This window comes from Roseateles sp. GW821-FHT09B06 (assembly GCF_059418245.1).
Map to the genome: position 1 here is coordinate 109,684 of NZ_JBWKPM010000004.1, position 54,067 is coordinate 163,750.

Consider the following 54,067-nt stretch of genomic DNA (forward strand, 5'->3'; position numbering starts at 1 on the left):
CACGGGCACGCCGCTGAGGTAGGACACGATCTGGCCCATCGACAGCAGCCACTTGGGCATCACGCCGTCGATCAGCAGGTGGTGGGGGTAGACGGCCATCACGAAGAAGGTCACGCAGGCCCAGGCCGCCAGGAAGGGACGCGAGACCTTCCAGGGACGCTTGGCATACAGCGGCAGCAGCTCGTAGACGGCCATCACGGCCATGTAGATGGCGGCATTGATGAACACATGGCCGAAGAAATAGATCAGGTTCTTGGCCAGCAGCGGGTCGATGGTCAGCGCCGGGAAGTAGAGGTTGGCCAGCGTGACGATCAGGATGACCGCGCCGGCCAGCGTGCCGATGGTGTTGACGATGATCACCATGGAGCTCGCCACCACCGTGGGCGGGTGCGCGGCGTCGATCTTGCCGCTGATCAGCTGGTCCAGACCCAGGCCCTTGAGGATGCTGCCGTACTGGCGCGCGATCGCGACCGCGGCGTCGAAGTAGAAGGCCAGGAAGCCGACGCCGATCAGGGTCATGCCGCCGATGAAGCCGGCCGCCGCATGCACGCTCCACAGCCCCATGGACTTGGCGGGCAGCGGCCACAGGAAGGTCCAGCCGCCGGCATAGCCGCCGATGAAGATCGAGGCCAGGATCATGACGACCCCCAGCATGAAGAGGGCGTAGTTGGCGTACAGCACCTGCACGCTCAGGCGCACATAGCGGCGCAGGAAGAACCACATCACGCCGGCGCCGGCCAGCCCGGCGATGCCGACCATGCCGGTGCCGTGCACCGTCATCACCTGGTAGAACAGGTCGGGAGGAAGCTCGAACCAGCCGGACTGCGCGGCGCGCATCGCCAGTCCTGCCAGCATCATGAGGATCAGCACGGCGAAGGATGTGCCGAGGTAGAGCTTGATGCCCAGGGACTCGCTGGGCCGCAGCGGGGTGGGGTTGGGTGGGGTGCTAGTCATGGGGGTCTCGGGGTGTCTGTGGGTCAGTGGGAGGCGCCGGCCGTGACGGTGATCTCGGCCACCATGCCGTGGTGGGCCACGCCGCAGTACTCGAGGCACAGGATTTCGTACTTGCCGGGGCGCTCGAAGCGGTGGCGGACCTTGTTGGTGAAACCGGGCATGGCCTGGATCTGGGCCAGCACCTGCTTGCTGTCGTCATAAAGACCGAAGCCGTGGTTGACGTCCTCGCTGGTGACGCGGAACTCGATCACCTCGCCGACCCGGGCCTCGCTGCTCGAGAGTTCCCAGGACCATTGACGCGCCTTCACGTCGATGTGGCGGTTGACCTCGTTGGCGCGGGCGTCGTGCGGCCAGGGTGACAGGGTGGCGATGGCGATCAGTGCACCGGCCACCATCACCAGCCAGAAGAGCCTGGCACGCAGCCGGTAGGCCTTGGGTGCGAGCTGGTCGAGGGCGACCGCCGAGCGAGTGCGGCGCAGGACCCAGACGAAGCAGGCCAGCAGCGCGACCATGATCACGAGGGTTGTTTGGAGGGCTATGTTCTGCATGAGGGCATCCGTGTCGAGTCGTCGTTGTGGTTTAAAGATGTATTTAGTATGCATGTTATGCTGCGACATCGCAAGCAAAAGAACCTTCGACGGCACCTTCGATGCGCGGGTGTTGGCGGCGGACCTGCCGCGGCTTGCGGTACGCAAACCCCTATTTGAGAGACCACGATGACATCAAGCAGCCGAACCTTTGCCGCCTTGCTCCTGGGCTTCGCCACCCTTTGCGCGAGCGCCCAGACCCCACCATTGAGTCAGCAGCTCGCCAAGAACAACTGCATCGCCTGCCACGCGATCGACAAGAAGCTCGTGGGGCCCTCGATGAAGGACGTGGCCAAGAAATACAAGGGCGACAACGCGGCGCCGGCCAGGCTGGCTGCCAAGATCAAATCGGGCGGTGCGGGCAACTGGGGCGCGATCCCGATGCCGCCGCAGTCCGCCAAGGACGAGGACATTCGCGCCATCGTCAAGCAGATCCTCGAGCTGAGCTGAGCCCGTAGCCGATGCTTGCGGACCTTGAGCGGATGAGGCGCCGGGTCTGGCGTCTGCTCGGCGCCATGCCGTTCGCGGTGGCCATCCTGGTGCTGGTCGCCGTGGCGGCCAGCGTCGGCTCGCTGCTCGAGCAGAACCAGCCCCATGCCAGCCATGTCGGCAACTTCGGCCTGCTATGGGCCGAGGCCTTCATGATCCTGGGCCTGAACGACGTCTACCACGCGCCCTGGTTCCTGACCCTGCTGGCCTTCCTGACGCTTTCCACCGGCCTTTGCGTGTGGCGCAACACGCCGCTGATGCTGCGCGAATGGCGCAGCTACAAGCATCATCTGGCGCTGCGCCAGCTGCTGCGGCTGCCGCATCGTTGCGAGCTCCGCGGCGATCTGCCGGCGGCAGAACTGCGGCCGCGCCTGGAGGCCGTATTGCGAGCCGCGGGCTACCGCTGGCGCGCCACGGGCGGGCCCGACTCGCTGGAGGTTTCGGCCAAGAAAGGCATGGCGCGCCGGCTCGGCTATGTGCTGACCCACCTGGCCATCGTCGTGATCAGTGTGGGCGGTCTGGTGGACGGCAATCTCGGCCTGCAATGGCGTCGCGCCACCGGCCGGGTCGTGCCGGCGCCGTTGCAGCAGCCGGGCACCGAGCTGGGGCCGCGCAGCCGCATCGGCCCCGACGGTGGCGCCTTCCGCGGCACGCTGCGGCTGGCCCCGGGCGAGACCGGCACGGCCGTGGCCCTGAACCTGGGCGACGGCTACCTGCTGCGCGACCTGCCGGTGCGGGTGCGGCTGGATCGCTTCCACATCGACTATCACCCCACCGGCCAGCCGCGCGACTTCGTCAGCGAGCTCAGCATCCTCGACCCGGCCCGGCCTGACGCACCACGGCGTCTGCGCCTGTCGATGAACAAGCCGGCGCGCTACGGCGGGCTGAGCTTTTACCAGTCCGGCTTCGATGATGGCGGTTCGGCTTTCGAGGCCGAGTTGCTGGGCCGTGGCGGCCTGAGCGTGCAAGGGCTGGCAGGGCATGTCGGCAGTTCGCAGGCATTGCAGCTGGACGGCCAGCCGGTGCGGCTGGAACCCGACAACTACCATCCGAAGAATGTCGTCGCCGAGGGCGATGCCGGTGCGCCCGGTTTGCGGCAGGCTTTTCTGCGCGGCAGGCAGCAGGCCGCTCGCATCGACCTGGGCCCCTCGCTGGCCCTGGGGCTGCGGGACGCGGCCGGCCAGCGTCTGGAGCAGACCAGCTATCAGCTGCCGATCACCCTGGACGGGCGGCGCTATTTCGTCCTGGCCCTGCGCGCCGCCGACGCGGCGGCATCGAGCTATCTGCGTCTGCCGCTGGATGACGCGGACTCGCTGCAGACCTACCAGGGCCTGATGGGCCTGCTGCAGGACCCGGCCCGGCGTGGCGCCTTGCTCGAGCGGCTGGGCAGCGGGCTCGAAGACCCCGCCGTCGCGGTCCCGCTGCGCCAGGGCCTGAACCATGCCTACGAGCAGTTCTTCGCCGGCGGCTTTGCCGCCGTGGGCCAGGGTCCGGATCCCCGCGCCGGTGACGCCCGGGCACATCGCACCGTGCTGGAGCTGATGTCGCGGCTCGGCCTGGAGGCCTGGCGGGTCCAGCGGGCGACGGCCATGGCCACGGGGGGCGCCGCGAGCGCCGACGCGGACCAGGCACCGCGCTTCGTGGCCGACAGCTTGCTGGCCTACAGCCGCTGGGTGGAACTGGGCCGGCCGCCGCTGCTGCGCCTGCGCGCGGTCGAGCCGGTCAGCGCGACCGTGTTGCAGGTCAGCCATGCGCCCGGCGCCATGCCGGTCTATGCCGGCATGGCGCTGCTGGCCCTGGGCGTGATCCTGATGGTGCTGACCCAGGAGCGCCGGCTGTGGCTGCGCGAGCTGCCCGATGGCGGGCTGCTGCTGGCCCTGATGGCCAACCGGCCGATGCCCGTGCTGGAGACGGAGCTGCAGGCCCTGGCGGCTGCGCTCGCGCCACCTCCTGCGGCCCCCATATTTCCGACAAGGACAATCCCATGACCCCCGAGTTTCCGACCGGGCACGAACCCGAGTCTCTTTCCGGCGAGCCCCTGCTGCATGCCGCAGGCTATTCCCTGGCGGCCGCAGCGCTGCTGCTGCGCCAGCCGGTGGCCTTCGAGACCTGGGATCGCCTGATCCTGATCCTTGCCGCCGGCCTGGCAAGCCTGCTGGCCTGGCGCTGGCCGGCGCATTCGCGCGCCCTGCTGGCGGCCCTGCTGCTGGCCGGCGCCGGTGCAGCGATGCAGCGGGCCGGCTGGGAACTGATGAGCCACACCCTGGCCAGCAGCCAGGCCCATATCCTGGCCATGGGCCTGTGCAGCGTGCTGGCGACGCCGGCCTACGGCCTCGGCTGGTGGCGCGCGGCGGCCGGGCCCGCGCGGACGGCCGAGCGCCTGTCCTGGGCCGCCCTGGTGCTGGGTGGCAGTGGACTGCTGCTGCGCTGGTTCGAGTCCTACCAGCCGGGCGGCGGCTTCATGGGGCATGTGCCGATCAGCAACCTCTACGAGGTGTTCGTCCTGTTCGTGATGATCGTGCTGGCCCTGCAACTGCGGTTGCAGGCCGACCCGGCGCTGCGCGCCGTCGGGGCCTTCCTGGCGCCGGCGGCGTCGGCGGCCTCGCTGTTTCTCGTCTGGTATGCCGGCGCTCGCGGCGCCCATGAGTTGCAGCCGCTGGTGCCGGCGCTGGACTCCTACTGGATGAAGCTGCACGTGCCGGCCAACTTCATCGGCTATGGCGCCTTCTGCCTGGCCGCGCTATGCAGCGCTGCCTGGCTGGCGGCCGGCCATGCAGGCCTGGCGAGGCGGCTGCCGCCGCGGGCGCTGCTGGAGGAGGCTGGCTACCGCCTGATCGCGCTGGGCTTCGTGTTCTTCACCATCGCCACCGTGCTGGGCGCGCTGTGGGCGGCCGAGGCCTGGGGCGGCTACTGGAGCTGGGACCCCAAGGAAACCTGGGCCCTGATCGTCTGGCTGAACTACGCGGCCTGGCTGCACCAGCGCCTGGTCAAGGGCAGTCGCGGCGCGCTCAACGCATGGTGGGCGCTGATCGGGCTGGCGATCACGCTGTTCGCCTTCCTCGGGGTGAACATCTACCTCTCCGGCCTGCACTCGTACGGAGGACTGTGATCGTGGCGCCCGCCTATCTCTTGCTGGGGCTGCTGCTCGCCAATGCCTGCGGCTGGCTGCTGATGAGCCCGGGCCGGCGCCTGTGGCGCTTCGGGTTGCCGGCGGCGCTGCTGGCGGGATGGCTGAGCCTGCCCGCAATGCTGGACGACAGCGTAGGCCGCGCCGCCCATCCGGGCCATGCGCTGGCGATCGGCGCGGCCTGCTTCGCGGTGATGGGATTCCCGGCCTGGGTCGCGCGCCGGCTGCGCAATGAGTGAGGCAGCGCTTGGCGGCAGAGGCGGGAGCCCCTGCCGATGCCAGCGTCAGCCGCCGCAGGCCCCGCCGGAGCAGCAGGAGCCGTTCGATGCGCGGGCCGCCGGGGCCTCAAGCTTGCGGATGCGGACATGCCACGCAGCGGGGCCCGCCTCGAGGTCGCTCCAGTCGAACTGGTTGCGGAAACGCTCGTTCAGCTGGTAGCGCAGGGGCAGGGGATCGTGGTCGTTGATGAGCTCGAAGGACTGGTGCGGCGCCAGGGCCTCGAAGACCGCAAAGATATGGGCGTGGCGTTGCTGCGGCGGGAGGGTTCGAATGTCGACGCAGGCGGGGGAGGCTGAAGCTGTACGGGTCATGGTGGGGCCGGAGCATGACCGGCATGACCGGGTGCTCGCAGAGCTTGGGGTTGTTGATTAAATGAATATTGAAAATGCATGTTAAATTGCGGAGCTTCGGCATTCAAGCGATCACCCTGATGCTGGCAGGTTGACCGCCAGGATGCCTGGACTGGGCTGTCGCAAGCGCTGTGGATCCGCGTCCTCTCTGTCCATGGCCTGCGGCGGCATGCCGGGCCATTTCGGAAGACAAACATGCAGCGCAAAGCTCGTTATTCACTCAAGACGGTTGAGACCGCCCTGTATCTGGTGCAGCAATGCCGGCTTCGCGGCGAGGCGGACGACCTGACCATCCAGGCTGTGGCGCCTCGCAAATGCGATGCGCCGGCTCCCGGCCCTCGGTCACCAGCACATCCACGTCCGCATAGGCCAGCGATTGCCAGCACATGCAGAGCATCAGGGGGAAGGTGGTAAACCGACCGACGGCGCATGGGCCAGGAGTTTGGCCGAGCATTGCGGGGGCATGGTCAGCCGACTTCGTGCGACTTTCCCGCCAAGCGCGCTTTGACCACCGCGACCAGGGGGGCGACGGCCGACGGCGGAAACGGCGATACGCTGCTGACGTTGATTTCGCAGAGCACGAAGCGCTCGGGCTGGGCGGCCTTGGGCTCCCCGAACATGAAGTCGCAGTCCCACAGCATCGGCAGTTGCTCCCGAGCGAGGCCGACCTGCTGGCGCAACAGCTCGATCCAGCCGGTTTCCAGCAGCTGCCTGAGCGTTTCGAACTGCGGGGCATCGGCCGGGTGATAGAGGCGCGGGCCTGCCGGCGGAGCGGGCTCGCCCGCCCTGCCCGGGTAGAGCGCATTGACCGCCTGATGGCCGAAGCCGGCAACGCGGTCTTCGACGAGATAGGCCCGCACCATGCCGTCCACCAGGCGGGGCTGCCATGCCTGGTCGATCATGTGGCCGCCGTTCTCCGGCTCGAAGTAGGCCGCCAGACGCTGCAGCAGCGTCGCCAGGTCGAGCTGCTCCTCCTCGCTGCCGCGTTGTGCATGGCGCACTTTCAGGAGGGGCGTGTCGGCGGCCCGCTCCACCCGCTCGACCCGCCAGATGCCGATGCCGCTGTGGCCGCGGTGCTGCTTCAGCACCCGCGCGCCATGCTGCAGGCGCTGCGGCAGCTCACGGGCGAGCCGTGCAAGGCTGTCGACGCGGACCACGTCGCTGCCGAACGGCAGGTCGCGCACGTCGAGCAGCACATCCTTGGTGCCCAGGCGCAGGATGGTGTCGGGATGGGTGCTGACGAAGACGCCGGCCCGTGCGACCTCGCGCAGCATGGCATCGAGCCGGTCGCGACGGCGCCCCGACTCGATGGGATTGCTCCAGACCAGCACGCCATCGACCCGGCGTAGCTGCGCGGCCACCTCGTCGGCGAGGTCGTCGTGATAGACGGCAGGCTCGGCCGCGATACCGGCCGCACGGAATGCCTCGAACAGCATCGCAAAGCGGCTCTGCGCCGGATCGCTGCGCTCGCGTGCCGCGCGATCGCCCGGGTAAAGCAGGGCCAGAGAGGGTTGACGTTCGACGGCCATGGGAAGCTCCTTCAGGCTTGGCCGGTCAGTTCAGCCGGCGGCGCCTTTGGCTTGGAGTGGGCGGCCATCGCGGGTCCACCGGTCGATGCCGCCAGCCAGGAAACGAGCGGAGACGCCTTGCGCGCGCAGCCGCATCGCGGTCGCACGGCCGACCTCATGGCCGTAGACGCAATAGACCAGCAGCTCGCGCCCTTCCGGCAGTTCTGGCAGCTCCGCGGCCCATTCGGAGACCTTGGCCGGGTCGCGCCATTGCGCGCCGGGCAGCACCGTGGTGGCTTGCTCGTACACCGCATCGCGGCGCACGTCGAGCACGACGTATTGCGCGGGATCGAGCGCGATGGGATCGGCGGCCAGCCCCTCGCTCGCAAGGTGGACCACTTGCTGGTAGCGCTCATAGACCCTGTCCCAGGCGATGTTGGCCATGAAGGCCTCGACGTAGGCGCCGGCCTGGGCGCCATGGTCCAGGTGATAGGCATGCTCGTACATGTCCAGCGCCAGGATGGGCGTCGCGCCGGCCAAACCCTGCGTGTGGTCGGCGGCCCATTGATTGACCAAGCGCGCCTCGCGCGGCAGCCAGCTCAGCAGCACCCAGCCGGAGCCGCCGCCCAGGGCCCGACCCATCGCGACGAACTCATCGCGCCAGCGCGCGACGCGGCCGAAGCTGGCGCTCAGGGCCAGTGCCATGGCCCGCACCATCGCGGTACCGCCACCACCCAGGCTGTCGAAATAGAGCTCGTGCAGCAGCATGGAATTGGCGGCGATCAATTCCTCGCGCTTCAGGCCGTTGAGCACAAAGCCCGGGGCGTCGGCGAAGCTCAGCTCGGCAAGCTGCTTGCGGATGGCGCCGAGCCGCTTTACCGCGCCGCCATAGTTGTTCTGATGGTGGCTGCGCAGCAGGCGCTCGGACAGTCCCGGGGTCCGTGCCGGATCAAACGTCAGGTCTCGCATCGCGACATCCATGAGCCACCTCCATCAACGAAGCAGGCCGGGCAGGCCCGTGATCGCCAGGCCGATCAGGGCACAGGCCGCCAGCAAGGGCATCACGCCCACCTTGAAGCGGAACAGGGCGACGGCGGCACCGAGCGCAATGACGGCCGACACCCAATCGAAGCGTCCGGCGAAGCCCTGCGGCCAGAGCACGTGGTAGGCGAAGAACAGCGCCAGGTTCAGGATCACGCCGACCACGGCCGCCGTGATGGCGGTCAGCGGCGCGGTGAACTTCAGATTGCCATGGGTGGACTCGATCACCGGGCCGCCGGCCAGGATGAAGATGAAGGACGGCAAGAAGGTGAAGAAGGTGACCACGCCGGCCGCCGCGGCACCGGCCAGGAACAACGCGTCCGGCCCGAACAGCTGCTTGGCCCAGCCGCCGACGAAGCCGACGAAGGCCACCACCATGATGAGCGGGCCGGGTGTGGTTTCACCGAGGGCCAGGCCGTCGATCATCTGCGTGCCGCTGAGCCATTGGTGATGCTCGACCGCGCCCTGGTACACATAGGGCAGCACGGCGTAGGCGCCGCCGAAGGTCAGCAGCGCGGCCTTGGTGAAGAACCAACCCATCTGAGTCAAGCCACCCTCCAGACCATGGTGCAGCACCAGCCAGCCCATCGCGGCCAGCCACAAGCCCAGGCCGATGAGCAGCACGCGAGCCAGACGGCCGCGTCGGAACCGCGCATGGGGTGGCGTCGGTGTGCCGTCGTCGATCAGGGCCGGGCCGTAGCTCTGCTGGGCGGCGCCATGTCCGCCACCCGGGGTGAAGACCTGCGGCGCGAACCTGGCGCCCAAGGCTCCCAGGGTGCCGGCGGCCAGCACGATCAATGGGAACGGTAGGTCGAGGGCGAAGATCGCGATGAAGGCGGCCGCGGCGATGCCCCACAAGCAGCCGTTCCTCAGCGCGCGGCTGCCGATGCGATGCGCGGCGTGGACGACCAGGGCGGTCACTGCCGGCTTGATGCCGTAGAACAAGCCGGCCACCAGGGGCATCTCGCCAAAGGCCAGGTAAATCCAGGACAGCGCGATCAGGATGAACAGCGAGGGCAGCACGAACAGCACGCCAGCGACGATGCCGCCCCGGGTGCGGTGCATCAGCCAGCCGATGTAGGTGGCCAGCTGTTGTGCTTCCGGCCCGGGCAGCAGCATGCAGTAGTTCAGCGCATGCAGGAAGCGCCGCTCGCTGATCCAGCGGCGCCGCTCGACCAGCTCGGTGTGCATGATGGCGATCTGACCTGCCGGCCCGCCGAAGCTGATGAAACCCAGCTTGAGCCAGAAGCGCAAGGCCGTCCAGAAATCGACCGGCTCGGGCCGGTCCTGGGGGCTGGCAGCGCTGCCGGTCATGCGGCTTGCTCCTTGGTGAAGGCGATCAGCAGGCCCTCGAACACGCCGGCGGCCGTCTGCAGCAGCAGGTCGTCATCGGTGATGGCTTCGCGCATGCCGGCCAGCACGCGCTCGACCCCGACGGCTTCGGGTGGCTGCACGCCGCCAACGTCCAGGCCGTGCACCAGCAGGCCGAGACGCAGCAGGGGCGGGTTCTCCAGACCAAAACTGGCCAGCAGGGTCTCGAAGGTCACGCGTGCGCCGACATGGGTGAAGGTCGCGCCGTCGAAGTCAAAGCCCAGCGCCTTCTTCGGACAGTCGGTCGGCGTCTTGAGCCAAAGAAAGCGCGCCTCGGGATCGATGAAACGGCGGATCAGCCAGGCGCTGGCGAGGCGGTCCACCCAGGGGCGTTGGCGCGTGGCCCAGGTGCGGCTCCGGTAGTTGGCGGCGTTCAGCCGGACGATTTCGCTGTGTGATGGTGAAGGCTCATCCGGTGAGAGCGCTTGGTTGATCTGCTGTTCGAGGGTCTCCAGTGCCTCTTGGGTCTGGCGCTGCGCTTCTCCCGGGAAGAAGTCGATCGCGACCAACTGCTCGAAGCCCTTGCGCAGCTTGCGAGCCTGCTTCAGCACATCCATGGCTGTGGATGAATCCAACAATGCACGGCTGCCGGTGATCTCGCCCAAAAGTGCTCCGAACTCTGCACTTCGGTTGAACAGCGGGACGAAATCTTCGAGCGCCATCTCTGTGTTCAGCAGATATGCCGTTCCCTCATGCCGCTTCAGGTCTTCGGCCACGTCGCCCAAAGCACGCACATGCTCCTGCGATGACGGCATCACATAGGCGCCATCGCGCAGCACTGCTGCCCCCATGGCCTTCAACGCTCGCCAACAGCGCATCCGTGCCGCGGTGTTGTCGGTCGGGAGGGAAAGTACAAGAAGCAAGCACTTCATGTTGTTGATATTACTACTGTATGTAGAGTAAGCAACAAAACTGACGATACTGATCCTACGGCCGGGCTGCCCCCTCCCATCGCCAACACTTCGCTGGAACGGCTTTGAGGGGGGGCTGAGGCCCAGAGCAAGTCGATCCGCGAGGTCTGCAAGCGGCACAACATCACCAAGCAGACCTTCTTCCGCTGGCGCAACCAGTTCGGCGGCATGGACATGGCCGAGGCCAAGCGCCCGAAAGAACTGGAGTCCGAGAACACCATGCTCAAACGCATGCTGGCCGAGCAACTGCTGGTCATCGAAGGCCTGAAGGAGCTCAGGGGGGAATGACATCCCGTCGGGTCGCCGGGCTGCCGTTCAAGCCCTGACCTGCCGGGGCATCTCCGAGCGCCGGGCCTGCCAGACTCTGGGCCTGAGCCGGCGCGTGAGCAGCTACGCGCCGCGCCAGCCTGGTAAGGACCAGGCGCTGGGGGCTCGACTCATGGACGCAACCCAAGACGGCCTCGCTTCGGCTACCGGCGCATGGCGGCCTGGCTGGACATGGGCGAGGCGCATGTGCGCCGACTCTGGCGCGGCCTGGGCCTGCGTCAGCCCCGCAAGCGTCCACGCCCGTGTCGCAGCGGCCGGGACCTGCGCCTGCCGACGGAGCGCAGCGCAGCGGTATCCGCGGGGGTATGTGGGGAGGCTTGAACGTACATCTGGTCGCACGAACTTGGACATGGAGTTGGACATCCCATCTAAGTCGGCCGAACCAAAAGAAAAAGGCCTTGAATATCAAGGCCTTAGGATACGTTTGGTGGAGAGGAGGAGGATCGAACTCCCGACCTCCGCATTGCGAACGCGGCGCTCTCCCAGCTGAGCTACCCCCCCGAAGGTCATTTTCAGTATAGCAAGCCCGGCACCGAGCTTGCAGCGGGTTTTCTGCGAGGGCGCGCTTGCGTACATCTGGGGACACTGGGCGCCCGATGTCCACCCGAGGAGCGCCCATGGCCGGCCAGCCGCCCGAATGGTTCGATGCACAGTACAACAACCGCGCCCGCGTGTCGGACAGCGCGCAGATCCTGGCTCGCTGGGCCGAGGCCTCGCGCATGGCACGGGAACAACTGGACTGTCATCTGGACCTGGCCTACGGCGACGAGCCGGCGCAGCGCCTGGACCTGTTTCCCGCCCAGACCGCGAAGGCGACGCCGGCTCCGGTGCTGGTCTTCATCCACGGTGGCTACTGGCGCGCCCTGGACAAGGCGGATCATTCCTTCCTGGCGCCGCTGCTCACCGACGAGGGCGCGCTGCTGGTCGTGCCCAACTACGGCCTGTGCCCGGCGGTCAGCATGGAGCGCATTCCGCTGCAGCTGGTGCAGGCACTGGCCTGGGTGTGGCGGCATGCGGCCGAGTACGGGGGCGACCCGAACCACATCGTCGTCGCCGGCCACTCGGCCGGCGGCCATCTGGCCGCGATGCTGGCCTGCTGCGACTGGAAGTCGGTGGCGCCGGACCTGCCGCGCCATCTGGTCAAGGGCGTGCTGTCCATCTCGGGCCTGCACGACCTGGCGCCATTGCGCCACACGCCCTTTCTGAATGGGGACCTGCGTCTGGATGCCGAGTCGGTGCGGCGGCTGAGCCCGGTGCATTTCCCGGCGCCCGAAGCGCCGACCTATTGCGTCGTCGGTGCGACCGAGAGCGAGGAACTGCGGCGCCAGAATCGCCTGCTGCGCGAGGCCTGGGGCCAACGTGCCGTGCCGGTCTGCGAGGAGGTCGCCGGCTGCAATCACTTCGACATCATGCACGAGCTGGCCGATCCCGACGGGCTGCCGCACCGGCTGGCGCGTCGCCTGCTGGACCTGCGCTGGTACAGCGGCCTGCTATGAGCCGCCCATGCCTTGATGGCCGGCCGATGCTTGGGTTGACGTGATGCGCGCCGCCGGGCGGGCCTCCGACCGATCCACCGGGGGCTTCGGCATGTCGGCCCGCCGGTTCAGGTCGCCATGTAGCGGCCGGGCCGGTGATTGATGGCCAGGGCCGCATTGACCGCGGCCATGCCCAGCAGCGAGAGCGCGATGCGGTCCGGCGGCACGAAGGCCGCGGCCGCCAGCAGGATGAACGCGTCCAGCGCCGCCTGCACATAGCCGGCACGCCAGCCGCGCTTCTCCTGCAGATAGAGCACCAGGATATTGAGCCCGCCCAGCGAGGCGCGGTGCCGAAACAGGATCAGCATGCCGGCGCCGATCAGCAGGCCGCCGGTGATGGCGCCGAAGAAAGGGTTGAGCCGGGCCAGCGTGAACCAGCGCGGCAGCAGCTCGGCCAGCCCCGCCATCAGGCTCACGGCCAGCACGGTCTTCAACGTGAAGGCGAGTCCCAGACGCCGCCAGGCCAGCCAGTAGAAGGGCAGATTGATCAGGAAGAAGAGGGCGCCGAAGGGCACGCCGCTGGCATAGTGCAGCAGGAAGGCGATGCCGACGGTGCCGCCGGTCAGCATGCCCACCTGCTTGAACAGGGCCACGCCCAGCGCGACGAACAGAGTGCCGGTGATCAGGGCCTGGGCGTCCTCCAGCCGCGAGTGGCGCGGGAAGCTGCGAGAGCCGGGCCTGCCCTGGTCGCCCGCCATCACTCGCCCAGCCCTGCGAGGAAATACTTGATGATGCCCTTGGCCGCGAAGCCCACCAGGCCGAAGCCCAGGCCCAGCAGCAGGACGAAGGTGCCGAAGCGCCCGGCCTTCGATTCGCGCGCCAGCTGCAGGATGATGAAGACCATGTAGAGCATGAAGGCGCCGACCCCGAACGAGAGTCCGAAGGCGGCGATCTGCTCCTCGCTGTAGCCGAACATCAGGCGGCCCGGGGCAGGTCGCCCAACTGGTCGCCGAGCAGGTCGCCCAGCAGGTCGCCCAGCAGGTCGCGGTAGGCATGCCAGCTGGCATGGCCGAGCAGCGGCAGCACGACGACCAGGCCCAGCATCGCGCTGGCCATGCCCAGCAGGGTCAGCACCAGGATCAGCAGCGCCCATAGCGCCACCGGCGCCGGATGCGCCAGCACCACGCGCCAGCTGGTGAAGACCGCGCCGAGGATCGAGATTTCGCGGTCCAGCAGCAGTGGGATCGCCACCACGCTGGAGGCGAACACCGGCGCGGCCAGCAACGCGCCCAGACCCAGCCAGGCCTCGAACAGCAGCGAATGCTCGTCCAGCACGACGAGGCGCAGAAAATCCAGCGGCGTGGCGATGCGGCCGGCGCCGAAGGCCGTGATCAGCGAGGCCGAGGTCATCACCCAGCCGGTGCCGGCAAAGGCCAGCAGCAGGCCGAACAGCATCAGCCGGCCGCCGCGCGCGCCCCGCGGGCGCCAGGCCTGCAGCACCGTGCGCCAGCCGGGGGGCTGGCCGCGCTCCAGCGCGCGGCTGATCGCATAGAAGCCGGTGGCCAGGATCGGCGCCACCAGCAGAAAGCCGCTGAAGGCGCCGGCCAGCAGCCAGAAGCGCTGGCGCGCCAGCGCAAAGATCAGCGCACCGGCCAGGGCCAGCAGCAGGCCTTGGGTCAGCGCGGGGCCAGGGCAGCGGCGCAGATCCCGCCAGCCCCGGGCCAACCAGCCCAGCGGACGCAGCAGCGGCACGGCACGCACGCCATAGGCGCGCGACTCCCGCAGGGCTTGATCGGTGTGCATGGTCCACATCATGCCCGCGCCGGAGGCGGCGCGGCTTGATGGGCGTCAAGATGGGTCAGGGCTGGAGCAGCCGATGTGCCAGGTCTTGCACGGCGGCCGGCTCGGGCGATGCCAGGCTCAGGCGCTGCGCCCGGGCCAACTGGCTGTAGTGGGCCTGCAGCGAACGCTCGTATCCGGGGTCGTAATGCTCGTGCATCAGCGCCGCGAACACCTCGGCCCAGGCGCCTGCCCGAGCCTGGGCCTGCCAGTGGTGCACCCGCTCCCGGCCGCGCAGCTCGACCAGCCCGTCCAGCAGCTTGCAGAAGGCCTCGGGCTCGGCCTTGAAATGCGCATAGTCCTGCAGCAGCAGCTCCACGCGGCCGGCATCCGCCATCTCCAGCCACAGGCATTGCCCCTGCTCGCGCATGCGCCGGTGCAGGGCCTCGGGCACGCGCAGCTGTCCGATCTTGCGGCTCTCGCTCTCGACAAAGACTGGCCGCGCCGCGTCCAGCTTGCGCAGCTCTTGCCACAGCAGCGAGTCGAAGCGCTTCTGGCTGGGCTGGGGCTGGTCGGGCAGGCCGCCCAGCACCGAGCCCCGGTGCCGGGCCGCGGCCTCCAGGTCCAGCACCTGGGCGCCTTCAACGGCCAGGGCCTGCAGCAGCCGGGTCTTGCCCGAGCCGGTGCGGCCGCACAGCACGCGCAGGTCGAGCGCCTGCGGCAGGCGTTCCAGGTCCTCGCGCACCCGGGCGCGGTAGGCCTTGTAGCCGCCCTGCAGCTGGCGCGAGCGCCAGCCGATCTGCCCCAGGAACCAGTTCATCGCCCCCGAGCGCTGGCCGCCGCGCCAGCAATAGACCAGCGGGCGCCAGCTCTTGGGCAGATCCTTGACCTGCGCGTCCAGATGGCGCGCGATATTGCGCGCGACCAGTGCCGCGCCCAGCTTGCGCGCATCGAAGGGCGAGTCCTTGTAGAGCGTGCCGACGATGCGGCGCTCCTCGTTGTCCAGCACCGGCCAGTTCAGCGCGCCCGGCAGATGGTCGTCCTCGAACTCGGCCGGCGAGCGCACGTCGATGATGGCGTCGAAGCGCCCCAGATCATCCAGTGCCTCGTCCGGCGTCACGACATAGGAGGGCAGGCTCATGCGGGGAGGGACACGGCGTCCAGCAACTCGTTCTCGATCTGCAGCTGGGCCTTGGTCTGCTGCAGGGCCGGACCGTCGACCAGAAAGGTGTCCTCGACGCGCTCGCCCAGGGTCGAGATCTTGGCCAGCTGCAGATTGATGCCGTGGCGCGCCAGCACGCGGGCGATCGCATAGAGCAGGCCGGCGCGGTCGCTGGTGCTGATCGAGAGCAGCCAGCGCTGCGCGCGCTCGTCGGGGCGCAGCGCGATGCGCGGCGTGAAGGGGAAGCTCTTGACCCGGCGCGACAGGCGGCCGCGCCGGGGCTCGGGCAGCGGGCCCTCGCTGGCCAGGGCCTGGCCGAGCTTGGCCTCGACCAGCGACACCAGGTCGCGGTGGTTCAGGTCCTGGTCGGGGCTGATGACCTGGAAGGTGTCCAGCGCATAGCCGCTGCGCGTGGTGTGCACCTTGGCGTCCAGGATGTTGAAGCCGGCGCCGTCGAAATAGCCGCAGATGCGCGCGAACAGGTCCTGTCGGTCGGGCGCATAGACCAGCACCTGCAGGCCTTCGCCCACCGGCGAGGGGCGGGCGCGCACGATCGGCGTCGGGCTCGCCACATGGCGCCACAGCGCGCGGGCATGCCAGGCCAGGTCGCCGGCGTCGTGGCGCGCGAAATAGCTCAGCTCCAAGGTGGCCCACAGCGGCGTCTCGGTGTCGGGCAGCATCGAGTGCAGGGCCAGGGTCTGGCGAGCCTCCTGCTTGCGGGCCTCGATGTCGGCATCGAGATTGGGCTTGGCGCCGCCCAGGGCGCGCAGGGTCAGGCGGTACAGGTCTTCCAGCAGCTTGCCCTTCCAGGCATTCCAGACCTTGGGGCTGGTGCCGCGGATGTCGGCCACGGTCAGCAGGTAGAGCGCGGTCAGGCGGCGCGCGTCACCCATCTTCCTGGCGAAGGCGGCGATCACCTCGGGATCGGACAGGTCTTCCTTCTGGGCCACGCGCGACAGGGTCAGGTGGTGCTCGACCAGGAAGACGGCCAGGGCCTGATCTTCCTTGCTCAGGCCATGGTCGCGGCAGAAGCGTCTGGCCTCGGTGGCGCCCAGTTCCGAGTGATCGCCGCCGCGCCCCTTGGCCACGTCGTGGAACAGCGCGGCGATGTAGAGCAGATAGGGCTTGTCGAACTGCGCCGCCAGCTGCGAGCAGAACGGGTACTCATGCGCATGCTCGGGCACGAAGAAGCGCCGCACATTGCGCAGCACCATCAGGATATGCTGGTCCACCGTGTAGACATGGAACAGATCGTGCTGCATCTGGCCGACGATGCGGCGGAACACCCAGAGGTAGCGCCCCAGCACCGAGGTCTGATTCATCAGCCGGAAGGCATGGGTCTGGCCCTCGGGCTGCCGCAGGATCTGCATGAACATCGCCCGGTTCGCCGGGTCGCGACGGAAGGCGGCGTCCATCAGGCCGCGCGCGTTGTAGAGCGCGCGCAAGGTGCGGGCCGACAGCCCCTTGATGCCGGGCGTCTGCTGGTAGACCAGGAAGGTCTCCAGGATGGCGTGCGGCGCGCGCTCGTAGAGGTCGTCGCTGACCACCTCCAGCATGCCGGCCCGGTCCATGAAATGCGCGTTGATCGGGCGGCGCAGGCCCTGCTGGGAGCCGTTGATCTGCTCCTCCAGGTTCAGCATCAGCACCTGGTTGAGCTGGCTCACCGCCTTGGCGGCCCAGTAGTAGCGCCGCATCAGCAGCTCGGAGGCGCGCTGGCTGTCGCTGCCCTTGTAGCCGAAGCTCTCGGCCACCGCGGTCTGCAGGTCGAACACCAAGCGGTCCTCGCGGCGCCCGGCCACCGCGTGCAGGCGGCAGCGGATCAGGCTCAAGAGGCCCTCGTTGCGGCTCAGCTGGCGGCTCTCGAAGGGCGTGATCAGGCCGCGTGCGCTGAGCGCCTTCCAGGTCTTGCCCAGGCCGGCGGCGCGCGCGATCCAGATCAGCACCTGCAGGTCGCGCAGCCCGCCGGGGCTTTCCTTGCAGTTGGGCTCCAGCGCATAGGGCGTGTCGTCGTACTTCACATGGCGCTGGCGCATCTCCAGCGTCTTGGCACGCAGGAAGGCGGGCGCATCCATGGCGGCGTGCAGGCGCTGCTGGAAGCGCTTGAACAGCGGCCTGGATCCGCCGGAGCCGGCCAGCGCGCGCGCCTCCAGCATGGCGGTCTGCACGGTCACGTCGCCGGCCGCCTCGCAAACGCAGTCTTCCAGCGTGCGCACCGAGGAGCCGATCTCCAGGCCGACGTCCCAGCAGGCCGTGATGAAGCTCTCGATCGCGGTCTTGACCGGGCCGGGCTGGTGCGCCTCCATGCCGTCGGGCAGCAGCAGCAGCACGTCGACGTCGGAATGGGGGAACAGCTCGCCGCGGCCGTAGCCGCCGACGGCGGCCAGGCAGGCCTCCGGCGGCAGGCCGGCGCGCTGCCACAGGGCCTGCAGGGTCTCGTCCACATGGCGCGCCAGGCCGCGCATCAGCTTTTGGGCGGCCGTCAGCGTGGCGCGCTGCTGCAGGAAATCGGCGATCAGCGCCTGCTTGCCCTGCTTGAACAGGCGGCGCAGTTCGGCCAGGTCCGCACCGGGCTGGGGGCCCATGGGCTCAGGCGCCGGTGATGAAGGCGGGCGGCGGCGGGCTGCCGGCCGACAGGGTCATGATCTCGTAACCGGTGTCGGTGACCAGGATGGTGTGCTCCCACTGGGCGGAGAGCGAGCGGTCCTTGGTGACGATGGTCCAGCCGTCGCCCATCTCGCGGATCTCGCGCCGGCCGGCATTGATCATCGGCTCGATCGTGAACATCATGCCGGGCACCAGCTCCTCCAGGGTGCCGGGGCGGCCGTAGTGCAGCACCTGCGGCTCCTCGTGGAACTTCTGGCCGATGCCATGGCCGCAGAACTCGCGCACCACGGAGAAGCCGGCATTCTCGGCAAAGGTCTGGATCGCGTGGCCGATGTCGCCCAGGCGCGCGCCCGGCCTGACCTTCTGGATGCCCTTCCACATCGCCTCATAGGTGAAGGCGCACAGGCGCTTGGCCGCGATCGAGCCCTCGCCGGCGATATACATGCGGCTGTTGTCGCCATGCCAGCCATCCTTGATGACCGTCACGTCGATGTTGACGATGTCGCCGTTCTTCAGCGGCCGGTCGTTCGGGATGCCGTGGCAGACCTGGTGGTTGATCGAGGTGCAGACCGACTTGGGGTAGGGCGTGTAGCCGGGCGGCTGGTAGTTCAGCGGCGCGGGAATGGCCTTCTGCACATTGACGATGTAGTCGTGCGCCAGCTTGTCCAGTTGCTCGGTCGTGACCCCGGGTTTCACATGCGGGGTCAGCATGTCCAGCACTTCGGAGGCCAGGCGCCCGGCGATGCGCATGCCGTCGATGTCGGCGCCGGTCTTGATGGTGATCGTCATGCCGCAATTTTAAGGCCTTGCGGCCGGGCTTGCCCGGCCGTGGCCTACTCCGCCCAGACGACCAGCCCGCTCCAGGCGGTGGCCAGCACCAGGATGCCGAAGGCGATCCGGTACCAGGCGAAGGGCACGAAGCTGTGGCTGGAGATATAGCGCAGCAGCCAGCGCACGCAGATCCAGGCGCTGATGAAGGAGAACAGCAGGCCGCTGGCGAACAGCGGGACATCGTCCACCGAGAGCAGGGCGCGCTCCTTGACCAGGCTGTAGGCGCCGGCGCCGATCAGCGTGGGGATGGCCAGGAAGAAGGAGAAGTCGGTGGCCGCCTTGCGCGACAGGCCCAGCAGCATGCCGCCGATGATGGTGGCGCCGGAGCGGCTGGTGCCGGGAATCATCGCCAGGCATTGCACCAGGCCCACCTGCAGGGCCTGCAGCGGGGTCAGGTCGTCCACTTCCCGCACCTTGACGGCGGTGGCCGGGCGCTTCTCGGCCCACAGGATCACGAAGCCGCCCAGGATGAAGGTGGTGGCGACGACGGTGGGCGTGAACAGATGCGCCTTGATCAGCTTGCCGAAGATCAGCGCCAGGATCACGGCCGGCAGGAAGCCGATCAGCACGTTCAGCACGAAGCGGCGCGAGCGCGGCTCGCTGCTGAAGCCGACCGCGGTGTCGCGCAGGCGCTGCCAGTAGACCAGGATCACGGCGAAGATCGCGCCGGTCTGGATCGCGATGTCGAATACCTTGCTCTTGTCGTCGTGGAAGCCCAGCAGGGCGCCGGTGAGGATCAGGTGGCCGGTGGAGGAAATCGGCAAAAACTCGGTCAGGCCTTCCACCACGCCCATGATGGCGGCCTTGATCAACAGCAGGGGATCCAACGCACTCGCTCCCGGTTTGAAGTGGCCGCGATGATAGCCGCAGGGCCTGCGCGGTTGACCGGCGGGTAGGGTCTGCTTACATTACTGACCGGTCAGTCAGTACAAGCCATGCCACGCGCCACCGCCCCCGCCAGGGTCGCCCAACCCGCCCCGTCCGCCCGCGCTGCCGCCAAGGCGACGCCCGCCGATGCCCCCGCACCGCGCCAGCGCCGAAAGGAGGCGCGGCCGCAGGAACTGCTGGGCGCGGCGCTGGAGCTGTTCGTCGAGAAGGGCTTCGCCGCCACCCGCTCCGAGGAAGTGGCCGCGCGCGCCGGCGTGTCCAAGGGCACGCTGTACCTCTACTACCCCAGCAAGGAGGAGCTGTTCAAGGCGGTGGTGCGCGAGAACCTGTCCAGCCATATCGCCGAGGGGATGGAGATCGCGGCACAGCACCAGGGCAGCATGGCCGAGTTGCTGGCCATCGTGATGCGCGAGTGGTGGCAGCGCGTCGGCCTGGGGCCGGCCGGCGGCATCAGCAAGATCATGATGGCCGAGGCGCGCAACTTTCCCGACCTGGCGCACTTCTATATGGACGAGGTCATCGAGCCCACCCACCGGCTGCTGGGCGGCCTGCTGGAACGCGGCATGGCCAGCGGCGAGTTCCGCCGGCTGCCGGTGTTCGAGACCGTGCAGGTGCTGATCGGCCCGATGCTGCAGATGGTGCTGTTCCAGCATTCCTTCGGCGCCTGCTCGATGTTCAGCCCCGGCCTGAAACCCGAGGTCGTGCTGGCCGTGCAACTGGACCTGATGCTGCGTGGCCTGCTCCAGGACGAGGCCGCAGCCCGCTGATGCCGACCCGCTCGACGCTGCGGCGACGTTGCGACGAGGTTGAAATACGCGCACGCTACGCGCACGCCTCGGCGTGCACGCCCAGGGGAGCGGTGGGCAGGAAATAGAATCCGCGCTGCAAGAAATTGAAGGATTGCCTCACCATGAACATCGAACAAGCCCGCTTCAACATGATCGAACAGCAGATCCGCCCCTGGGATGTGCTGGATCAGGGCGTGCTGTCCCTGCTGTCCCTGGTCAAGCGCGAGGACTTCGTGCCCGCCGCCCACAAGGCCCTGGCCTTCATGGACACCGAAATCCCGCTGGGCCATGGCCAGAGCATGCTGGCGCCGCGCGTCGAGGCGCGCCTGCTGCAGGAGCTGAAGGTGGCCCGCCACGAGAAGGTGCTGGAGATCGGCACCGGCTCCGGCTACATGGCCGCGCTGCTGGGCCACAAGGCGCAGAGCGTGATCAGCCTGGAGGCGAACGCCGAGCTGGCCAGGCAGGCCGCCGGCAACCTCAAGCGCGCCGGCGTGCTGAACGTCAAGGTGCTGGAGCAGGACGGCGCCCTGGGCCTGGCGGCCGAGGCGCCGTTCGACGCGATCCTGCTGTCGGGCTCGGTGGCCGCGGTGCCCCAGGTCCTGCTGGACCAACTCAAGCCGGGCGGCCGCCTGGCGGCCATCGTCGGCGAGCAGCCGGTGATGCGCGCGATGCTCTACACCCGCGTCGGCAACGCCTTCCCGTCCAGCGTGCTGTTCGACACCGTGGCGCCGCGCCTGCAGGGCTTCGGCGAACCCTCGGGGTTCAGCTTCTGATGCCGCGGCAGCTCCAGCCAGCTCAGGCCAGCGAGGCGCTTGCCGGGTCGCCGCCAGCGCTGCTGCTGGACGTGCGCGAGCCCTGGGAGGCCGCGACCGCGCGCATCGCGGTGCCCGCCCAGCGTCTGATTCCGATGGGCGAGATTCCGGCCCGGCTGAGCGAGCTGGATCCGGCGCAGCCCATCGTGGTTTATTGCCATCACGGCATGCGAAGTCTGCAGGTCGTCGCATTTCTGGAGCGTCAGGGCTTCGAGTCGGTCTATAACCTCGCCGGCGGCATCGACGCCTGGTCCCTGGAGGTCGACCCCTCGGTGCCCCGCTACTGACCATCCGTCCAAGAAACCGCCAAGAAACCGTACCAAGGAAGACTCATGCCCGCTGATCACAAGAAGACGACCCCCAGGAGCGCCCGCAGTCTGCGCATGAGCCGCCTTCCCCTGGCCCTGGGCCTGTTGTTCGCCGGCATGAGCGCCCAGGCGCAGAGCCTGCAGGAGCTATACGACGCCGCGCGCGCCTATGACGCCACCTATCTGGCGGCGCGCGCCCAGGCCGATTCGGCCCAGTACCGGGCCGAGCTGGCCAATGCGCTGGCCCGCCCCACCGTGGGCCTGGGCGTCAGCGGCAGCCATCAGCAGGCCGATCCGCCGAGCAGCTACACCACGGTGGGCGGACAGCGCGTGCAGGTCACCGGCGACCGCGTCGGCACCACCACCTGGCAGGGCGGCCTGAACGCCAGGTACGCGGTCTACAACCGCGCCAACAGCCTGACCATCGAGCAGGCGCAGCGCTCGCTGAGCGTGGCCCAGACCGAGCTGGAAACCGCCGAGCAGGACCTGATCGTGCGCGTGGCCCAGGCCTATTTCGACGTGCTGGCGGCCCAGGATGTGCTGGCGGCAACGCGCGCCAACAAGGCGGCGAACGCCGAGCAACTGGCCTCGGCCAAGCGCAATTTCGAGGTCGGCACCGCCACCATCACCGATGCCCGCGAAGCCCAGTCGCGCTTCGACCTGAGCACGGCGCAGGAGATCGCGGCCGAGAACGACCTGCGCGTCAAGCGCGTCACCTTGGACCAGATCGTCGGCCGCATGGGGGTCGAGCCCAAGCCCCTGGCCCTGCCGGTGGTGCTGCCGACGATCGCGCCGCTGAATGTCGAACCCTGGGTCAGCCAGGCCGACGAGCTGCATCCGCAGGTGCGCAAGGCGCGCCTGGGTCTGGAAGTGGCCCGGCTGGAAACCGGCAAGGCGCGCGCCGCCGACGGCGTGACCGTCGACCTGACCGGCTCCCTGGGCGTCAACAATGTGCGCGGCTCCGGCGCCCAGCTGCCCGGCAGCACGAAGGCCGGCACCGTGGGTGTGCAGGTCAACCTGCCCCTCTACACCGGCGGCTACAACCAGAACCGCATCAAGGAAACCCTGGCGCTGGAAGAGCGCTCGCGCAACGACCTGGAGTTCGCCCGTCGCTCGGTGGCCGAGGGCACGCGCCGGGCCTTTCTGGGCGTGCAATCGCTGCAGGCTCAGGTGAAGGCCTTCGAGGCCGCCGAGGCCTCCAGCAAGCTGGCGCTGGAGGCCACCCAGCTGGGCTACAAGGTCGGCGTGCGCGTCAACCTGGATGTGCTGAATGCCCAGAACCAGCTCTACAGCACCCAGCGCGACCTGGCCAAGGCCCGCTATGACACGGTGCTGACCAGCCTGCGCCTGCGCCAGGCCGCCGGCCAGCTCAAGCCCGAGGACGTGACGGCGGTGAACCAGCTGCTGGCCAAGTAATCCGGCCGGCACCCCGCATAAACCCGCCGCCCGGCGGGTTTGTGCTTTTCATCGGCCGAACAGGCGGTCGCGCGCCGCCTCGGTGATCGCGACGACGCCCGGATGGGTCAGGCGCCGCTCCACCGAGATCGCGTAAAACTCCTCGACCAGTTCCTCGCTGCGCCCCAGCACCTCGACGCCGTACTGGGCGCAGGTCTCGGCCTCCAGCACGCTGGGCGCGGTGAACACGCCGCGGCCCTGGCGACCGAAGGCGTTCATCAGCGCGCCGTCGTCGAACTCGGCCAGCACATGCGGGTGCAGGCCATGGCGGGACAGCCAGGCCTCCAGCAGCGGCCGGATCGCCGCGGCCTGGCCCTGGATCAGCAGCGGCGCGTCGTTCAGGCAGTCCGGAAAGCGGCCCTTGAGCTTCTTGCGCAAACCGGGCGCGGCGAAGAAGCTCAGCGGGCTGCTGCCCAGCGCATGGTTGAAGGCCTTGACGCTGACCTTGCGCGGCAGCGGCTCGTCGGCCAGCACCAGATCGAGCTTGTGGATCGCCAACTGCCCCAGCAGATCCTGGAACTTGCCCTCGTGACAGGACAGGCGCAGGTCCTCCTCGACGTTGAGCGCCGGCTCCAGCAGGCGGTAGGCCACCTGCTTGGAGACCGAGTCCGCCACGCCCACCTTCAGCTCCACCTGGCGCCGCCCCTGGCGCGCCTGGCGCAGCCGCGCCTCCATGTCCTGGCCCAGCGCGAAGATCTGGTCGGCGTAGCTCAGCGCCACCCGGCCTTCGTCGGTCAGCTCCAGGCGCCGGCCGGCCTTGCGGAACAGCTTGCGGCCCAGGCGCTCCTCCAGCAGCTTGATCTGGCTGGACAGGGTCTGCGGCGTGGTGTTGAGCTGTTCGCCGGCGCGCACGATGCCGCCGGCCTTGGCCGTGACCCAGAAGTAGTGCAGGTGCTTGAAGTTCATCGGCGCCTCCCAGTATTCGGATTAATCGAAATGATGAGATTGAAAAATCGAATTTACGCGAAGTATCGCCGAGCCTACATTGCAGGCCTGTCTTTCCTTCAAGGACTTGGAACCATGAATACTTCGCGTGATCCCGTCAATGTGGCCGTGCTGTCGCCGCAGGCCGCGGGTCGCCGTGAGGCCGGCCTGCTGGCCAGCCACCGCGTGCTGCGCAACACCTATGCGCTGCTGGGCCTGACCCTGCTGTGGGCCGCCGTGGTGGCCGGCGGCACCGCTGCCCTGGGCCTGCCGCGCCCCGGCCTGCTGCTGACCCTGGGCGGCTATTTCGGCCTGCTGTTCCTGACCCACAAGCTGGCCAACAGCGGCTGGGGCCTGTTGTCGGTGTTCGGCCTGACCGGTTTCATGGGCTACACCCTGGGCCCGGTCATCGGCCATTACCTGGCGATGAGCGGCGGCGCGCAGATCGTCACGCTGGCGCTGGGCACGACCGCGGCGACCTTCTTCGCGCTGTCGGCCTGGGTGCTGACGAGCAAACGCGATTTCAGCTTCATGGGCGGCTTCCTGTTCGCCGGCATGGTGATCGCGCTGCTGATGGGCCTGGCCGCGATGTTCTTCCAGCTGCCGGCGCTGTCGCTGGCGGTGTCGGGCCTGGTGGTGCTGCTGTCCAGCGGCCTGATCCTGATGGAGACCAGCCGCATCGTGCAGGGCGGCGAGACCAACTACATCCTGGCCACCGTGGGCCTGTTCGTCTCGATCTTCAATCTCTTCTCGGCCCTGCTGAGCCTGTTCGGCTTCGGCGGCGGCGACGATTGACGATGTTCGTATCGGTTATGTGAGGACTCCCTGAAGCAACGGGGAATCTTGGGCTGACGGCCTGAAGCGATTCAAGTCACTGAGCCACGCCGGCGCCGCTTGACCGCGGTGGCCGGCGTTTTTTCTTGGGGCGCCATCGGCTCCAGCAGGGCCGCCGGCCGCAGCGGCGCATGCTCGCGCAGCACCCGCAGCACGATCGCGGTGGAGGTCTGGGCCAGCGCGCAGTAGCGCTGCAGCACCTGGTCCAGGTGGGCGACGTCGCGCACCGCGATCTCCAGGATCCAGCTGTCCTCGCCGGTGATGTTGTAGGCGCTCAGCACCTCCGGGCTGGCCTCCAGCGCGCGCAGCACGCGCTGCTCGTCGGCGCGGCCGACGCGGATCAGCGCGCGGATCGCATAGCCCAGCCGCGCGCTGTCCACCACGGCGCGGTAGCCGGTGATCACGCCCAGCTCCTCCAGCTTGCGCACCCGCTCGGTCACGGCTGGCTGGCTCAGGTGCACGCGCCGGCCCAGTTCGGCCATTGTCAGGCGGGCATCGGCCTGCAGTTCGGCCAGGATGCGGCTGTCATGGTGGTCCAGTTCGATGTCCATGGTTTTGCAGGCCGGATGCTTGAATGTCCTGCAATCTTAAGGTTGAAGGCGAGTCAAATCTTGAAATGCATATTCAAGACCCGGCCCCGACTGCCTAGCATTCCAGGCCATGAGCAGCAGCACGACCCTCACCCCCACCGCCGGCGGCCTGAGCCCGCGCGTGATCGCCTGTCTGGCCGCCACCTGGCTGGTCTGGGGCTCGACCTACCTGGCGATCAAGTACGCGCTGCTGAGCTTCCCGCCCTTCTTCCAGATGGGCACGCGCTTCCTGGCGGCCGGCGTGCTGCTGGCCGTGTGGATGCGTTGGGTGAAAGGCGCGGCCTGGCCGAACCCGCGCCAGTGGCTCAATGCGTTGGTGGTCGGCGCGCTGATGCTGGGAGGCGGCATGGGCGGCACGGCGACGGCCGAGCAGACCGTGGGCTCGGGCCTGGTGGTGGCCTTCATCGCGGTGATGCCGCTGATGATCGCGGCGCTGAACCTGATCTGGAAGGTGATCCCGAGCCGGCTGGAGTTGCTGGGCATCGCGCTGGGCCTGGCCGGCGTGCTGATGCTGACCCAGGGCCAGGGCTTCGGCGCCTCGCCCGCCGGCCTGATGGCGATCACGACGGCCTGCGCCTGCTGGGCGCTCGGCAGCGTGCTGTCGCAGCGCTATTTCCAGCTGGCGCCCGGGCCGATGGGTTTTGCCAGCGAGATGCTGGCCGGCGGCGTGGTGCTGATGGGCCTGAGCCTGCTGAACGGCGAGGCGGTGCAGCAACCGCTGCGCAGCGAGGCGGTCTGGGCCTGGCTGTATCTGGTGGTGTTCGGCTCGCTGATCGCCTTCAATGCCTATATGGTGCTGCTGGCCGAGGCCTCGGCCGGCTTGGCGTCCAGCTACAGCTTCGTCAACCCGGTGATCGCGATGCTGCTGGGCGTGGTGATCGCCGGCGAGCAGATCAGCGGCTTCGAGTGGATGGCGGCCCTGGTGGTGCTGGGCGGCGTGGTCCTGCTGCTGCTCGGGCGCAGCAAGACCTGACCCCGGACGGGGGATCGCCGAGGCAGGGTGCGTCGCAGGCAAAATGCCGCCCCATGCTTTATCTGCTTTCGCCCGCCAAGTCCCTGGACTATGAAACCCCCGTGCCGGCCGCGGTGGCCGCGCTGGCCACCGTGCCGCAGTTCGTGCCGCAGTCGGCCGAACTGATCAAGGTGCTGAAGACCCAGAGTCCGGCGGCGATCGCCGAGCTGATGGACCTGTCGGAAGCCCTGTCGACCCTGAACGCCGAGCGCTACCGCGCCTGGCGGCCGCGGTTCACCGAGGCGAACAGCCGGCCCGCCGTGCTGGCCTTCAACGGCGATGTCTACGAAGGCCTGCAGGCCGGCAGCCTGAGCACCGAGCAGTTGAGCTGGGCGCAGCAGCATCTGGCCATCCTGTCGGGGCTGTACGGGGTGCTGCGCCCGCTGGACCGCATGCAGCCCTATCGTCTGGAGATGGGCACGCGCCTGGCCACCAAGCATGGCAAGAGCCTCTACGACTACTGGGGCGACACGCTGGCCGAGCACCTGAACCAGCGCGCCGCCTCCAGCCAAGTGCCGGTGATCGTCAACCTGGCCTCGCAGGAATATTTCCGTGCGGCCGATCGCAAGGCCTTGCAGCCGCGCGTGATCGAATGCCAGTTCGAGGACTGGAAGAACGACCGCTACAAGATCATCAGCTTCTTCGCCAAGCGCGCCCGCGGGCTGATGGCGCGCTACTGCATCGAGCACCGCATCGACACGCCGGCCGGCCTGCAGGGTTTCGACGTGGATGGCTATGCCTACCAGGCCGAGCTGTCGACGCCCGAGCGCCTGCTGTTCCGGCGGCGGCTGGCCTGAGAGCTTGGCAGAATCTCGGCCCATGAGTTCCTCTTCCGCACAAGCCATCACCCCCGAACTCCGCCAGTGGATCGTCGACCAGGCCCGCGCGGGCGTGGCGCCCGAGCAGGTGCTGCAGGCCATGCGCGGCAGCGGCTGGGAGGAGGAGGTCGCGATGCGGGCGCTGGAGCAGACGCTGGAAGGCTATCTGGCCACCGAGGGCCTGCCCCTGCCCAGCAAGGTGCCGGCGCCCGATCTGGCCGGTGCGCCGCCGGTGCTGAATGTGGATGGCCATGAGGTCAGGGTCCTGCTGAGCCTGAAAAGCCCGCAGTTGCTGGTGTTCGGCAATCTGCTCAGCGAGACCGAATGCGACGCGCTGCGCGCCGCGGCGGCCAGCCGGCTGGCGCGCTCCGAGACCGTGGCCGCGGCCAATGACGGCAGCGAGGTCAATGCGGCGCGCACCAGCGAAGGCATGTTCTTCGAGCGCGGCGAGAACGAGATCTGCGCTCGCATCGAGGCGCGCATCGCGGCCCTGCTGGACTGGCCCGTCAACCATGGCGAGGGTCTGCAGATCCTGCGCTACCGCCCCGGCGCCGAATACCTGCCGCATTACGACTACTTCGACACCCGCCATGCCAGCACGCCGGCCATCCTCAAGCGCGGCGGCCAGCGCGTCGCGACCCTGGTGATGTACTTGAACACGCCCGAGGGCGGCGGCGGCACGATCTTCCCGGATGTGGGCCTGGAGGTGGCGCCGATCAAGGGCAATGCCGTCTTCTTCAGCTATGACCGGCCGCATCCGATGACGCGCAGCCTGCATGGCGGATCGCCGGTGCTGGCGGGCGAGAAATGGGTGGCCACGAAGTGGCTGCGCGAGGGCGTCTTCGAGTAGGCCGTCCGGCCTAGAATCCGCCGCCCGGTACGCGCTCGCCGAAGCGCGCCCGATGACGACTCCAACGGGAACGCCTCCATGAAGAAGAATCTGCTGATCCTGGCCTTGTCGGGTCTCTTGTCCCTGGGCGCCGGCGCTGCGCTGGCGCAGCAGCCGCCAGCCCCTGCGGTGCAGGGCGGCTGGACCGAGACCGCCGACGGCCAGGTGCTGAAGCCGGCTAGCAAGGCCGCGGCCAAGAAGAAGAGCAAGGCAGGCGCCAAGAAGCTCGCGCAGAAGACCGGCGCCAAGAAGGCCAGCGCCAAGAAGGCCAAGAAGGGCAAGACCATTGCAACCAAGGGCGCTGCCAAGCCCAAGGCCAAGAAGGCCCGGCCGGCCCTGAGCTGAACGGACGGTTTCTTGCGGCGCTTCAGCGCCGCAGCGGCAACTGGCTCTGCTTGAGCTGGCGCAGCACAAAGCTGCTCTTGCTGTGGCGGATGCCGGGGATCTTGTAGAGGCGCTCGCGCAGCAGACGCTCGTAATCGCGCGTGTCGGCCACGGCGATGCGCACGTAGTAGTCGTAGTCGCCCGACACCAGGAAGGCCTCCAGCACCTCGGGGATCTGTTCCAGGGCGCGACCGAACTCGAACAGCGCCTCGTCCGAATGGTTGTCCAGCGTGACCTGCACGATCACGGTGTCGGCCAGGCCGACCTTGGCGGCGTTGACGCGCACCGAGTAGCCCTCGATCACGCCCGCGTCCTCCATGCGCTTGATGCGGGTCCAGCAGGGCGAGCTGGTCAGGCCCACCTGCTGGCTCAGCTCCTGCAGGCTGGTGCGGGCGTCCCGCTGCAGGACTTCGAGGATCGCGAGATCGAATTTATCAAGCTTCATGCTGGGTAATTCTAGATTCGCAGCATGATTTTCTGAATCTTGCGCTCGATCTGGAAAATTCGGCAGCCTTTGCCGTGCCCTCTTGGGCACAGTGAGGGACATGAATGCGCCCGCCGAATCCTTCGCCCCAACCCATCTTCCCACCCAAGCTCCGCGCAACGGCGCCGAGGCCCTGATTGCCACGCTGCTGAGCCTGGGCGTGGACACCGTGTTCGGCTATCCCGGCGGCGCGGTGCTGCCGCTCTACGATGCGCTGCACGGCGAGCCGCGGCTGCGCCATGTGCTGGTGCGCCACGAGCAGGCCGCGGTGCACGCGGCCCAGGGCTATGCGCGCAGCACCGGCAAGGTGGGCGTGGTCTTTGTCACCTCGGGGCCAGGCATGAGCAACACCACGACCGGGCTGCTGGACGCCTTGTGCGACTCGATCCCTGTGCTGTGCATTAGCGGCCAGGTGGCGACCACGGCGATCGGCACCGACGCGTTCCAGGAATGCGACGCGCTGGGCATCTCGCGTCCGGTGACCAAATGGAATGCTCAGGCGAGGGCGGTGGGGGAGGTGTCCGGCCTGGTGGCCGAGGCGCACCGCTGCGCCGCCGAAGGCCGGCCGGGGCCGGTGCTGCTGGACTTCCCCAAGGACCTGCAGTTGGCGCCGCTGACGGACTGGCGGCCGCCGAGGCGCACGCCCGCTCCCCGGGCCGAGCCGGCGCCGGAGCGCGTGGCCGCGGCGCTGGCGCTGCTGGCGCGGGCGCGCCGGCCGGTCATTTACGGCGGCGGCGGCCTGATCAATGCCGGCGCTGCGGCCTGCGCCGACTTCGCGCGCCTGGTGCGGGCCAGCGGCGCGCCCTGCACGCTGACCCTGATGGGGCTGGGGGCCTATCCGGCCGACGATCCGCAGTTCCTGGGCATGCTGGGCATGCACGGCAGCCTGGAGGCCAATCTGGCGATGCACGAGGCCGATCTGGTGGTCTGTGTCGGCGCACGCTTCGACGACCGGGTGACCGGCCGGCTGGATGGCTTCTGCCCGGAAGCGAAGGTGATCCACCTGGACATCGATCCGCGCTCGATCGGCAAGGTCGTGGCGGCCGATGTGGCCCTGCTGGGCGACTGCGGCGCCGGCCTGCGGGCGCTGCTGGAGGGATGGCGCGGCGGCGCTGCGGATCTCGGCGCCTGGTGGGCGCGCATCGAGGGCTGGCGGGCCGAGCGTTCCCTGCTGCAGTTCGAGGATCGCGCCGAGTCGATCGTGCCGCAGGCCCTGATGCGGCGGCTGGATGCGCAGCTGGTCGGCCGCGACGCCATCGTCGCCACCGACGTGGGCCAGCACCAGATGTGGGCCGCCCAGCATCTGCGCCAGCGCCGGCCCGGACGCTGGCTCAGCTCCGGCGGGGCCGGCACGATGGGCTACGGCCTGCCGGCCGCGATCGGCGCCCAGATCGCGCATCCCGAGGCCCTGGTGGTCTGCGTCAGCGGCGACGCCTCGGTGCTGATGAACATCCAGGAGCTGTCCACCGCGGTGCAGCACCGCGCACCGGTCAAGCTGGTGCTCAGCAACAACGGCCGCATGGGCATGGTGCGGCAGTGGCAGGAGCTGATCCACGGCAACCGGCTGAGCCACAGCTACACCGAGGCGCTGCCGGACTTCGTGGCGCTGGCGCGCGCCTTCGGCTGGTCCGCGCGGCGGGTCGAACGGCGCGAGGAGCTGGACGAGGCGCTGGCCGAATGCCTGGGCAGCGCCGGCCCGTTCTTCCTGGATGTGGTGGTCGCGGCCGAGGAGAACTGCTTCCCGATGATGCCGGCCGGCGCCGCGCATCACGAGATCTGGCTGGGCAAGGAGCGGCCGTATCGCGAGCCGGCCTGAAAAGGCAAAAGGCACCCGAGGGTGCCTTTTCGCGTGCTTTTGCGGGAACCGCGGGGCGTCTTAGACGCGCTTGCGGTACTCGTGCGTGCGGGTGTCGATTTCGATCTTGTCGCCCTGGGCCACGAAGATGGGCACGGGGATCTCGAAGCCGGTGGAGATCTTGGCGGGCTTCAGCACCTTGCCCGAGGTGTCGCCCTTGACGGCCGGCTCGGTCCAGGTCACTTCGCGCACCACGCTGGTCGGCAGTTCCACCGAAATGGCCTTGCCTTCGTAGAACACTACTTCCACTGGCATCGCATCTTCCAGGTAGGAGATGGCGTCGCCCATGTTCTCGGCTTCCACCTCGAACTGGTTGTACTCGGTGTCCATGAACACATACATCGGATCGGCGAAGTAGGTGTAGGTGCAGTCCTTCTTCTCCAGGATGATCTGGTCCATCTTGTCGTCGGCCTTGAAGACGACCTCGGTGCCCGAGCTGTTCAGCAGGCTCTTGAGCTTCATGCGCACGGTGGCGGCATTGCGGCCACCGCGGCTGTATTCGGTCTTCAGCACGACCATGGGGTCCTTGCCGTGCATGATCACGTTGCCGGCGCGAATTTCTTGAGCGATCTTCATAGAGGTTCCGAGTCTGGTGGGATGGATGGGGTTCGGCAGGCCCGGTAGGCCCGGTATGCCGTCACCCAGCGCGCGCCCTGTCCCTGTTCAAATCACCCGGCGCGGCAAAGCCCGTTATTCTAGCCGGTTTTGCCGATGAACTGGCGCAGCTGGGTCAGCAGGTCGGGTAGGCCGGCCAGCCGCGTACGCCAGGCCTGGGCCTGAGCCTGGGCGGCGCAGGGCTCGGGCAGGGTAATGTCCGTCCAAGGTGTCAGGCCATTCCAGGCGCGCCAGAGTCGCCGCGAGGCCGTCGCCAGACCGGGGTCGGCGGCCGCCAGCCAACGATCCATGAAGGCGTCCAGCTTGTGCGCATGGGCGTCATCGTCCTGCGGGTAGATCTGCCAGACGAAGGGCTTGCCGGCCCATTGGGCGCGCACGAAGGAGTCCTCGCCGCGCACGAAGTTCAGATCGCAGGCCCACAGCAGGCGGTCGTAATCGTCCTGGCTCAGATAGGGCAGGGGCTGCCAGCGGACGGTGGCTGGCATGGCCAGCCCGGGCAGCTCGCGCTGCGGCGTGCCCGGGCAGGCCAGCAGCAGGGTGGGGCGCCCGGCCAGCAGCTCCGGCAACTGCGGCAGCGCCGGGTTCGGGTAGGCGAACAGGCTGGCCAGGCGCTCGCCCGGCCTGGGTGCGATGCCTTGCGCCTGCAGCCAGGCCGGGGCGTCGAAGCTGTCGGCCGCGGCAAGCAGGCCGGGCTCGCGCAGCAGGCCGCCGGTGCGCGGGGTGAAGCCGGGGTAGAAGAAACGCTTCGACAGGCCGCGGCCGGGGCCGCTGAACTGCGGCGAGGCCAGGCCATGGCTGCGCTCCACATAGGACTCGGCGCTGAGGTATTCCAGATTGATCCAGACCGGCGCCTCGGCACGCGCGGCCATGCGGGCAATGAAGGGCGCGGGCAGCTCGCAGCCGAAGGCCTCGATCACCACGTCCCCAGCCGCCTCGGCCTGCGCGGCGGCGTCCCAGGGCAACACCTCGATACCTTGCGGCGCGCCGTCCGGTGCCATCCAGCGCAGCGCCGCGGCATCATCGAGCCACAGCCGCACGGCCGTGCCGCCGGTAGCCAGCTGGCGGGCCAAGCGCCAGCAGACGCCGATGTCGCCATGGTTGTCGATCACCCGACAGAACAGGTCCCAGGTTTTCCGTCTCGTCATCGATGAATTATCTGGCGGCACAATCCCGCCCCATGCAAGCCAGCGTCCCTCCCGATTCCGATCTCGCGCAAATTGGCGCCCAGCAGCAGGCCGAATGGGCGGACGAGCGCGCGCGCATCGAGGCGGCCGAGAGCCAGCGCGTCGCCGAGATGGAACTGGCGGCGCGCGCGCTGCGCGAGCGCCTGCTGACCGAGGTGGCGGCCCTGCCGGGGCTGCCGGGCGTCTACCGCTATTTCGACGCGCAGGACCAGGTGCTCTATGTCGGCAAGGCCAAGAACCTGAAGAAGCGGGTCTCCAGCTACTTCCAGAAGGATCATGGCGGCACCCGCATCGGCCTGATGGTGGCGCGCATCGCGCGGCTGGAGACCACGGTGGTGCGCACCGAGGCCGAGGCCCTGCTGCTGGAAAACAACCTGATCAAGGCGCTGAACCCCAAGTTCAACATCCTGTTCCGGGACGACAAGAGCTACCCCTACCTGCGCCTCTCGGGCCATGAATGGCCGAGGATCAGCTACTACCGCGGCGCGGTGGACAAGCGGCACCGCTATTTCGGGCCCTTCCCGAGCGCCTGGGCGGTGAAGGAATCGATCCAGCTGATCCAGAAGGTGTTCCGTTTGCGCACCTGCGAGGACACGGTGTTCAACAACCGCAGCCGGCCCTGCCTGCTGTACCAGATCCGGCGCTGCTCGGGGCCCTGCGTGCCCGAGGGACGGACCGAGGAATACCGGCGCGACGTGCGCAATGCCGAGCGCTTCCTGCTGGGCGAGACCCAAGAGGTGATGGACGGGCTGCAGGGGCTGATGATGGCCCATGCCGAGAAGTTCGAGTACGAACTGGCGGCCGAGGTGCGCAACCAGATCCAGTCGCTGGCCAAGGTGCTGCAGCAGCAGGCGGTGGACGAGAACAGCGCCACCGGGCGCGACCGCGATGTCGACATCCTGGCCGTCAAGGTGCAGGGCGGCCGCGCCTGCGTGAATCTGGCGATGGTGCGGGGTGGGCGCCATCTGGGTGACCGCGCCTACTTTCCCAAGCATGTGGAAGAGGCGACGGCCGTGCAGCTGGCGGACGACGAGGAGGGGCAGGAGGCCCCGGGGGCCACGCCCGAGCGCCAGGTGCTGGAGGCCTTCATGGCCCAGCATTACCTGGATGCGCAAGTGCCTTCGCTGATCGTCGTCAGCGAGCCGGTCGACGAGAGCCTGGCCGAGGCCTTGACGGCCCAGGCCGGCTACAAGGTCACGACCCAAGCCCAGCCGCGCGGCCAGCGCCGCATCTGGCAGGAGATGTGCGTCAAGGGCGCCGAGCTGGCGCTGGCGCGCCTGCTGTCGGAGGAGGGCTCGCAGCAGGCTCGCACCCAGGCCTTGCTGGACGCGCTGGACCTCAGCGTGGCCGAGCCGGATCGCTTCCGCGTCGAGTGTTTCGACATCAGCCACACGGCGGGCGAGGCGACGATGGCCTCCTGCGTGGTGTTCGAGGGCCACCAGATGCAGAGCGGCCAGTACCGGCGCTACAACATCGAGGGCATCACCGGCGGCGACGACTACGCCGCGATGCGCCAGGTGCTGACGCGGCGCTACAGCAAGCTGGCCGAGGCGGCGCAACTGGGCAGCGGCCGGCTGCCGGACCTGGTGCTGGTGGACGGCGGCAAGGGCCAGGTGGCGATGGCGCGCGAGGTGTTCGTGGAACTGGGCCTGGACCTGTCGCTGATCGTCGGCGTCGAGAAGGGCGAGGGGCGCAAGGTGGGGCTGGAGGAGCTGGTGTTCGCCGACGGGCGCGCGAAGGTCTATCTGGGGCGCGATTCGGCGGCGCTGATGCTGGTGGCCCAGATTCGCGACGAGGCGCACCGCTTCGCGATCACCGGCATGCGTGCCAAGCGTGCCTCGGCGCGCACCGGCGGCTCCAAGCTGGAAGACGTGCCGGGCGTGGGCCCGAAGAAGCGCGCGCAACTGCTGCAGCGCTTCGGCGGCGTGCGCGGCGTGGCCGCGGCCAGCATCGACGAACTGGCCAGCGTCAAGGGTGTATCAAGAGAATTGGCAGAGGAAATCTATCGTGTCCTGCATTGAACGTTGGCGCCGTGGCGCCGCCTGGTTGAGCCTGGGAGCCCTGGCGGCCTTGGCCGGTTGTTCCGGTCCGCGCGCGCCCGGCCCCGCCCCTTCGGCCCAGCCGGCGCCGGCGCCCACGGCACCCGCCGGCGAGGGGCAGCGGCCTGGCCTGCCGGCGCCGGCGCCGGCCGAATTCAGGCTCGGGCCACCCAAGCCGGTGCGCAGCGCGCTGGAGCTGCGCCTGCAGGCGGCCGAGCGCCTGGTCGCGGCCAATCCGGGGCGCGTCTACCTGGGCGAGGTGCCCGAGCCGCTGCTGGCCATTCCGGTGCTGGAGGTCGAGCTCTACGGCAACGGCAGCATCAAGCACATCCATGTGCTGCGCTATCCCGGACAGGCGCGCGATACCGTGCAGCTGGCCATCGAGGCGCTGCATCGCGCCGCCCCCTTCGGCGATGTCACGCACATGCCCAAGCCCTGGAAATTCAGCGAGACCTTCCTGTTCAACGACCAGCGCCACTTCAAGCCGCGCACCCTGGACCAGTAGGGCCGCATTGGCGTGAAAGCGACATTGCCGGGCCATGCACCAGGCTCGGGCACAATGCCCGCATGTTTTTCACCCTGCCAACCCTGCTGACCTGGGCCCGTATCGTCGCGATTCCGCTGATCGTCGGGGTGTTCTACCTGGAGCTGACGCCGGCTCACCAGAATCTGTTCGCCACCGTGCTGTTCGTGCTGGTTGCGCTGACCGATTGGCTGGATGGCTATCTGGCGCGCAAGCTGAACCAGACCTCGTCCTTTGGCGCCTTCCTCGACCCGGTGGCCGACAAGTTCCTGGTCTGTGCCGCGCTGTTGGTGCTGCTGGAGCTGGGGCGCGTCAATGCGCTGGTCGCCTTCGTGATCGTCGGGCGCGAGATCGCGATCTCGGCGCTGCGCGAATGGATGGCCCAGATCGGCGCCTCGCGCAGCGTGGCGGTGCATATGGTGGGCAAGCTCAAGACCACGGCCCAGATGGTGGCCATTCCCTTCCTGCTCTATGACGGCCGGCTGTTCGGCGCGATCGACACCCGGCTCTGGGGCACCTGGCTGCTGTACGCGGCCGTGGTGCTGACCATCTGGTCGATGGTGTACTACCTGCAGAAAGCGCTGCCCGAGATCCGCGCCAAGGCCAAGTGAGCGCCGCGGCATCGGCCGCGCCGGCGCGCTGGGTGGCGCTGATGCCGGTCCTGTTCGTCGCGATCTGGTGCACCGGCTTCGTGGCCGCACGCCTGGGCATGCCGCATGCACCGCCGATCACTTTCCTGACGCTGCGCTTCATGCTGTCGGCCGCCTGTTTTGGCCTCTGGGTGCTGCTGGCCGGCGCCGCCTGGCCCAGCGAGCCGCGCCAATGGCTGCACCTGGCGGTGCTGGGCTTCACGACCCATGCGCTCTACCTGATCGGCGGCTGGGCCGCCGTCAAGCAGGGCATGGGCGCGGGCACGATGGCCCTGATCGCCGGGCTGCAGCCGCTGCTGACGGCGCTGTGGCTCAACGGGCGCGGCGAGCCGCTGCGGGCGCGCCAGTGGTGGGGCCTGCTGTTGGGACTGCTGGGCCTGCTGCTGGTGGTGGGCGGCAAGCTGGGACAGGGCGGGCTCAATGCCGCCAACCTGACGCTGGCGACGGGCGCGCTGCTGGCCATCACGTTTGGCGCGCTGTACCAGAAACGCTATGTGAAGGCGGGTGATGCGCGCAGCGCGATGCTGATCCAACTGCTGGCCGCCGCGCTGCTGAGCGCGCCGCTGACCCTGCTGGAGCAGGAGCCCATGGTCTGGCATCGCGACCTGTGGGTCGCGCTGGCCTGGTCGGTGCTGGTGTTGACGCTGGGCGGCAGTTCGCTGCTCTATCTGCTGTTGCAGCGCGGGGCGGCCACCCGCGTCGCCAGCCTGATGTACCTGACCCCACCCTGCGCGGCCCTGCTGGCCTGGCTGCTGTTCGGCGAGCCGGTGGGCTGGGTGGCCTGGTCGGGCATGGGCCTGAGCGCCTGGGGTGTCGGTTGGGTCTTGCGCAAGACCTGAACCCATGCCGGTGCCGCGCATGACCGGGCGGATCGACCGGCGCGGGCTTTCGTGTATCGGGACTTTTCCCTGCTCAGCGCTGGCGGCGAATACGTCTAGAATCCGCTTCCCCGAGCCAATGCCGTCCAGTGGCCGTCATGCGCCGCGTGCTATCCAAATCCTTCAGAGGGGGTTATTTGTGAACAAGTCCGAACTGATCGAGCACATTGCCAAACAGGCCGATATCTCCAAGGCCGCCGCCGCGCGCGCGCTGGAAGCCTTGATTGGCGGCGTGAAGACGACGCTGAAGAAGAACGGCAGCGTGTCTCTGGTAGGCTTCGGTACTTTCAGCGTGACCAAGCGTTCGGCGCGCAGCGGTCGCAACCCCCGCACCGGCGATGCGATCAAGATCAAGGCCGCCAAGGTGCCGAAGTTCCGCCCCGGCAAGGCGCTCAAGGACGCGGTCAACTGAGGCCCTCGTCCACCCACCGGTTTCGACCGGGTGCTTAGCTCAGTTGGTAGAGCGGCTCCCTTACACGGAGTAGGTCAGCGGTTCGAGCCCGTTAGCACCCACCATGGCTAAAATGCCAGCATGCAAAGGCGAACCCCGGTTCGCCTTTGTCGTGTTTGACCACGGCGCATCCCTGACGCGCCGTGGTCCCATCTGAGGTTCTCGATGTTTGATTTCGTTCGCAAGCACAATCGTTTGTTCCAGCTCGTGCTGCTGGTCCTGATCCTGCCCGCCTTCGTGTTGGTGGGCGTCGAGGGTTACAGCAGTTTCATGGACCGCAGCAATTCGGGTGTGGCCTCGGTCGACGGCCGCAAGATCACCCAGGCCGAATGGGACGCGGCGCACCGCACCCAGGTGGACCGCATGCGCGCCCAGATGCCCACATTGGATGTCAAGCTGCTGGACACGCCCGAAGCGCGGCGCGACGTCTTGGAACAGTTGGTGCGCGAGCGTGTGATGCTGGCCGCCGCCCAGGGCCAGCATCTGAGCCTCAGCGACGAGCGCCTGCAGCAGATATTCCGCACCGACCCTCAGCTGGCCTTCCTGCGCAACCCCGATGGCACGGTCAACAAGAACATGCTGCTGGCGCAGGGCATGAGCTCAGAGATGTTTGCCCAGCGCTTGCGGCAAGACCTGACCCTGCGCCAGGTGATGCAAGGTGTCGGCGCCTCCGCGCTGGCCAGCAAGGCGAACGCGGCCGTGGCCTTCGATGCGCTGCTGCAACAGCGTGAGGTGCAGCTGCAGCGCTTCGAGGCCAAGGACTTCCTGGCCCAGATCAATCCCAGCGACGCGGAGGTCGAGGCCTTCTACAAGGAACCCGCCAACAGCGCGCGCTTCCAGCTGCCCGAGACCGCGCAGATCGAGTATCTGGTGCTGGATGTCGAGGCCTTGAAGTCCGGCGTGGCGACCAGCGACGAGGATCTGAAGAAGTACTACGAGGAAAACCAGTCGCGCTACACCGTGGCCGAGGAACGCCGCGCCAGCCACATTCTGATCAAGGCCGACAAGGATGCGCCGGCCGCCGAGCGTGCCAAGGCCAAGACCCGCGCCGAGGAGCTGCTGGCCGAGGCCCGCAAGAACCCGGCCGGCTTCGCCGAACTGGCCCGCAAGAATTCGCAAGACGAGGGTTCGGCCACTCGCGGCGGCGACCTGGACTTCTTCCCGCGCGGCGCGATGGTCAAGCCCTTCGAGGACGCGGCCTATGCCTTGAAGCAAGGAGAGATCAGCAATGTGGTCGAGTCGGACTTCGGCTACCACGTGATCCAGCTGACCGGCCTGCGTGGTGGTGACAAGAAGAGCTTCGAGTCGCTGCGCGCCGAACTGGGGCAGGAGGTGCGTCGCCAGCAGGCGCAGAAGCGCTACAGCGAGTTGGCCGAGCAGTTCAGCAACACCGTTTACGAGCAGGCCGACAGCCTGAAGCCGGCGGCCGACAAGTTCAAGCTGAACGTCCAGACCGCGCTGGTGCAGCGCAAGCCGGCGCCCGGTGCCGGCGGCCCGCTGGCCTCGGCCAAGCTGCTGGATGCCGTGTTCGGCAGCGAGGCGCTGCGCAACAAGCGCAACACCGAGGCCGTCGAGACTGCGCCAAGCCAGATGGCTGCCGCGCGTGTCGTGCAGTACAACCCTACCCGCCTGCCGCCGCTGGCCAATGTGAAGGCCGAGGTGCGCGCCCAGCTGATGGGCAAGCTCGCCGCCGAGCTGGCGTCCAAGAAGGGCAAGGAGCGCCTGGCCGAGCTGCAGAAGTCGGGTGCCGCTGCTGGCCTCGAGCCTGCGATCGTGATCTCGCGCGCCAAGCCGGCGAATCTTCCGCCCAAGGTGCTCAGCGAGCTGCTGCGTGCCGATGCCGCCAAGCTGCCGGCCTATGTAGGCGTGGACGGCGGCGAAGGGGCCTATGTCGTGGCGCGCATCGACAAGCTGCTGCCGCGCGACCCGGCGGTGATCGACGAGCAGCGTGCCAGCCAGCAATATGCCCAGGCTTGGACGGCGGCCGAGATGCAGGCCTACTATGGCGCGCTGAAGACCCATTACAAGACCAAGATCACCGCGCCGGCCTCGGCCGCATCCGCGCCCTGAGTTCGGATGGGCTCGGGCAGTTTTTTGACCGGCGGTTGAGAAATATCTTCTGCGCGATCAAATTCTGTTTATAATCATAGGCTCTGCGGTGGCTATAGCTCAGTTGGTAGAGTCCCAGATTGTGATTCTGGTTGTCGTGGGTTCGAGTCCCATTAGCCACCCCAAATAAAGGAAAGCCCGTTGCGCGAGCAACGGGCTTTTTTCTTGCCCCGTTCGTCTGCAGGGGCGCGCATGAAACGCGGGGGAACTGGTCAGGTCTTAGACCAGGCCCTGCTTGCTGGCCAGCACGGCCGCCTCGGCGCGGCTCGACACGTTGAGCTTCTTGTAGATGGACTTGATGTGGTCGTTCACCGTGAACCACTTGATGCCCATCAGGTTGGCGATCTCCTTGATCGTGAAGCCCTTGCTGAGATAGGTCAGTACCTCGTTCTCGCGCGGGGTCAGGCGTTCCCATTCCGGCGGCGGGTCCAGCACGACGCTGCGGCCGTGGTTGTGGGCGGAACTCGAGGACAGGGGGCTGAAGCCGGAGTTCAGTCCGCCGCTCAGGCTCATCGGCCCGCTGTCGCCGGAGGATCCGGGGCGGAAGTGCGAGAGCAGGCGGCGCGCGATCGCGGGTGACAGTGGCGGCTGGCCGCGCACGATGCGCTGCAACTCCTCCACCAGGACCTCGAAGCGGTCTTCCTTCAGCAGATAGCCGTCGGCGCCGCATTGCAGGGCCGGGAATAGATGGTCGTCGTCGGAGTAGAGCGTGGTCACGACCTTGACCGCCGGCGTGCCGGCCAATTCGGCCAGGAACTCCATTCCGTTGCCGTCCGGCAGTTCCAGGTCGACAAGGATCAGCTTGAATCCCTGCTCGGGGTGGTCCGGATGGAAGCGGGCGACATGGCGGCGCGCGCCTTCGAGGTCGCCGGCCTCGGTGATTTCCATGGCGTCACTGAAGCTCTCGCGCACGACGCGGCATAGAAAACTTCGGGCCACTGGGTTGTCTTCGATGATCAGTACTTTTACGGCCATGGTGTGAGAGCTCCCGCGCCGGCCATCCTAGCGCACAACGCCTGCCCGGCATGCCCCGCGAAAGTAGGGCACAGGTAGCCAGATGTTGCCGGCGTTGCGCTGGCCGCAAATCCGCCCGGCGGGGCTCCGCGTTCATTCCACGCGAAGCACCACCTTGCCCACCACCTGGCGGCTGCTCATGCGCGCGAAGGCCTCGGGCAACTGCGCCAGCGGCAGCACGCTGTCGAGCACCGGCTTGATCTTGCCCTGCGCATACCAGGCCGCCAGTTCGCCCAGCATCGCGGCATTGCGCTTGGGCTCGCGCCTGGCAAATTCACCCCAGAACACGCCCACCAGCGCGGCACCCTTGAGCAGGGCCAGGTTCAGCGGCAGCGCGGGGATGCTGCCCTGGGCGAAGCCCACCACCAGGTAGCGGCCGCGCCAGGCGATCGAACGGAAGGCGGTCTCGGCCAGATCGCCGCCCACCGGGTCGTAGATCACGTCGGGCCCCTTGCCCTCGGTCAGGGCCTTGATCTCGTCGCGCAGCGTCCCCTTGCCGTAGTTGATCGCGGCGTCGGCGCCCAGTTCGAGGCAGCGCGCGCATTTCGCGTCCGACGAGGCCGCGGCGATGACGCGCGCGCCGGCGGCCTTGGCGATCTGTATCGCCGCGGTGCCCACGCCGCCCGCGGCCCCCAGCACTAACACCGTCTCGCCGGCCTTCAGTGCGGCGCGGTCCAGCAGCGCATGGTGGCTGGTGGCATAGGTGCAGATGAAGGCCGCGGCGTCCTCGAAGGCAAAGCCCGGCGGTAGCGGCATGGCCAGTGCGGCGGGGATGCAGGCGTGGCTGGCGAAGCCGCCGGTGCCGGCAAAGGCGGCGACCGAGTCGCCCGGCTTCAGGTGGGTGACACCGTCGCCCACGGCCTCCACCACGCCGGCGAACTCGGTGCCGGGCACGAAGGGCGTGGGCGGTTTCATCTGATACTTGCCCTGCACGATCAGCAGATCGGGGAAGTTCAGGCTGGCGGCCTTGACGGCCACGCGGACCTGGCCCGGCCCGGGCTCGGGCGTCGGCAGTTCCTTCCAGGCCAGGGCTTCGACGCCCACGGGGTTCTCGCACAGCCAGGCTTGCATGATGAGTCGCTCCTTCGGTCGCTTCTGAGTGTGCGCGCGATGATAGGCAGGGGCGGGAAGATGAGGGGTCGCCGAGGTGACGCGCTGCCTACAATGCCGGCATGCGTATCCTGATTGCGAATGACGATGGTTATCTGGCGCCGGGGCTGGCGGCCCTGGTGGCGGCCTGCGAGGGGCTGGGTCGGTTGGAGGTGATCGCGCCCGAGCAGAACGCCAGCGGCACCTCCAATGCCCTGACGCTCGGCCGGCCGCTGTCGGTCTACACGGCGGCGAACGGTTTCCGCTATGTCAACGGCACGCCGTCGGACTGTGTCCACGTGGCCCTGACCGGCCTGCTCGACTACCGGCCCGACCTGGTGATCTCGGGCATCAACAACGGCGCCAATATGGGCGACGACACGCTTTATTCCGGCACCGTGGCCGCGGCCACCGAGGGCTATCTGTTCGGCATCCCGTCGATCGCCTTCTCGCAGGTGGAAAAGGGCTGGGGCGAACTGGAGGCGGCCGCGCGCACCGCACGCGCCATCATCGAGCAAGTGCTCGAGGGTGGGCTGGGCCATGCCTTCCTGCTCAATGTCAACATGCCCAATCGCGCCGATGTCGAGACGCTGCCGCGCCGCATCACCCGCCTGGGCCGGCGCCACGCCAGCGAGGCCGTGATACGCCAGACCAACCCGCGCGGCGAACCGATCTACTGGATCGGTCCTGCCGGCGACGCCCGCGAGGCTGGCGAAGGCACGGACTTCCATGCCACCGCCAACGACCAGGTGTCGATCACGCCGCTGCAGGTGGATCTGACCGACCATGCCGGCCTGCCGGCCTGGCGCCAGCGCCTGGGTGCGCCGGCATGAGCGAGGCGCCGAGGCGGCGGTTCCCGCTGCCGCTGGACAAGCTGACGCCGCAGCCGGCCAAGCCGCAGCGCGAGTTGTTGCGGCCGCAAGGCCATCTGCAGCAGGCCGCCTCCGATGCCGCCCGTCAGGTCGCGCCCAGCGGCCTGGGGCTGGACTCCGCCGGCGTGCGCCTGCGCATGGTCCAGCGTCTGCAGCGCGAGGGGCTGAAGGACGAGCGCGTGCTGCAGGCGCTGGCGAGCGTGCCGCGGCACGAGTTTGTCGACACGGCGCTGGCCATCCAGGCCTATGAGGACACCAGCCTGCCCATCGGTCATGGCCAGACCATTTCCAAGCCCTCGGTCGTCGGGCGCATGATCGAACTGATGCTGGCCGGCGCGGCGCGCCAGGGTGGCCCGCTCGGCCGCGTGCTGGAGATCGGCACCGGCTGCGGCTATCAGGCGGCGGTGCTGGCCGCCCTGGCGCGCCAGGTGGTCAGCATCGAACGTCTCAAGCCCCTGCACGACAAGGCGCGTGCCAACCTGGCGGCGCTGCAGTTGGGCCGGATTCGGCTGATCTACGGTGACGGGCGGCTCGGCCACGCCGGGGCCGGCCCCTATGACGGCATCATTGCGGCGGCCGGTGGCGAGGATCTGCCCGAGGCCTGGCTGGCCCAACTGGCGCCGGGCGGCCGCCTGGTGGCGCCGATGCAGGCGCCCGGCGGGCGTGGCCAGGTATTGGTGGTCGTCGACCATGTGGTCGAGGGCGGCGTTGCACGCTTCCTGCGGACTGTGCATGAAGCTGTGCTGTTCGTACCCCTAAAATCGGGGGTCATGTGAGTCGACCAACCCGGAGTCTGCTGTCAAGGCTCGAAACGCACTAAGCATGCATATCAACACGAATCGTTTTCCCGCCGTCTCGATGGCGCTCGTGCTCGGCGCACTCGTGGTCGGTTGCGCGTCGCCCAGGCACAAGGCGCCGGTGGAAGAGCGCCCGATGGGCGCGGCCGGCAAGTCGGTCGCACCGGCGTCTGCCGCCAGCGCGGTGGCGACCACGCCGGCCGACGCCAAGCCTCTGCCCGGCGCCGAGAACGCCGGCAAGCCCGGCCATTACCAGGTCAAGCAGGGCGACACGCTGATCCGCATCGCGCTGGACAACGGCCAAAACTGGCGCGACCTGGTGAAATGGAACGAACTGGAGAACCCGAACCGCATCGAGGTGGGTCAGGTCTTGCGCGTGGTGCCGCCAGGCATCGACGCCGGAGCCGTCAGCGCGCGACCGATCAGCACGGCCAAGGTCGAAAGCCGCCCCCTGGACGGCAAGCCTGCGGCTGCCGCGGCCTCGGCGGCCGCGAACGGCGCGAATGCGGCCAGCGCCCCGACGGCCGCCGCGACGCCCGCGCCAGCCTCCGACGATGACCCCGCCTGGGGATGGCCGACGGCCGGCGCCGTGAGCACCGGTTTCGATGAGGTCAAGAACAAGGGCTTGGCCTTCAGCGGCAAGGCCGGTGACGCGGTGCTGGCCGCCGCCGATGGGCGCGTGGTCTATGCGGGTTCGGGCTTGCGCGGCTACGGCAATCTGGTCATCATCAAGCACAACGCGACTTACCTGACCGCCTACGCGCACAACCAGACCTTGCTCGTCAAGGAAGATCAGGCGGTGCGCAAAGGGCAGAAGATTGCAGAGATGGGTTCCAGCGACGCCGATCAAGTCAAACTGCACTTTGAAGTGCGCAAGCAGGGTAAGCCCATCGACCCGGCTAAGCTGCTGCCGTCTCGCTAGAACGATGGAGGCGACCTGGGGAAATCATGAAGCAGCCCTTGTCGCCCGTCCATGTGCCGAACGCGCCGCCATCCCTGCTGGCGGCCGGTCTGCCCGATCTTGACGCCATGCAGGCCGCCGACGAGGCGGTCGAATCTCCAGAGGCCGCGCCCGAAGAGGATGAAGACATCGGGGTGCTGCGCAACGGCACGGCCGTTGCCGCCGACGTGGACCTGGGCAATGCGCTGCAGGCCTATCTGCGCGACATCCGCCGCACTCCGCTGCTGACCCCTCAGCAGGAGTACGACACCGCGGTGCGGGCCCGCGCCGGCGAGTTCGCCGCGCGCCAGGCGATGATCGAGCACAACCTGCGCCTGGTGGTCAGCATCGCCAAGAACTACCTGGGCCGCGGCCTGCCGATGAGCGACCTGATCGAGGAAGGCAACCTCGGTCTGATGCATGCGATCGGCAAGTTCGAGCCCGAGCGCGGCTTCCGGTTCTCGACCTATGCCAGCTGGTGGATACGCCAGAGCATCGAGCGGGCGCTGATGCATCAGGCGCGCCTGGTGCGCCTGCCGGTGCACATCGTGCGCGAGCTCAACCATGTGCTGAAGGCCCGGCGTGCGCTGGAGGCGCTGCGCAGCCAGAGCGGCAGCGAGGCGGTGGTGCGGGCCGAGGACATCGCCGCGCTGCTGGAGCAGCCGCTGGCCCATGTGGCCGAGTTGCTGGCTTATGCCGAGTTGCCCAGCTCGCTGGATTCGCCGGTCGACCGCAACGGCGAGGGCGGCGAGTCGATGATGGACCTGGTGGCCGACGAGCAAGCGGTCGATCCCATGGGGCTGCGTCTCAGTCATGAGCTGGAGGCGCTGCTCGAGCATGGCCTGGCCACGCTCAACGAGCGCGAACGCGAGGTGCTGGCCGGCCGCTACGGCCTTGCCGACCGTGAGCCGGAGACGCTGGACGTGCTGGCGATCCGCCTGGGGCTGACGCGCGAGCGCATCCGCCAGATCCAGATCGAGGCGCTGAACAAGCTCAAGCGCAACATGATGCGCCACGGCATCAGCCGGGACGCGATCTTCTAGCGGCCTCCCGTCCCGTCGAGGGCTGGGATAATGCCCGCCCATGACGCAACAGAATGAATGGCTGAAGGTCGAGTCGCTCGACCTGGAAGCGCAGGGCGTGGCCCACAACCTGGAAGGCAAGGTGGTCTTCATCGAGGGCGCGCTGCCCGGTGAAGAGGTGCAGGTCACCGTCGGCCGCAAGAAAAACAACTGGGAACAGGGCAGCTTGACGGCCTTGCGCCGCGAGAGCTCGCAGCGCGTGACGCCGGGCTGCCCCCACTTTGGCCTGCATGCCGGCGCCTGCGGCGGCTGCAAGATGCAGCATCTGCATGCCGGCGCCCAGGTGGCGGTGAAGCAGCGCGTGGTGGAGGACAACCTCTGGCATCTGGGCAAGGTCAAGCCCGAGACGCTGCTGCGCCCGATCGAGGGCCCGACCTGGGGCTACCGCTACCGCGCGCGCTTCTCGGTGCGCTACGTGGCCAAGAAGGGCATCGTGCTGATCGGTTTCCACGAGCGCAAGAGTCGCTACGTGGCGGACATGCAGGTCTGCAAGGTCGTGCCGACGGTGATCAGCGACATGCTGCTGCCGCTGCGCGAACTGATCACCAGCATGGACGAGCGCGACCGCCTGCCGCAGATCGAGCTGGCGATGGGCGACAACGGGGGCGATACCGTGATCGCCCTGGTGCTGCGCCATCTGAATCCGCTGCCCGACGGCGACAAGGCCAAGCTGCGCCGGTTCGCGCAGGAACACCCGGGCGTGCAATGGTGGCTGCAGCCCAAGGGGCCGGATACCGTGCACCTGCTGGACGAAGGCGGGCCCGAACTGGCCTACACCCTGCCCGAATTCGGCGTCACGATGCCCTTCAAGCCGACCGACTTCACCCAGGTCAATCCGCATATCAACACGGTGCTGGTGGGCCGCGCATTGCGCCTGCTGCAGGTGCGCAAGGACGAGCGTGTGATCGACTGGTTCTGCGGCCTGGGCAACTTCACCCTGCCGCTGGCCACCCAGGCGCGCGAGGTGCTGGGCATCGAGGGCAGCGACACCCTGGTACAGCGCTCGCGCGAGAACGCCAGGCGCAATGGGCTGGAGGCCAAGACGGCTTTCGTCGCCCGCAATCTGTTCGAGATGACGCCCGAACTCCTGGCCGCCGATGGCGTGGCCGACAAATGGCTGGTCGACCCGCCGCGCGAGGGCGCCTTCGCGCTGGCCAAGGCGGTGGCGGACATTGCCGAGAACCCGGCCCTGGCGCCGGGTTGGGCGCCGCCCCAGCGCATCGTCTACGTGTCCTGCAATCCGGCCACCCTGGCGCGCGACGCGGGCCTGCTGGTCAATGTGGCCGGCTACCGCTGCACGGCGGCCAGCGCAGTGAACATGTTTCCGCATACCGCGCATGTCGAGTCCATCGCGGTCTTCGAGCGATAAAGGAAAAGGGCCCCGATGGGGCCCTTTGAACTTGTGCGCCGGAGGGGGTTCAGTCCCGCTCGCCGCCGAAGATGCCCAGCAGGGACAGCAGGCTCTGGAACACGTTGTACAGATCCAGGTAGATCGCCAGCGTGGCCGAGATGTAGTTGGTCTCGCCGCCGTCCAGCACGCGCTTGATGTCGAACAGCATGAAGGCCGAGAACACGGCCATCGCCAGCACCATGATGGTGAGCATCAGGGCCGAGGACTGCAGGAACACGTTGGCGATGCCGGCGATCATCAGGATGATTGCGCCGACGAACAGGAATTTGCCCATGCTGGACAGGTCGCGCTTGATCACGGTGGCCAGCGTGGCCATCGCGAAGAAGATCGCGCCGGTGCCGCCGAAGGCCATCATGATCAGGCTGCTGCCGTTCTTGAATCCCAGGATCGCGCCGATCAGGCGCGACAGCATCAGGCCCATGAAGAAGGTGAAGGCCAGCAGGGCGATCACGCCGGTGCTGCTGTTCTTGGTCTTCTCGACCAGGAACATCAGGCCGAAGGCGCCGGCGAAGAACACGATCATGCTCAGGCCCATGCCCATCGAGGCCATGATGCCGGTGGCCACGCCCACCCAGGCTCCCAGCACCGTGGGCACCATGGACAGGGCCAGCAGCCAGTAGGTGTTGCGCAGCACGCGCTGGCGCTCAAGCGCCAGGCCGGAGCCATAGGCACCGCCATATTGGGTTTGCAAGCTTTCGTTCATAAGTCCTCCGTACGGGTTGGGAACCGGCCGGAGCGGGCTCCGGCTGTCGTTCGCTGACGGCAAATTCTAGTCTGCCATGCGGGCTTGCTCATGGCGGCGCTGCTCCGGGATTGCCCGGTGATCGAAAGAGCTTTGCATTCCGCTGCGGCAATCCCGCTGCCGACGGCGATAAAGTGAGACTCTTTCCCGCCATTTCAATACCGCCATGAAGCAAAAGTCCTATCTGACCCTGGACGATGTCAAGCGCATCGCCGCCGCCGCCGAGGCCGAGGCCGTGTCCCACGGCTGGGCCGTCAGCATCGCCATCGTCGACGACGGCGGTCACCTGCTGTGGCTGCAGCGCCTGGACGGCGCCGCGCCGATCTCGGCCCAGATCGCGCCGGCCAAGGCGCATACCGCCGCGCTGGGGCGTCGCGAGTCGAAGGTCTACGAAGACATGGTCAACCAGGGGCGCGTGTCCTTCCTGAGTGCTCCGGGGCTGCAAGGTCTGCTGGAGGGCGGGGTGCCCATCCTGGTGGATGATGTCTGCATCGGTGCGGTGGGCGTCAGCGGGGTCAAGTCGACCGAGGATGCGCAGATCGCACGCGCCGGTATCGCGGCGCTGAACTGAGCCCCCAGGCACGCGCTCTTTTGCGCAAACATCCTCGGTGATAACCCGCGGTGGGATATACTCAGCAGGTTTACCCGCAACCCACCGCTACCCCAGCGAAACTCCCCCCGTTTCCATCACCGGACTCAGGCTCCCGCAACCGCCAATGCAGCGTGTTGCAGCGAACAAGGAGCAGAGCTGGGCGCGCGCACAATAACGGAGCTTCCCGTGCTGCCCGATCTGCTTTCCTCCCCCCCAGCGATCCTCGCCCTGGCAGACGGCACGGTCTTCAAAGGCATCGCCTTCGGCGCTGCCGGCCACGCGGTCGGCGAAGTGGTGTTCAACACCGCGCTGACCGGCTACCAGGAAATCCTCACCGACCCCAGCTACTGCCGGCAGATCGTCACGCTGACGTATCCGCACATCGGCAACTACGGCGTCAACGAGGAGGACATCGAGGCCTCGAAGATCCATGCCGCAGGTCTGATCATCAAGGAGCCGCCGATCCTTGAATCCAACTTCCGCCAGACGCGCACGCTGCAGCAGTACCTGCGCGACGAGGGCACGGTGGCGATTGCCGACATCGACACGCGCCGCCTGACCCGCGTGCTGCGCAGCACCGGCGCGCAGAACGGCTGCATCCTGGCGCTGGCCGCCGGTGAGCAGATCACCGACGCGCATATCGCCGACGCGATCGCCCGCGCCAAGGCTGCGCCCAGCATGGCCGGCCTGGACCTGGCCAAGGTGGTGAGCCGCACGGCGCGCGAGACCTGGACCCAGACCGAGTGGACCCTGGGCAAGGGCTATGGCGAGCAGGCGGCGCCGAAGTTCCACGTCGTGGCCTACGACTTCGGCGTCAAGAGCAACATCCTGCGCATGCTGGCTTCGCGCGGTTGCAAAATCACCGTGGTGCCGGCGCAAACGCCGGCCTCCGAGGTCTTCGACATGGAGCCGGATGGCGTGTTCCTGTCCAACGGCCCCGGCGATCCGGAGCCCTGCGACTACGCGATCAAGGCGGTCGCCCAACTGATCGAGTCGGGCATCCCGACCTTCGGCATCTGCCTGGGTCACCAGATCATGGCCCTGGCCTCGGGCGCTAAGACCTTCAAGATGAAGTTCGGCCATCATGGCGCGAACCACCCGGTCAAGGACCTGGACAACGGTCGCGTCTCGATCACCAGCCAGAACCACGGTTTCGCGGTCGATGCCGATTCGCTGCCCGCCAATCTGCGCCCCACGCACATCAGCCTGTTCGACGGCACGCTGCAAGGCCTGGCGCGCACCGACAAGCCGGCCTTCTGCTTCCAGGGGCACCCGGAGGCCAGCCCCGGTCCGCACGATATTTCCTACCTGTTCGACCGCTTCATCGGTCTGATGGCCAAGGCCTGATGGAGACACGCAATGCCTAAACGTTCCGACCTCAAAAGCATCCTGATCATCGGCGCCGGCCCCATCATCATCGGCCAGGCCTGCGAGTTCGACTATTCCGGCGCCCAGGCCTGCAAGGCCCTGCGCGAAGAGGGTTACAAGGTCATCCTGGTCAACAGCAATCCGGCGACCATCATGACGGACCCGGATACCGCGGACGTCACCTATATCGAGCCCATCACCTGGCAGGTGGTCGAGAAGATCATCGCCAAGGAGCGGCCCGACGCCATCCTGCCCACCATGGGCGGTCAGACCGCGTTGAACTGCGCGCTGGATCTGCACAAGCATGGCGTGCTGGACAAGTACAAGGTCGAGATGATCGGCGCCAATGAAAAGGCGATCGAGAAGGCCGAGGACCGCCTGAAGTTCAAGGACGCGATGACCAAGATCGGCCTGGGCTCGGCCAAGTCCGGCATCGCGCATTCGCTGGAAGAGGCCTGGAGCGTGCAAAGGCGCATCCAGGCCGACATCGGCGCCGGTACCGGTCATTCGGGCTTCCCGATGGTGATCCGCCCCAGCTTCACGCTGGGCGGCACCGGCGGCGGCATCGCCTACAACCCGGAGGAGTTCGAGGAGATCTGCAAGCGCGGTCTGGACCTCTCGCCGACCAACGAACTGCTGATCGAGGAAAGCCTGATCGGCTGGAAGGAGTACGAGATGGAAGTCGTGCGCGACCGCGCCGACAACTGCATCATCGTCTGCTCGATCGAGAACCTGGACCCGATGGGCGTGCACACCGGCGATTCGATCACCGTGGCTCCCGCGCAGACCCTGACCGACAAGGAATACCAGCTGCTGCGCAACGCCTCGATCGCGATCCTGCGCGAGATCGGCGTGGACACCGGCGGCTCGAACGTGCAGTTCTCGATCAACCCCAAGGACGGCCGCATGGTCGTGATCGAGATGAATCCGCGCGTCTCGCGCTCCTCGGCGCTGGCTTCCAAGGCCACCGGCTTCCCGATCGCCAAGATCGCCGCCAAGCTGGCCGTCGGCTACACCTTGGACGAGTTGCGCAACGACATCACCGGTGGCGTGACCCCGGCGTCCTTCGAGCCCTCGATCGACTACGTGGTCACCAAGATTCCGCGCTTCGCCTTCGAGAAGTTCCCGATGGCCGACTCGCGCCTGACCACGCAGATGAAGTCGGTGGGCGAGGTGATGGCGATGGGGCGCAGCTTCCAGGAGTCGTTCCAGAAGGCGCTGCGCGGCCTGGAAACCGGCATCGACGGCCTGAGCGAGCGTTCGACCGACCGCGAGGAGATCGTGCAGGAGATCGGCGAGCCCGGCCCCGAGCGCATCTTGTTCGTGGCCGACGCCTTCCGCATCGGCATGAGCATGCAGGAAGTGTTCGAGGAAACGGCCATCGACCCCTGGTTCCTGGCCCAGATCGAGCAGATCGTGAAGATCGAGCTGTCGCTGGCCGGCCGCGAGCTGGCAACGCTGTCCACCGACGAGCTGCGCCTGCTGAAGAAGAAGGGCTTCTCGGACCGGCGTCTGGCCAAGCTGCTGGGCACCAACCAGCACGAGGTCCGCAAGGCCCGCCACGCCCAGGGCGTGCGCCCGGTCTACAAGCGCGTGGACACCTGCGCGGCCGAGTTCGCGACCCAGACGGCGTACATGTACTCCACCTACGACGAGGAGTGCGAGGCCGAGCCGACGACCAAGAAGAAGATCATGGTGCTGGGCGGCGGCCCGAACCGGATCGGCCAGGGCATCGAGTTCGACTACTGCTGCGTGCACGCGGCGCTGGCGATGCGCGAGGACGGCTACGAGACCATCATGGTCAACTGCAATCCCGAAACCGTCTCGACCGACTATGACACCAGCGACCGCCTCTACTTCGAGCCGGTGACCCTGGAAGACGTGCTCGAGATCGTCGAGAAGGAGCGTCCGGTCGGCGTGATCGTGCAGTACGGCGGCCAGACCCCGCTGAAGCTGGCGCTGGACCTGGAGGCCAACGGCGTGCCCATCATCGGCACCAGCCCGGACTCGATCGACATGGCCGAGGACCGCGAGCGCTTCCAGAAGCTGCTGCACGAGCTGGGTCTGAAGCAGCCGCCGAACCGCACCGCGCGCACCGAGGAGCAGGCCGTCGCCCTGGCCAACGAGATCGGCTATCCGCTGGTCGTGCGCCCCAGCTATGTGCTGGGCGGCCGCGCGATGGAGATCGTGCATGGCGACAAGGACCTGGAGCGCTATATGCGCGAAGCGGTGCGCGTCTCCGAGAAGTCGCCGGTGCTGCTGGACCGTTTCCTGGAGGATGCGGTCGAGGTCGATGCCGACTGCATCAGCGACGGCGAGTCGGTGATGATCGGCGGCATCATGGAGCATATCGAGGCGGCCGGCATCCACAGCGGCGACTCGGCCTGCTCGCTGCCGCCCTACACGCTGTCGGCCGAGCTGCAGGACGAACTGCGTCGCCAGACCGCGGCCATGGCCAAGGCCCTGAAGGTCGTGGGCCTGATGAATGTGCAGTTCGCGATCCAGGGCGATGTGACCGGCGGCCTGGACAAGGCCACCGTCTACGTGCTGGAAGTGAACCCGCGCGCCTCGCGCACCGTGCCCTTCGTCAGCAAGGCCACCGGCCAGCAACTGGCCAAGATCGCCGCGCGCTGCATGGCCGGCCAGAAGCTGTCCGCGCAGCAGGATCGCCTGGGCAAGGTGCCGGCCGAGGTCGTGCCGCCTTACTTCAGCGTCAAGGAAGCCGTCTTCCCCTTCAACAAGTTCCCCGGCGTCGACCCGATCCTGAGCCCCGAGATGCGCTCGACCGGCGAGGTGATGGGGGCGGCCCGCAGCTTCGGCGAGGCGATGCTGAAGAGCCAGCTGGGCGCCGGCTCGCGCCTGCCGCGCCAAGGCAAGGTGCTGATCACGGTGAAGAACAGCGACAAGGCGCGTGCCGTGGCAGTGGCGCGTGACCTCGTCGCGCTGGGCTTCGGCGTCGTGGCGACCAAGGGCACGGCGGCGGCCATCGCCGAGGCCGGCGTGCCGGTGACCGTGGTCAACAAGGTCAAGGACGGTCGCCCGCACATCGTGGACATGATCAAGGGCGGCGAGATCCAGCTGGTGTTCACGACCGTGGACGAGACCCGCACGGCCATTGCCGACAGCCGCCATATCCGCCAGGCGGCCCTGGCCAACCGGGTGACCTACTACACGACCATGGCCGGCTGCGAGGCTGCCGTGGAGGGCATGAAGCACCGGGACGGGCTATTGGTGCAATCCTTACAAGAGCTGCACGCCGAACTGAACTAAACTCCGCCTCGTAGATTCCGCCGCGGCTCGGATTGATCCGAGCGGCGGCGGATTCATTTTGTCTTGAAGGTTTGAGTGAGAACATGGCTACGATCCCCCTGACCAAGCGCGGTGCCGAGAAGCTGAAGGAAGAACTGCATCGACTGAAGACGGTCGAGCGCCACGCCGTGATCCACGCCATCGCCGAGGCTCGCGCCCAGGGTGACCTGTCGGAGAACGCCGAGTACGAGGCGGCCAAGGACAAGCAGGGCTTCATCGAGGGCCGCATCCTGGAGATCGAGGGCAAGCTGGCTGCGGCCCAGGTGATCGACCCGGCCGCGGTGGATGCCGGCGGCAAGGTGGTGTTCGGCACCACGGTGGACCTGGAGGAGGAGGCCAGCGGCGCCGAGGTGACCTACCAGATCGTCGGTGACGACGAGGCCGATCTGAAGCTGGGCCTGATCTCGATCAGTTCGCCAATCGCGCGCGCGCTGATCGGCAAGGAGGCCGGCGATGTGGCCGAGGTGCAGGCTCCCGGAGGCATCAAGCGTTACGAAATCGTCGAAGTCCGTTACGTTTGAACCACCCCCTACCGGCTGCGCCGGCCCCCTCAAGGGGGCGAGCCCGGTGGACCGGCGGAGCCGGATCCACGGGCTCCGCTGAGTTGGGCTGCTAGGAGCCTTCGATGATGTTCAGATTGCGCTCGATGCTGGCCGCCCTGTGGGGCGGCTTTCTGCTTTGTGTGGCCTTCGCGGCGGCGCCCAGCGCTTTCGCGGTGCTGGAGCGGGCCCAGGCCGGGGTGTTTGTCAACCGGCTGTTCGCGCTGGAGGCCAATACCAGCCTCGCCGCGGCACTGGTCCTGATGTTGATGGCCCGACGCCTGGCACGTGACCTGGGCGGCAAGGCCTTTTCGCTGGATTTCCTGCTGCCAGCCGGCGCGATGCTGTGCACCGTGGCGGGCTATCACGCGCTGCAGCCGATGATGGCGGCCGCGAAGGCGGGGCAGGGGAGCTTGTCGTTCGGCGCGCTGCACGCCATCTCGTTCGCCTTCTTCGGGCTCAAGATTCTGCTGGTGCTGGCGCTGGCCTGGCGCAGCACTGCCAACAGTCGTTGAGGGTCGCCAGGGCATTCCCAAGCAGGCGCCGCTGATCCGGGCTCTCTGCCGGTCGGCCGGCGTGCCCCCTTGAAGGGGGCGGCCGCAGGCCGTAGGGGGAGGGCTTTCAGTCTCGGGCGGACTTCTTGACGCTGGTCAGGCGCTTCTTGGCACGCTTGAGCTCGCCGCCCTGGGCGACACGCTGGTTGCCCAGCACATTGAGCTTCTTGATCTGCGGGCGGCCATTGCCGTTCTTCGAGAACTTGACGATCTTGACGACGCGCGGACCCGGACGGGCATCTTCGCGCTCGGCCTTTTCCTTCTCGGGGATGGGGCGCCACAGCACCAGCAGCTTGCCGATGTGCTGGATGGGGGCGGCGTCGAGCTGGTCGGCCAGGATCTGCAGCATGCCTTCGCGGCCGGCGCGGTCGTCGGAGAACACGCGCACCTTGATCAGGCCATGGGCCTTCAGGGCGGCGTCGATCTCCTTGGTGACGGCGGGGGTCAGGCCGTCGCCGCCTATCATCACCACG

At 68.0% G+C, this 54,067-nt stretch carries 54 protein-coding genes, 3 tRNA genes and 1 pseudogene (2 of these 58 running past the window's edge); 34 read left to right on the top strand and 24 right to left on the bottom strand.

What is annotated here, in order from left to right; translation table 11 throughout:
* Together AC07OQ_RS05235 and AC07OQ_RS05240 are read right to left on the bottom strand one after the other, a co-directional pair.
* Positions 1-954, bottom strand: the 5' portion of a protein-coding gene (locus AC07OQ_RS05235; RefSeq protein WP_495052039.1) for a cbb3-type cytochrome c oxidase subunit I. 519 nt of this gene lie to the left of the window's left edge; 954 of the gene's 1,473 nt are visible here — the first part of the coding sequence; the start codon lies at positions 952-954; its stop codon lies off the left edge, out of view.
* Between the two features lie 23 nt (positions 955-977).
* Positions 978-1,502 (bottom strand): hypothetical protein, encoded by a 525-nt coding sequence (locus tag AC07OQ_RS05240; RefSeq protein ID WP_495052040.1) that lies wholly within the window; start codon positions 1,500-1,502, stop codon positions 978-980.
* A 246-nt stretch (positions 1,503-1,748) separates the two neighbouring features.
* Here AC07OQ_RS05240 and AC07OQ_RS05245 point away from each other — a divergent pair, with 246 nt between their 5' ends.
* The 4 genes from AC07OQ_RS05245 to AC07OQ_RS05260 are packed head-to-tail and all read left to right on the top strand — an operon-like array spanning position 1,749 to position 5,396.
* The gene (locus AC07OQ_RS05245) at positions 1,749-1,991 is read left to right on the top strand and encodes a c-type cytochrome (protein ID WP_495052041.1); all 243 of its coding nucleotides are present in this window, start codon (positions 1,749-1,751) and stop codon (positions 1,989-1,991) included.
* Positions 1,992-2,023: 32 nt separating this feature from the next.
* Entirely contained in the window at positions 2,024-4,018 is a 1,995-nt protein-coding gene (locus tag AC07OQ_RS05250) for a cytochrome c biogenesis ResB family protein (protein ID WP_495052042.1), read from the top strand.
* Positions 4,015-5,139, top strand: coding sequence for a c-type cytochrome biogenesis protein CcsB (ccsB, locus tag AC07OQ_RS05255; protein WP_495052043.1), 1,125 nt, complete (start codon positions 4,015-4,017; stop codon positions 5,137-5,139). Before AC07OQ_RS05250 ends, ccsB begins: the two co-directional genes overlap by 4 nt.
* A gap of 2 nt (positions 5,140-5,141) precedes the next feature.
* A complete protein-coding gene (locus AC07OQ_RS05260) occupies positions 5,142-5,396 on the top strand; it encodes a hypothetical protein (RefSeq protein ID WP_495052044.1) in 255 nt (84 codons plus the stop codon).
* Positions 5,397-5,441: 45 nt separating this feature from the next.
* Here AC07OQ_RS05260 and AC07OQ_RS05265 read toward each other — a convergent pair whose 3' ends face one another.
* The 5 genes from AC07OQ_RS05265 to AC07OQ_RS05285 all read right to left on the bottom strand — a co-directional run bounded on the left by AC07OQ_RS05265 (position 5,442) and on the right by AC07OQ_RS05285 (position 10,578).
* The gene (locus tag AC07OQ_RS05265; RefSeq protein ID WP_495052045.1) at positions 5,442-5,747 is read right to left on the bottom strand and encodes a DUF2249 domain-containing protein; all 306 of its coding nucleotides are present in this window, start codon (positions 5,745-5,747) and stop codon (positions 5,442-5,444) included.
* Between the two features lie 506 nt (positions 5,748-6,253).
* Complete coding sequence (locus tag AC07OQ_RS05270) at positions 6,254-7,315, bottom strand: Cj0069 family protein (RefSeq protein ID WP_495052046.1); 1,062 nt, start codon at positions 7,313-7,315, stop codon at positions 6,254-6,256.
* A 30-nt stretch (positions 7,316-7,345) separates the two neighbouring features.
* Positions 7,346-8,275, bottom strand: coding sequence for a Fe-Mn family superoxide dismutase (locus tag AC07OQ_RS05275; protein WP_495052047.1), 930 nt, complete (start codon positions 8,273-8,275; stop codon positions 7,346-7,348).
* 12 nt (positions 8,276-8,287) lie between these two features.
* Positions 8,288-9,649, bottom strand: a complete 1,362-nt coding sequence (chrA, locus tag AC07OQ_RS05280) for a chromate efflux transporter (RefSeq protein ID WP_495052048.1) — start codon at positions 9,647-9,649, stop codon at positions 8,288-8,290.
* Entirely contained in the window at positions 9,646-10,578 is a 933-nt protein-coding gene (locus AC07OQ_RS05285) for a chromate resistance protein ChrB domain-containing protein (protein WP_495052049.1), read from the bottom strand. Before AC07OQ_RS05285 ends, chrA begins: the two co-directional genes overlap by 4 nt.
* 114 nt (positions 10,579-10,692) lie before the next feature.
* Between AC07OQ_RS05285 and AC07OQ_RS05290 the strand changes: the two are divergent.
* A pseudogene (locus tag AC07OQ_RS05290) lies at positions 10,693-11,217 on the top strand (transposase); the annotation flags it as partial.
* Positions 11,218-11,369: 152 nt separating this feature from the next.
* Here AC07OQ_RS05290 and AC07OQ_RS05295 read toward each other — a convergent pair.
* A tRNA-Ala gene (locus AC07OQ_RS05295) sits at positions 11,370-11,445 on the bottom strand.
* A gap of 95 nt (positions 11,446-11,540) precedes the next feature.
* On the opposite strand from AC07OQ_RS05295, the gene AC07OQ_RS05300 reads away from it, so the two are divergent.
* Positions 11,541-12,440 (top strand): alpha/beta hydrolase, encoded by a 900-nt coding sequence (locus AC07OQ_RS05300; protein WP_495052050.1) that lies wholly within the window; start codon positions 11,541-11,543, stop codon positions 12,438-12,440.
* A gap of 107 nt (positions 12,441-12,547) precedes the next feature.
* Here AC07OQ_RS05300 and AC07OQ_RS05305 read toward each other — a convergent pair whose 3' ends face one another.
* The 7 genes from AC07OQ_RS05305 to AC07OQ_RS05335 are packed head-to-tail and all read right to left on the bottom strand — an operon-like array spanning position 12,548 to position 19,622.
* Positions 12,548-13,177: a YitT family protein gene (locus tag AC07OQ_RS05305; protein WP_495052051.1), complete on the bottom strand. Its 630-nt coding sequence runs from the start codon at positions 13,175-13,177 to the stop codon at positions 12,548-12,550.
* Positions 13,177-13,395 (bottom strand): DUF2788 domain-containing protein, encoded by a 219-nt coding sequence (locus AC07OQ_RS05310; RefSeq protein ID WP_495052052.1) that lies wholly within the window; start codon positions 13,393-13,395, stop codon positions 13,177-13,179. The genes AC07OQ_RS05305 and AC07OQ_RS05310 overlap by 1 nt, the downstream gene beginning before the upstream one ends.
* Complete coding sequence (locus tag AC07OQ_RS05315) at positions 13,395-14,222, bottom strand: DUF2189 domain-containing protein (protein ID WP_495052053.1); 828 nt, start codon at positions 14,220-14,222, stop codon at positions 13,395-13,397. The genes AC07OQ_RS05310 and AC07OQ_RS05315 overlap by 1 nt, the downstream gene beginning before the upstream one ends.
* 55 nt (positions 14,223-14,277) lie before the next feature.
* Entirely contained in the window at positions 14,278-15,339 is a 1,062-nt protein-coding gene (mnmH, locus tag AC07OQ_RS05320) for a tRNA 2-selenouridine(34) synthase MnmH (protein ID WP_495052054.1), read from the bottom strand.
* Complete coding sequence (locus AC07OQ_RS05325; protein ID WP_495052055.1) at positions 15,336-17,942, bottom strand: [protein-PII] uridylyltransferase; 2,607 nt, start codon at positions 17,940-17,942, stop codon at positions 15,336-15,338. The genes mnmH and AC07OQ_RS05325 overlap by 4 nt, the downstream gene beginning before the upstream one ends.
* Before the next feature lie 4 nt (positions 17,943-17,946).
* A complete protein-coding gene (gene map / locus AC07OQ_RS05330) occupies positions 17,947-18,753 on the bottom strand; it encodes a type I methionyl aminopeptidase (protein WP_495052056.1) in 807 nt (268 codons plus the stop codon).
* A gap of 44 nt (positions 18,754-18,797) precedes the next feature.
* Entirely contained in the window at positions 18,798-19,622 is an 825-nt protein-coding gene (locus AC07OQ_RS05335; RefSeq protein WP_495052057.1) for an undecaprenyl-diphosphate phosphatase, read from the bottom strand.
* A gap of 108 nt (positions 19,623-19,730) precedes the next feature.
* Here AC07OQ_RS05335 and AC07OQ_RS05340 point away from each other — a divergent pair, with 108 nt between their 5' ends.
* The 4 genes from AC07OQ_RS05340 (at position 19,731) to AC07OQ_RS05355 (ending at position 23,007) form a co-directional block, all read left to right on the top strand.
* Positions 19,731-20,450, top strand: coding sequence for a TetR/AcrR family transcriptional regulator (locus tag AC07OQ_RS05340; protein WP_495052058.1), 720 nt, complete (start codon positions 19,731-19,733; stop codon positions 20,448-20,450).
* 143 nt (positions 20,451-20,593) lie between these two features.
* Complete coding sequence (locus AC07OQ_RS05345) at positions 20,594-21,244, top strand: protein-L-isoaspartate O-methyltransferase family protein (RefSeq protein ID WP_495052059.1); 651 nt, start codon at positions 20,594-20,596, stop codon at positions 21,242-21,244.
* Positions 21,244-21,570 carry a rhodanese-like domain-containing protein gene (locus AC07OQ_RS05350; protein ID WP_495052060.1) on the top strand — a complete coding sequence of 109 codons (327 nt, stop codon included), beginning with the start codon at positions 21,244-21,246 and terminating at the stop codon, positions 21,568-21,570. Before AC07OQ_RS05345 ends, AC07OQ_RS05350 begins: the two co-directional genes overlap by 1 nt.
* Before the next feature lie 96 nt (positions 21,571-21,666).
* Positions 21,667-23,007: a TolC family outer membrane protein gene (locus AC07OQ_RS05355; protein ID WP_495052061.1), complete on the top strand. Its 1,341-nt coding sequence runs from the start codon at positions 21,667-21,669 to the stop codon at positions 23,005-23,007.
* Between the two features lie 48 nt (positions 23,008-23,055).
* Here the strand turns inward: AC07OQ_RS05355 and nhaR are convergent, their stop codons facing one another.
* A complete protein-coding gene (gene nhaR, locus AC07OQ_RS05360) occupies positions 23,056-23,952 on the bottom strand; it encodes a transcriptional activator NhaR (RefSeq protein ID WP_495052062.1) in 897 nt (298 codons plus the stop codon).
* Positions 23,953-24,066: 114 nt separating this feature from the next.
* Between nhaR and AC07OQ_RS05365 the strand changes: the two genes are divergently transcribed.
* Entirely contained in the window at positions 24,067-24,765 is a 699-nt protein-coding gene (locus AC07OQ_RS05365; RefSeq protein ID WP_495052063.1) for a Bax inhibitor-1/YccA family protein, read from the top strand.
* Between the two features lie 71 nt (positions 24,766-24,836).
* On the opposite strand, the gene AC07OQ_RS05370 is transcribed toward AC07OQ_RS05365, so the two are convergent.
* Positions 24,837-25,355: an Lrp/AsnC family transcriptional regulator gene (locus tag AC07OQ_RS05370; protein WP_495052064.1), complete on the bottom strand. Its 519-nt coding sequence runs from the start codon at positions 25,353-25,355 to the stop codon at positions 24,837-24,839.
* A gap of 109 nt (positions 25,356-25,464) precedes the next feature.
* On the opposite strand from AC07OQ_RS05370, the gene AC07OQ_RS05375 reads away from it, so the two are divergent.
* The 4 genes from AC07OQ_RS05375 to AC07OQ_RS05390 all read left to right on the top strand — a co-directional run bounded on the left by AC07OQ_RS05375 (position 25,465) and on the right by AC07OQ_RS05390 (position 28,458).
* Positions 25,465-26,367 carry an EamA family transporter gene (locus tag AC07OQ_RS05375; protein ID WP_495052065.1) on the top strand — a complete coding sequence of 301 codons (903 nt, stop codon included), beginning with the start codon at positions 25,465-25,467 and terminating at the stop codon, positions 26,365-26,367.
* A 53-nt stretch (positions 26,368-26,420) separates the two neighbouring features.
* The gene (yaaA, locus tag AC07OQ_RS05380) at positions 26,421-27,203 is read left to right on the top strand and encodes a peroxide stress protein YaaA (protein WP_495052066.1); all 783 of its coding nucleotides are present in this window, start codon (positions 26,421-26,423) and stop codon (positions 27,201-27,203) included.
* A gap of 22 nt (positions 27,204-27,225) precedes the next feature.
* Entirely contained in the window at positions 27,226-28,074 is an 849-nt protein-coding gene (locus tag AC07OQ_RS05385) for a 2OG-Fe(II) oxygenase (protein WP_495052067.1), read from the top strand.
* Between the two features lie 78 nt (positions 28,075-28,152).
* Entirely contained in the window at positions 28,153-28,458 is a 306-nt protein-coding gene (locus AC07OQ_RS05390) for a hypothetical protein (protein WP_495052068.1), read from the top strand.
* A 22-nt stretch (positions 28,459-28,480) separates the two neighbouring features.
* Here AC07OQ_RS05390 and AC07OQ_RS05395 read toward each other — a convergent pair whose 3' ends face one another.
* Positions 28,481-28,942: an Lrp/AsnC family transcriptional regulator gene (locus AC07OQ_RS05395; protein ID WP_495052069.1), complete on the bottom strand. Its 462-nt coding sequence runs from the start codon at positions 28,940-28,942 to the stop codon at positions 28,481-28,483.
* A 100-nt stretch (positions 28,943-29,042) separates the two neighbouring features.
* Here AC07OQ_RS05395 and ilvB point away from each other — a divergent pair, with 100 nt between their 5' ends.
* On the top strand, positions 29,043-30,797 hold the full coding sequence (ilvB, locus tag AC07OQ_RS05400) for a biosynthetic-type acetolactate synthase large subunit (RefSeq protein ID WP_495052070.1): 1,755 nt from the start codon (positions 29,043-29,045) through the stop codon (positions 30,795-30,797).
* Positions 30,798-30,857: 60 nt separating this feature from the next.
* On the opposite strand, the gene efp is transcribed toward ilvB, so the two are convergent.
* Both efp and earP read right to left on the bottom strand, forming a co-directional pair.
* Positions 30,858-31,412 carry an elongation factor P gene (gene efp / locus AC07OQ_RS05405; RefSeq protein ID WP_495052071.1) on the bottom strand — a complete coding sequence of 185 codons (555 nt, stop codon included), beginning with the start codon at positions 31,410-31,412 and terminating at the stop codon, positions 30,858-30,860.
* A 119-nt stretch (positions 31,413-31,531) separates the two neighbouring features.
* Positions 31,532-32,596, bottom strand: coding sequence for an elongation factor P maturation arginine rhamnosyltransferase EarP (earP, locus tag AC07OQ_RS05410; RefSeq protein ID WP_495052072.1), 1,065 nt, complete (start codon positions 32,594-32,596; stop codon positions 31,532-31,534).
* Positions 32,597-32,745: 149 nt separating this feature from the next.
* On the opposite strand from earP, the gene uvrC reads away from it, so the two are divergent.
* The 8 genes from uvrC to AC07OQ_RS05450 all read left to right on the top strand — a co-directional run bounded on the left by uvrC (position 32,746) and on the right by AC07OQ_RS05450 (position 39,410).
* Positions 32,746-34,656: an excinuclease ABC subunit UvrC gene (gene uvrC / locus AC07OQ_RS05415; RefSeq protein WP_495052176.1), complete on the top strand. Its 1,911-nt coding sequence runs from the start codon at positions 32,746-32,748 to the stop codon at positions 34,654-34,656.
* On the top strand, positions 34,643-35,179 hold the full coding sequence (locus AC07OQ_RS05420) for a hypothetical protein (protein ID WP_495052073.1): 537 nt from the start codon (positions 34,643-34,645) through the stop codon (positions 35,177-35,179). The genes uvrC and AC07OQ_RS05420 overlap by 14 nt, the downstream gene beginning before the upstream one ends.
* A 62-nt stretch (positions 35,180-35,241) precedes the next feature.
* Positions 35,242-35,808, top strand: coding sequence for a CDP-diacylglycerol--glycerol-3-phosphate 3-phosphatidyltransferase (gene pgsA / locus AC07OQ_RS05425; RefSeq protein WP_495052074.1), 567 nt, complete (start codon positions 35,242-35,244; stop codon positions 35,806-35,808).
* Positions 35,805-36,686 carry a DMT family transporter gene (locus AC07OQ_RS05430; protein WP_495052075.1) on the top strand — a complete coding sequence of 294 codons (882 nt, stop codon included), beginning with the start codon at positions 35,805-35,807 and terminating at the stop codon, positions 36,684-36,686. The genes pgsA and AC07OQ_RS05430 overlap by 4 nt, the downstream gene beginning before the upstream one ends.
* A gap of 178 nt (positions 36,687-36,864) precedes the next feature.
* Positions 36,865-37,137 (top strand): HU family DNA-binding protein, encoded by a 273-nt coding sequence (locus tag AC07OQ_RS05435; protein ID WP_495052177.1) that lies wholly within the window; start codon positions 36,865-36,867, stop codon positions 37,135-37,137.
* A gap of 28 nt (positions 37,138-37,165) precedes the next feature.
* Positions 37,166-37,241: transfer RNA gene (locus tag AC07OQ_RS05440), tRNA-Val, on the top strand.
* A 100-nt stretch (positions 37,242-37,341) separates the two neighbouring features.
* Positions 37,342-39,246: a SurA N-terminal domain-containing protein gene (locus tag AC07OQ_RS05445; protein ID WP_495052076.1), complete on the top strand. Its 1,905-nt coding sequence runs from the start codon at positions 37,342-37,344 to the stop codon at positions 39,244-39,246.
* A gap of 88 nt (positions 39,247-39,334) precedes the next feature.
* A tRNA-His gene (locus AC07OQ_RS05450) sits at positions 39,335-39,410 on the top strand.
* Between the two features lie 94 nt (positions 39,411-39,504).
* Here the strand turns inward: AC07OQ_RS05450 and AC07OQ_RS05455 are convergent.
* Together AC07OQ_RS05455 and AC07OQ_RS05460 are read right to left on the bottom strand one after the other, a co-directional pair.
* Positions 39,505-40,260: a LuxR C-terminal-related transcriptional regulator gene (locus AC07OQ_RS05455; protein ID WP_495052077.1), complete on the bottom strand. Its 756-nt coding sequence runs from the start codon at positions 40,258-40,260 to the stop codon at positions 39,505-39,507.
* Between the two features lie 132 nt (positions 40,261-40,392).
* Complete coding sequence (locus AC07OQ_RS05460; RefSeq protein ID WP_495052078.1) at positions 40,393-41,370, bottom strand: NADPH:quinone oxidoreductase family protein; 978 nt, start codon at positions 41,368-41,370, stop codon at positions 40,393-40,395.
* 101 nt (positions 41,371-41,471) lie between these two features.
* On the opposite strand from AC07OQ_RS05460, the gene surE reads away from it, so the two are divergent.
* Genes surE through rlmD form a run of 5 tightly spaced genes read left to right on the top strand, consistent with a single transcriptional unit; the run spans position 41,472 to position 46,448 of the window.
* Entirely contained in the window at positions 41,472-42,221 is a 750-nt protein-coding gene (surE, locus tag AC07OQ_RS05465; RefSeq protein ID WP_495052079.1) for a 5'/3'-nucleotidase SurE, read from the top strand.
* A complete protein-coding gene (locus tag AC07OQ_RS05470) occupies positions 42,218-43,036 on the top strand; it encodes a protein-L-isoaspartate(D-aspartate) O-methyltransferase (RefSeq protein ID WP_495052080.1) in 819 nt (272 codons plus the stop codon). Before surE ends, AC07OQ_RS05470 begins: the two co-directional genes overlap by 4 nt.
* A gap of 46 nt (positions 43,037-43,082) precedes the next feature.
* Positions 43,083-43,979, top strand: coding sequence for a peptidoglycan DD-metalloendopeptidase family protein (locus tag AC07OQ_RS05475; RefSeq protein ID WP_495052081.1), 897 nt, complete (start codon positions 43,083-43,085; stop codon positions 43,977-43,979).
* 26 nt (positions 43,980-44,005) lie between these two features.
* Positions 44,006-45,040, top strand: coding sequence for an RNA polymerase sigma factor RpoS (gene rpoS / locus AC07OQ_RS05480; RefSeq protein WP_495052082.1), 1,035 nt, complete (start codon positions 44,006-44,008; stop codon positions 45,038-45,040).
* Positions 45,041-45,080: 40 nt separating this feature from the next.
* Complete coding sequence (rlmD, locus tag AC07OQ_RS05485) at positions 45,081-46,448, top strand: 23S rRNA (uracil(1939)-C(5))-methyltransferase RlmD (RefSeq protein WP_495052083.1); 1,368 nt, start codon at positions 45,081-45,083, stop codon at positions 46,446-46,448.
* Between the two features lie 49 nt (positions 46,449-46,497).
* On the opposite strand, the gene AC07OQ_RS05490 is transcribed toward rlmD, so the two are convergent.
* Positions 46,498-47,193: a Bax inhibitor-1/YccA family protein gene (locus AC07OQ_RS05490; protein WP_495052084.1), complete on the bottom strand. Its 696-nt coding sequence runs from the start codon at positions 47,191-47,193 to the stop codon at positions 46,498-46,500.
* Positions 47,194-47,398: 205 nt separating this feature from the next.
* Between AC07OQ_RS05490 and AC07OQ_RS05495 the strand changes: the two genes are divergently transcribed.
* The 5 genes from AC07OQ_RS05495 to AC07OQ_RS05515 all read left to right on the top strand — a co-directional run bounded on the left by AC07OQ_RS05495 (position 47,399) and on the right by AC07OQ_RS05515 (position 53,555).
* Entirely contained in the window at positions 47,399-47,803 is a 405-nt protein-coding gene (locus tag AC07OQ_RS05495; RefSeq protein ID WP_495052085.1) for a GlcG/HbpS family heme-binding protein, read from the top strand.
* 207 nt (positions 47,804-48,010) lie between these two features.
* Entirely contained in the window at positions 48,011-49,171 is a 1,161-nt protein-coding gene (gene carA, locus AC07OQ_RS05500) for a glutamine-hydrolyzing carbamoyl-phosphate synthase small subunit (RefSeq protein WP_495052086.1), read from the top strand.
* A 12-nt stretch (positions 49,172-49,183) separates the two neighbouring features.
* Positions 49,184-52,462, top strand: coding sequence for a carbamoyl-phosphate synthase large subunit (carB, locus tag AC07OQ_RS05505; protein WP_495052087.1), 3,279 nt, complete (start codon positions 49,184-49,186; stop codon positions 52,460-52,462).
* Between the two features lie 83 nt (positions 52,463-52,545).
* Positions 52,546-53,022 carry a transcription elongation factor GreA gene (gene greA, locus AC07OQ_RS05510; protein ID WP_495052088.1) on the top strand — a complete coding sequence of 159 codons (477 nt, stop codon included), beginning with the start codon at positions 52,546-52,548 and terminating at the stop codon, positions 53,020-53,022.
* 125 nt (positions 53,023-53,147) lie between these two features.
* Complete coding sequence (locus tag AC07OQ_RS05515) at positions 53,148-53,555, top strand: DUF4149 domain-containing protein (RefSeq protein ID WP_495052089.1); 408 nt, start codon at positions 53,148-53,150, stop codon at positions 53,553-53,555.
* Between the two features lie 106 nt (positions 53,556-53,661).
* Here AC07OQ_RS05515 and AC07OQ_RS05520 read toward each other — a convergent pair whose 3' ends face one another.
* Positions 53,662-54,067, bottom strand: the 3' portion of a protein-coding gene (locus AC07OQ_RS05520) for a YhbY family RNA-binding protein (RefSeq protein ID WP_495052090.1). The gene runs 68 nt beyond the window's last position; 406 of the gene's 474 nt are visible here — the last part of the coding sequence; its start codon lies beyond the right edge, outside the window; its stop codon occupies positions 53,662-53,664.

What these genes read in the sequence shown, in the direction of transcription:
- uvrC (WP_495052176.1), top strand. Translation starts at nt 32,746, where the DNA reads ATGGAACTGGCGGCGCGCGCGCTGCGCGAGCGCCTGCTGACCGAGGTG.
- AC07OQ_RS05265 (WP_495052045.1), bottom strand. Translation starts at nt 5,747, where the DNA reads ATGACCCGTACAGCTTCAGCCTCCCCCGCCTGCGTCGACATTCGAACC.
- yaaA (WP_495052066.1), top strand. Translation starts at nt 26,421, where the DNA reads ATGCTTTATCTGCTTTCGCCCGCCAAGTCCCTGGACTATGAAACCCCC.
- ccsB (WP_495052043.1), top strand. Translation starts at nt 4,015, where the DNA reads ATGACCCCCGAGTTTCCGACCGGGCACGAACCCGAGTCTCTTTCCGGC.
- AC07OQ_RS05340 (WP_495052058.1), top strand. Translation starts at nt 19,731, where the DNA reads ATGCCACGCGCCACCGCCCCCGCCAGGGTCGCCCAACCCGCCCCGTCC.
- AC07OQ_RS05355 (WP_495052061.1), top strand. Translation starts at nt 21,667, where the DNA reads ATGAGCCGCCTTCCCCTGGCCCTGGGCCTGTTGTTCGCCGGCATGAGC.
- AC07OQ_RS05325 (WP_495052055.1), bottom strand. Translation starts at nt 17,942, where the DNA reads ATGGGCCCCCAGCCCGGTGCGGACCTGGCCGAACTGCGCCGCCTGTTC.
- AC07OQ_RS05240 (WP_495052040.1), bottom strand. Translation starts at nt 1,502, where the DNA reads ATGCAGAACATAGCCCTCCAAACAACCCTCGTGATCATGGTCGCGCTG.
- AC07OQ_RS05305 (WP_495052051.1), bottom strand. Translation starts at nt 13,177, where the DNA reads ATGGCGGGCGACCAGGGCAGGCCCGGCTCTCGCAGCTTCCCGCGCCAC.
- AC07OQ_RS05315 (WP_495052053.1), bottom strand. Translation starts at nt 14,222, where the DNA reads ATGCACACCGATCAAGCCCTGCGGGAGTCGCGCGCCTATGGCGTGCGT.
- map (WP_495052056.1), bottom strand. Translation starts at nt 18,753, where the DNA reads ATGACGATCACCATCAAGACCGGCGCCGACATCGACGGCATGCGCATC.
- AC07OQ_RS05385 (WP_495052067.1), top strand. Translation starts at nt 27,226, where the DNA reads ATGAGTTCCTCTTCCGCACAAGCCATCACCCCCGAACTCCGCCAGTGG.
- ilvB (WP_495052070.1), top strand. Translation starts at nt 29,043, where the DNA reads ATGAATGCGCCCGCCGAATCCTTCGCCCCAACCCATCTTCCCACCCAA.
- AC07OQ_RS05270 (WP_495052046.1), bottom strand. Translation starts at nt 7,315, where the DNA reads ATGGCCGTCGAACGTCAACCCTCTCTGGCCCTGCTTTACCCGGGCGAT.
- pgsA (WP_495052074.1), top strand. Translation starts at nt 35,242, where the DNA reads ATGTTTTTCACCCTGCCAACCCTGCTGACCTGGGCCCGTATCGTCGCG.
- AC07OQ_RS05350 (WP_495052060.1), top strand. Translation starts at nt 21,244, where the DNA reads ATGCCGCGGCAGCTCCAGCCAGCTCAGGCCAGCGAGGCGCTTGCCGGG.
- AC07OQ_RS05445 (WP_495052076.1), top strand. Translation starts at nt 37,342, where the DNA reads ATGTTTGATTTCGTTCGCAAGCACAATCGTTTGTTCCAGCTCGTGCTG.
- AC07OQ_RS05460 (WP_495052078.1), bottom strand. Translation starts at nt 41,370, where the DNA reads ATGCAAGCCTGGCTGTGCGAGAACCCCGTGGGCGTCGAAGCCCTGGCC.
- AC07OQ_RS05515 (WP_495052089.1), top strand. Translation starts at nt 53,148, where the DNA reads ATGCTGGCCGCCCTGTGGGGCGGCTTTCTGCTTTGTGTGGCCTTCGCG.
- surE (WP_495052079.1), top strand. Translation starts at nt 41,472, where the DNA reads ATGCGTATCCTGATTGCGAATGACGATGGTTATCTGGCGCCGGGGCTG.
- carB (WP_495052087.1), top strand. Translation starts at nt 49,184, where the DNA reads ATGCCTAAACGTTCCGACCTCAAAAGCATCCTGATCATCGGCGCCGGC.
- AC07OQ_RS05390 (WP_495052068.1), top strand. Translation starts at nt 28,153, where the DNA reads ATGAAGAAGAATCTGCTGATCCTGGCCTTGTCGGGTCTCTTGTCCCTG.
- AC07OQ_RS05455 (WP_495052077.1), bottom strand. Translation starts at nt 40,260, where the DNA reads ATGGCCGTAAAAGTACTGATCATCGAAGACAACCCAGTGGCCCGAAGT.
- AC07OQ_RS05250 (WP_495052042.1), top strand. Translation starts at nt 2,024, where the DNA reads ATGAGGCGCCGGGTCTGGCGTCTGCTCGGCGCCATGCCGTTCGCGGTG.
- mnmH (WP_495052054.1), bottom strand. Translation starts at nt 15,339, where the DNA reads ATGAGCCTGCCCTCCTATGTCGTGACGCCGGACGAGGCACTGGATGAT.
- rpoS (WP_495052082.1), top strand. Translation starts at nt 44,006, where the DNA reads ATGAAGCAGCCCTTGTCGCCCGTCCATGTGCCGAACGCGCCGCCATCC.
- AC07OQ_RS05310 (WP_495052052.1), bottom strand. Translation starts at nt 13,395, where the DNA reads ATGTTCGGCTACAGCGAGGAGCAGATCGCCGCCTTCGGACTCTCGTTC.
- AC07OQ_RS05395 (WP_495052069.1), bottom strand. Translation starts at nt 28,942, where the DNA reads ATGAAGCTTGATAAATTCGATCTCGCGATCCTCGAAGTCCTGCAGCGG.
- rlmD (WP_495052083.1), top strand. Translation starts at nt 45,081, where the DNA reads ATGACGCAACAGAATGAATGGCTGAAGGTCGAGTCGCTCGACCTGGAA.
- AC07OQ_RS05470 (WP_495052080.1), top strand. Translation starts at nt 42,218, where the DNA reads ATGAGCGAGGCGCCGAGGCGGCGGTTCCCGCTGCCGCTGGACAAGCTG.
- greA (WP_495052088.1), top strand. Translation starts at nt 52,546, where the DNA reads ATGGCTACGATCCCCCTGACCAAGCGCGGTGCCGAGAAGCTGAAGGAA.
- AC07OQ_RS05490 (WP_495052084.1), bottom strand. Translation starts at nt 47,193, where the DNA reads ATGAACGAAAGCTTGCAAACCCAATATGGCGGTGCCTATGGCTCCGGC.
- AC07OQ_RS05475 (WP_495052081.1), top strand. Translation starts at nt 43,083, where the DNA reads ATGCATATCAACACGAATCGTTTTCCCGCCGTCTCGATGGCGCTCGTG.
- efp (WP_495052071.1), bottom strand. Translation starts at nt 31,412, where the DNA reads ATGAAGATCGCTCAAGAAATTCGCGCCGGCAACGTGATCATGCACGGC.
- AC07OQ_RS05365 (WP_495052063.1), top strand. Translation starts at nt 24,067, where the DNA reads ATGAATACTTCGCGTGATCCCGTCAATGTGGCCGTGCTGTCGCCGCAG.
- AC07OQ_RS05345 (WP_495052059.1), top strand. Translation starts at nt 20,594, where the DNA reads ATGAACATCGAACAAGCCCGCTTCAACATGATCGAACAGCAGATCCGC.
- AC07OQ_RS05275 (WP_495052047.1), bottom strand. Translation starts at nt 8,275, where the DNA reads ATGGATGTCGCGATGCGAGACCTGACGTTTGATCCGGCACGGACCCCG.
- nhaR (WP_495052062.1), bottom strand. Translation starts at nt 23,952, where the DNA reads ATGAACTTCAAGCACCTGCACTACTTCTGGGTCACGGCCAAGGCCGGC.
- AC07OQ_RS05495 (WP_495052085.1), top strand. Translation starts at nt 47,399, where the DNA reads ATGAAGCAAAAGTCCTATCTGACCCTGGACGATGTCAAGCGCATCGCC.
- AC07OQ_RS05300 (WP_495052050.1), top strand. Translation starts at nt 11,541, where the DNA reads ATGTCCACCCGAGGAGCGCCCATGGCCGGCCAGCCGCCCGAATGGTTC.
- AC07OQ_RS05370 (WP_495052064.1), bottom strand. Translation starts at nt 25,355, where the DNA reads ATGGACATCGAACTGGACCACCATGACAGCCGCATCCTGGCCGAACTG.
- AC07OQ_RS05375 (WP_495052065.1), top strand. Translation starts at nt 25,465, where the DNA reads ATGAGCAGCAGCACGACCCTCACCCCCACCGCCGGCGGCCTGAGCCCG.
- chrA (WP_495052048.1), bottom strand. Translation starts at nt 9,649, where the DNA reads ATGACCGGCAGCGCTGCCAGCCCCCAGGACCGGCCCGAGCCGGTCGAT.
- earP (WP_495052072.1), bottom strand. Translation starts at nt 32,596, where the DNA reads ATGACGAGACGGAAAACCTGGGACCTGTTCTGTCGGGTGATCGACAAC.
- AC07OQ_RS05285 (WP_495052049.1), bottom strand. Translation starts at nt 10,578, where the DNA reads ATGAAGTGCTTGCTTCTTGTACTTTCCCTCCCGACCGACAACACCGCG.